Origin of the sequence: Nonomuraea sp. NPDC049624, assembly GCF_040675255.1 — a bacterium.
In the GTDB taxonomy this organism is placed as follows: Bacteria; Actinomycetota; Actinomycetes; order Streptosporangiales; family Streptosporangiaceae; genus Nonomuraea.
Map to the genome: position 1 here is coordinate 394,854 of NZ_JBFAOR010000002.1, position 55,131 is coordinate 449,984.

Genomic DNA, 55,131 nt, shown 5'->3' on the forward strand with positions numbered 1-55,131 from the left:
AGCCGGTCACCGTAGGCCTGCGGGTAGTCGATGCCGTCGGACTCGATCTTGTTGATCGCCGCCACGCGCCGGGCCAGTTCGGGGTCGTCCCGTTCGAGCCCCTGCTCGATCTCAGCGAGGATGCGGCGTTCCCTTCCAGAGAGACCCATCGCGATCACCATTGCTCCCACGCCGGTGAAAGCCTTGTACCCACCGGTAGCCCCGGCATGCCCGCCCGGCGCCTCCTTGGCGTGACATGCCGAAACCCCCGGCCGTTCCGGCCGGAAGGCGCGGAACGGACGGGGGCGGGTCAAGCCTTGGCTGTCATTTCTTGCCGTAACGCTGGTTGAAGCGCTCGACGCGGCCCTCGGTGTCGAGGACGCGGCTGCGGCCGGTGTAGAACGGGTGGCTGGCCGACGACACGTCGACGTCCACGACCGGGTAGGTCCTGCCGTCCTCCCACTCGACGGTCCTGCTGCTCGTCAGGGTCGAGCGGGTGAGGATGGCGAAGCCGGCGCTCGGGTCGCGGAAGACGACCGGACGGTACGAGGGGTGCAGGTTCTTCTTCATGCCCCTCTCAACCCGGTGGCAATGGTTTTCATTCCCTCGCTTCCGGGTCCATCCCGAGCACGGTCCGGCCGCCGTCCACGGGGATCGTCGCCCCGTTGACGAACGAGGCGTCCGGCGAGAGCAGGTGCGCCACGACCGCGGCCACCTCGCCGGGGAAGGCGACCCGGCCGAGGGGGTGCACCCTGGCCATCTCGCGCTCGACGTCCACCACCTCGTCCGCGGTCCTGGAGGCCAGGAAGTCCTCGTAACGCTCGGTGGCCACCGAGCCGGGCGCGACGGCGTTGACCCTGATGCCGTACCGGCCGTACTCGACGGCCAGCGACCTGGTCAGGCCCTCGGTCGCGGCCTTCGCGGTGGCATAGGGCAGGCTGCCGGGAACCGCCCGCGTGGCCTGGTGGGAGGTGACGTTGACGATCGCGCCCGGCGTGCCCGCCGCGAGGAAGCGGCGGACGGCGACCGCGCAGCCCACCAGCGCCAGGTCCAGGTTGGCCGCGATCAGCTGCCTGACCTCGGCGATCGGGGCGTCGTGCACGGAGGCGTCCCGGAAGATCGCCGCGTTGTTGACCCAGCCCGCCAGCGTGCCGGCCTCCTCGGCCCGGTCGGCGGCCCAGGAGACCAGTTCCTCGTCGGCCGCGTCGCCCACCACGGGGATGACGCGCGGGCCCGTCCAGGACAGCGAGCCGCCGTCGCGGTCGATGACGACGACGGTGTCCTTCTCCCCCAGGAGCCGCTGGACCACGGCCTTCCCGATGCCACGCCCGCCGCCGGTCACCACGTAGGAAAGACTCATGCGTCCGACGCTACTCGCTCCCGGAGTGACCCTTCTCACCGTATTTCCGGCTGGTGAACGGGAACGAACCAGGACGTGATCGCCGTATCCGGTCCGAGGTCGCCGGCCCGCGTGGTCGGGGCGCTCGCGATCACGCAGACGGCCGGCTACGGCGTGCTCTACTACGCGTTCTCGGTGTTCATCCCGCCGATGGCCCGCGACCTGCGGACCGGGGTCGCCCAGCTCACCGGCGCGATCACGGTGTCGGTGCTGGTGTCCGCGCTGGTCGCGCCCTTCGTCGGACGCCTGCTCGACCGGCACGGCGGGCGCGCGCTGATGACGGCCGGGTCGCTGCTGGGCGGGCTCGCGGTGCTCGCCTGGTCGCAGGTGCGCACCGTGACGCAGCTCTACCTGGCGTGCGCGGCGCTCGGGATCGCCTCGGCCATGGTGCTCTACGAGGCCGCCTTCGCGGTGATCGTCGCCGGTTTCGACCCGGCCCGGCGGGCGCGCGCGCTGCTCGCCGTGACGGTGGTGGCCGGGTTCGCCTCCAGCATCTTCCTGCCGCTGACGGGGTTCCTCGTGGACCGGTACGGCTGGCGGCAGGCGCTGGTCGTCCTGGCCGCCGGGTACACGCTGACGGCCGTGCCGCTGCACGCGCTGGCCGTGCGGGGGCGGGGGACGTCCGCGCCGCCGGCCCGGCGTCGCGCGATCGTCGGCTCCGCGCTGCGCGAACGGCCGTTCTGGCTGCTGGTGGCCGCCTTCCTGGCCCAGACGGGCGCGGTGGCGGTCATGGGGGTGCTGCTGGTGACGTACCTGATCGCGCTCGGGCATCCGCCGCTGTTCGCGGCGAGCGTGGCCGGGCTGCTCGGCGTGTTGTCGGTGACCGGGCGGCTGGTCACGACGGGGCTGCAGAGCAGGTGGCCGGTGGCGCTGGTCACGGCGGCGATGTTCGCCGTCCAGGGGGTGGCCGCGCTGCTGCTGCCGCTGGCGGGCGACAGCGCGGCCGGGGCGGTGGCCGGGGTGGTGCTGTTCGGGCTGGGGTTCGGGGTGGCCACGATCGCCCGTCCCGCCCTGCTGGCCGACCGGTACGGCACGGCCGCGTACGCGACGCTGAGTGGCGCGCTCGCCCTGCCCGTCACGGTGTCCAAGGCCGTGGCCCCGCTGCTGTCGGCGGCGGTGGCGCAGGTCGCCGGATACCCGGCGGTGATGGCCTCGGTGGCGGCGGCCTGCGTGCTCGGAGCGCTCTCGCTGGTGGCCTACGATCGGTACGGGCGGGCGCCGGAGCGACAGGCCGCGTTGCCAGCCGAGCCGACCTGAGACCCGCGGTCCGCCGTCGGCGGAACTGACGGAACGTCGGCCGACGACCACGTAAGGTAGCCGCATGGATACCCCCACCGAGGCTCTCCACCGCGTCTTCGGTTACGACTCGTTCAGGGCGGGTCAGCAGGAGATCATCGACCACGTCGTCGGCGGCGGCGACGCGCTGGTGCTCATGCCCACCGGCGGCGGCAAGTCGCTGTGCTACCAGATCCCCGCGCTCGTGCGCCCCGGGGTGGGGGTCGTCGTCTCGCCGCTGATCGCGCTCATGCAGGACCAGGTCGACGCGCTGCGCGCGCTCGGCGTGCGGGCCGGTTTCCTCAACTCCACCCAGGACTTCGACGAGCGTCAGCTCGTGGAGGCGGAGTTCCTGGCCGGCGAGCTCGACCTGCTCTACCTCGCCCCCGAGCGGCTGCGCGTCGAGGCCACGATGCGGCTGCTGGCCAAGGGCGAGATCTCGTTGTTCGCCATCGACGAGGCCCACTGCGTGGCGCAGTGGGGCCACGACTTCCGCCCCGACTACCTCGCCCTGTCGGAGCTGCGCGAGCGCTGGCCGCAGGTGCCGCGCATCGCGCTGACCGCCACCGCCACCCCGGCCACCCACGCCGAGATCTCCACCCGGCTCGGCCTCGACCAGGCCCGCCATTTCGTGGCCGGCTTCGACCGGCCCAACATCCAATACCGCATCACGTCCAAGAGCGACCCCAAGCGGCAGCTTCTCGACTTCCTGCGCACCGAGCACCCGGGCGACTCCGGCATCGTCTACTGCCTGTCGCGCTCGTCGGTGGAGAAGATCGCCGCGTTCCTGACCGACCACGGCATCGCCGCGGTGCCCTACCACGCGGGCCTCGACGCCCGCACCCGCGCCGCCCACCAGTCCCGCTTCCTGCGGGAGGACGGGCTGATCGTGGTGGCCACCATCGCGTTCGGCATGGGCATCGACAAGCCCGACGTGCGTTTCGTCGCCCACCTCGACCTGCCCAAGTCGGTCGAGGGCTACTACCAGGAGACCGGCCGCGCCGGGCGCGACGGCCTGCCCGCGACCGCCTGGATGGCCTACGGCCTGCAAGACGTCGTTCAGCACCGGCGCATGGCCCTGGAGGGCGACGAGGCCCACCGCCGCCGCCAGGTCCTCCACCTCGACGCCATGCTGGCGCTGTGCGAGACCGCCGGCTGCCGCCGGGTCATGCTGCTCGACTACTTCGGGCAGAAGAGCGCCGAACCCTGCGGCAACTGCGACACCTGCCAGAGCCCGCCCGAGTCCTGGGACGGCACGATCGCCGCCCAGAAGGTGCTGTCCACCGTGCTGCGGCTGAAGCGGGAGCGCGGCCAGAAGTTCGGCGTCGGGCAGGTGGTCGACATCCTGCTCGGCAAGAAGACGGCCAAGGTGCTCCAGCACGGCCACGACTCGCTGTCCGTCTTCGGCGTGGGCACCGACCTGGGCAACGCCGAGTGGCACGGCGTGGTCCGGCAACTGCTGGCGCAGGGCCTGCTCGCGGTGGAGTCCGACCACGGCACGCTGGTGCTCACCGACGCCAGCGCCGACGTGCTGCGCGGGCAGCGGGAGGTGCCGTTGCGCCGCGACACGGCCCGTCCGGCGTCCCGGGCGTCCAGGTCGTCGTCCGGGTCGTCCGGGGCGAAGGGCCAGCCGGCCGCCGAGCTGCCCGCCGAGGCGGTGCCGCTGTTCGAGCGGCTGCGGGCCTGGCGGGGCGCGGTCGCCAAGGAGCAGGGCGTGCCCGCGTACGTCATCTTCCACGACGCCACGCTGCGGGAGATCGCCACGTCGTCGCCGTCCTCGCTGGCGGAGCTGAGCAGGGTCAACGGGGTCGGGGAGAACAAACTCGCCAAATACGGAGAGCAGGTCCTGGAAGTGGTTGGGGCGGCGGGCACAGAAGACGCCTGACGCCGTCCCGGTCAGCCCCGTCCGGGTCCGCTTGGCGTTGGGCGGGCCACGGTTCGGGGTGATGGCGACGGCCGCACGAAGAACGGTCGTCGCCATCACGCTGGCCGACCTGGTCGAGGCGCGTGGCCCGCGACCGGCCGGACGGATCCGGGCCCCGGTGTCCCTCTTTGATCGTACGGGGTGCCGCCGCCGGGTGGGGGGCCGGTCATGCCGTCAGTTCGGGTCGCGGCCGAGGTAGGCGAGAAGGTGGTCCTGGGCGGTGCCCAGCGGGGGCGGCCGCAGCCGGGCGGCGAACCGGAACGGGCGGTCCTCGTCGGTGACGAAGAGCTGGGCCAGGTCCAGCAGCTCTTCGGCGAGGGCGTGCGGGATCGGGCGGCGTTCGCCGCAGGCCCGCGCGATGTCCCAGCCGTGCACGGTGATCTCGATGGCGCCCGCCGCGGCCACCATCGGCGTCGTCATGGGCACGTTCCCCACCGCGATCATCCCGGCCCGGATCGTTCCCGTCCACGTGTCGAGCACCTCCGTCGCGCCGTCCCTGAGCAGCAGCGCCGGGTTCCCGGACGCCGGCCCGCCGACCGGCACCGGCCTGCGGGCGGTGGCGATGCGGCCGAGCGCGGCCTCGTTCAGGGCCTCGAAGGAGTCCTGCATGTGGTCCAGGAGCTCCTGGAGGTTCCAGCGGGAGCACGGGGTGGGCCGGCACAGGACGTGTGGGCTCACCACGCGCAGGCTGCCCAAGGTGTAGTGGATGGCCCGCTCCAGCAACGCCACCCCTGCCGTCAATGCCCGTGCCCGTTCGTCCATGTCGCCTCCTCGATACATACAGACCTTGAGGGAAGCGGAAAATCATCGGCCCTGGCGACGAAGTGCCGTTCACGCCCGGCGGGCAGAGCGGATGGGCCGGGCCTTCCAGCGGTCGCCGGCGGCGGCACGATGACGCCGTAAGGGGGCGCCGGGAGGAGCGCGAGTGCGGGCTTCTGGTGCGGCGGCCAGATCGTCCTGGATCGGCAAGGAGCGGGTGCCGCTGGTCGGGCCTGGTGCTCCCCCGTTGGAACCTTTCGGGCGGGTGGGGGGTAGGTGAGGGCATGAGGAAGATGGCGGTGTTTGCGGTGGCGGCGCTTCTGGCGGGGGCCGGGTGTGCGACGGCCGGGGGTTCCGGGACGGCGACGGGGGCAAGTGGCGGCGCCGGGTCCTCGTACGGAGGTGAGGGCGGCGCCGGGTCCTCGGTGAGCGCGTCTTCGGGCATCACGCCGAGCGGAGACGGGAGCGGGCCCTCAAGCCCGACCCCCGACGCCACTCCGCCCGCCGCCTCCGGCCCGACCGCCGACGCCACCCCTACCGCCGCCTCCGGCCCGAGCACCGGTGCCGGCCCCCTCCCCAGCCCGAGCCTGACCCCAACCGCCACCCTGAGCATCGACGCCCGCCCGAGCCCTGGTGCCGGTGGCGGGAGGGGGAGGTCGAATGCGGGGGCGGGGTGCCGGGGGGCGTTGGTAGGTGGCGGGAGTGGGTTTCCGGAGGTGCGGGGGGTGTCGGCGGACGCCGAGGTGTGGGGGTTGTTGTTCGTGTCCGGGCTGCCGCTTCGCCGGCAGGAGACCATCAAGATCGTGTGGCGGATGACCGGGGACGGGCCGCTGACGGTCAGGGCGTCCCTTCCTGACGGCACCGCCGCCCGTCTCGCATGGGGGCCCGAGGAGCACGGCGGGTCGTCCTGGCACCGGCCGGGGGACGAGTGGGGCACCGGGCTCGTCTTCCCCAAGCCCGGCTGCTGGAAGATCGAGCTCAGCCGCGCCCACGGCAAGGGTCACCTCTGGCTACCGGTCGCCCAGCAGCCCCCGACACCCCGCCGCACGAACCACCGCTGACTTCCAGCCCCCCACCGCACGCGCCGCCCTGGCTATCGGTCGGCCAGCGCCCGGTCCACGAAGGTCTGGACGTCGGTGAGGACCTCGTCCCGGTTGGTCTCGTTGAAGACCTCGTGACGGGCGCCGGCGTAGATGCGTTCGGTCAGGTCGGTGCCCTTGACCGCCTCCACCCCGGCCCGGCTGCCGTCCAGCGGTACGAGCTGGTCGTCGTCGCCGTGCACCCACAACGTGGGCAGGGCGCCGAACGTGCCGCCCTTGGCGATCGTGTCCAGCATCGCGGCGAACGCCTCCACCGTGGCCCGCTTGAACGGCCCGTGCCAGACCAGCGGGTCGTCGGCGTACGCCGCCCCCACCGACGGATCGCGGGAGAGCGTGGCCGGGTCGATGGGGATGTCGGGCAGCTCGTCGAGCGCCATCAGCGCGGGGATGACCGCCCACTCGCCGATCACCGGGCCCGACAGCACCAGCGCGGTCAGGCCCTCGGCGTAGCGCTGGGCGTACCGGGCGGCGATCATGCCGCCCATGGAGTGGCCGATCAGCACGACCGGGACGCCCGGGTGGTCGGCCTTGGCGCGCTCCTCGACGGTGTGCACGTCGGTGACGACGTCCTCGAAGTCCTCGACGAGCACGCGTTCGCCCGCCGACCTGCCGTGGCCCATGTGGTCGAGCCCGTAGACGGCGGCGCCGTGCCGGACGAGACGGTCGGCCACGTACTCGTAGCGGCCGATGTGCTCGCCGTATCCGTGGACCAGGAGGGCGAGGTAGCGGGGCCGGCCGTGCGGCCATTCGCGGACGACGTTCAGCCCCCGCGTGCCGGTGAAGGTGTGCTCTCTCGACTCGGCCATGAACTTCCTCTCCCATCCAGCCACGACGTCCGAAAACCGCTGACTTCCGCGGGCGCGCCGGTGTTGTAGAGAGTATGGACATCCACACCACCATCGACAGTCCGCTGGGCGAGATTCTGCTCGTCGGCGACGGCGCGGGACGGCTGACCCGCGTGTCGTTCGACGTGGGCGCGCCGCCCGGACGCCGGGAGCCGGCCGCGTTCGAGGAGGCCGAACGACAGCTCGGCGAGTACTTCGCGGGCGGGCGCACCTCGTTCGACCTGCCCCTGGCCGCCCGCGGGACGGCGTTCCAGCAGCGGGTGTGGGCGCAGGTGGCGGCGCTGCCGTACGGGACGACGACGAGCTACGGCGAGCTGACCGCCCGCGCCGGCGTGGCGCGGGACCGGGTCCGCGCGGTCGGCGCCGCGATCGGCGCGAACCCGCTGCTCGTCGTGGTCCCCTGCCACCGGGTGGTCGCCGCGGACGGCGCGCTGACCGGCTACGCGGGCGGCCTGGAACGCAAGTGCGACCTGCTCACCCTCGAAGGCGTCCTGCAGCCGCAGCTCTGGAGCGTGTCGTCATGACGCCGCAGGTCGATGGGGCCGACTGGGAGCGGCTGGCCGGGGAGCTCGACGCCCACGGCTGCGCGCTGACGCCCAGGCTGCTCTCGCCCGGGGAGTGCGCGGAGATCTCCGGCCTGTACGACGAGGCCGGCCGGTTCCGCTCGACGGTCGACATGGCCCGTCACCGGTTCGGCTCCGGCCAGTACCGGTACTTCCGCCGGCCGTTCCCGACGCTGGTCGAGGAGTTGCGGGCGGCGTTCTATCCCCGCCTGCTGCCGATCGCCCGCGACTGGGCGGCCCGGCTGGGGCAGCCCGCGCCCTGGCCGGACGACTTCGGCGAGTGGCTGGACATGTGCCACGCGGCGGGACAGACCAAGCCGACCCCCATCCTGCTGCGCTACCGGGAGAACGACTGGAACGCGCTCCACCGCGACCTGTACGGCGACCTGGTGTTCCCGCTGCAGGTCGTCATCGGGCTCGACCGGCCCGGCGAGGACTACACCGGGGGCGAGTTCCTGCTGGTGGAGCAGCGGCCGAGGGCCCAGTCGCGGGGCACGGTGACCGCGCTGCCGCAGGGGCACGGGCTGATCTTCACCACCCGCGACCGGCCGGTGCGCTCCTCGCGCGGCTGGTCGGCCTCGCCGGTGCGGCACGGGGTCAGCACCGTGCGTTCGGGGCTGCGGCACACCCTCGGCCTGGTCCTGCACGACGCGACATGACGGACCGGCGCACAACCGAGCGCACGACCGAGCGCACGACCGAGCGCACGACCGAGCGATCAGACGAACAGACGGCCGGGCGACCGGACGGACAGACGGCCGAGCTGGAGGCGCTGCTCGCCCTCGTCCGGGCCCAGCGCCCACGGGCAGGCGCCGTCGTCGTCGGCCACGGCCGGGACGGCGCCCGCCTGGCCGAGGCGTTCGCCGACGCCTGGGACGGGACGGTGCTCGCGGTGGTCGCCTGGCCGGAGACGGCGGCGTCGTGGCTGCGCCAGGCCAGGCGGTTCACGGCGGGTGAACCGGACGCCTGGGTGGTCGCGGGCGCGCCGGCCGGATGGGCCGGGATGAGCGAGCGCCTGCGCCGCAGCACCGACTGGGATCCGCGCCGGACGTACGGTTCGGCGGCCACGGCCCGCGCGGGCGCCCTGGCCGCTCCTGGGACACTGGAAGGCATGCGCGGAGCCGACACCGACGGCACAACATGGCGAATAGGCCGAAACCTGATATATCGGGACCCGAGATGATCCCTCTACCCATGCGGGAGATCGCCCCGGGCGCGGTGCACGTCCCGGGCTGGCTGTCCCTCGTCGAGCAGCAGGACCTGGTGCGCGCCTGCCGGGCGTGGGCGACCGGCCCGGTGCCGATCCGGCACACCGTGCTGCCCGGCGGCGGCGTGATGTCGGTGCGGACGGTGTGCGTCGGCTGGCACTGGCAGCCGTACCGGTACACGCGTCTGGCGCACGACGTGAACGGGCGGCGGGTCGCCGCGTTCCCCACGTGGCTCGGCAACCTCGGCCGCCGCGCGCTGGCCGACGCCTACGGCCGCCCGGACGACGGCTACGACCCCGACACCGCGCTGGTCAACTTCTACGACGGCCAGGCCAGGATGGGCATGCACCAGGACAAGGACGAGCGCTCCGACGCCCCGGTGGTGTCGCTGAGCGTCGGCGACACGTGCCTGTTCCGCTTCGGCAACACCGAGACGCGCGGGAAGCCGTACACCGACGTGGAGCTGGCCTCGGGTGACCTGTTCGTGTTCGGCGGCGCGTCCCGCTTCGCCTATCACGGCGTGCCGAAGGTCTACCCGGGCACCGGCGACCCGGCCACCGGCCTGGCCGCCGGGCGCCTCAACGTGACGATGCGGGTGACGGGTCTTCGATGAAGTAGTCGAACTGGTCGTCGGTGAGGGTGCGGCGCAGGATGCGCAGGACCTTGCCCGGGTCGTCGTGCGGGCCCGGGGTGTAGAAGGGCTTGCCGTCGCGGCCGAAGGTGATGGCCGAGCCGCCCTCCCACTTGCCCAGCAGGTCGCTGACCGGCGAGAAGTCCTCGTGGGGCTCGAAGCCGAGGGTGCGGGCGTAGTCGATCGAGCCGAAGACCAGGTGCTGGGCCAGCTCGATCGGCACCTCCTGGTAGCCCGCGTACTCGCCGAAGAAGTATTCGCGGAACCTGCGCAGGTCGCGCTCGTCGAGCACGTCCGGGCCGATGGTGTTCTTGATGCCGAGGCAGTAGACGTCGGCGAGGTAGCCGGCGACGGTCATCCGGTCCCAGGTGTGGCGGCGGGCGACCAGCACGCACACCATGCCGCCGGCGCCGGACTCCGGGGCCTCGTCGACCCAGCCCTTGGCCGGGTCGACGCCCAGCCCGGCGCTCCAGCCGACGTTCATCCAGCAGCCGACCACCTCGGGCTCGGCCGACGTCACGTTCTCGGCGGCGATGGCGCGCACGAGGGGCGCGACGACCGACGGCGACACCTTGAGCGCCCGGGCGATCTCCTTGGGAGACCTGCCCTGGGCGCGCAGCTCGCGTACCTGATCCTTCAACTCCACACGCGGCAGCCTAGCGCCCGGCGTCCCGTCAGGCGGACAGGTCGCGGGCGAGCCACGCCAGGAGCCGGGGCGGCCGGGCCTCCCCGTCCGGCTCAGCCGACGGACGAGGTCACGGTGTCCACGTGCTTCTGGCTGACCGAACGTCCCGACACCAGCACGAGGTCGAGCGCGCGCAGGTCGGCCAGGCGGTCGAGCGGGTTGCCGCGGACCGCGATGACGTCGGCGCGCTTCCCGGCCTCCAGGCTGCCGGTCTCGGCCCCGGCCCCGCACGCCTCGGCGGCGCGTACGGTGGCCAGCTCGACGATCTCCGCGTTGCCGAACCCGGCCTCGGCGAAGACCTCCAGCCCCGCGACGTAGTCGTCGGTGCGCTTGTCGAGCCCGGCGATGGCGAACCCGGTGTCGGTCCCGGCGACGAGCCTGATCCCGGCCTCGCGCATGGCGGCGAGGTTGCCCAGCCAGCGGTCCATCGGCTCGGCGCCGACGAGCGCGCGCAGGTTCCAGAACTGGCCGTGCACGGTCGGGCACACGTACGTGCCGCTCGCGGCGATGCGGTCGGCCAGCCGCGCGTCGTAGACCGGGCCCGCCGGGGTGTGGAACGTGCAGTGCTCGATCGTGGTGACCCCGGCCTCCAGCGCGTTGCCGATCGACTCGGGGGCGTGGGCGTGGGCCGCGACGGTCTTGCCGCGCGTCGCGGCCTCCTCCACGGCGGCCCTGATCAGCGCGGCCGGGTACTGGGCCCGCCAGCTCGGCACCGAGCCGGGCGACATCTCGCCGCCCGAGGCCATCACCTTGAGGCAGTCGGCGCCGGCCCGCAGGTTCTCCCTGGCCACCCGCCGGACGGACGGCTCGTCGTCGGCCTCGCCGCCCATGTACCAGCAGTGGCCGCCGGTGACCGTGATCGGCCGGGTCGCGGCGATCAGGTGCGGGCCGACGGCGAGGCCGCCCTCGATCGCGTCGCGCAGGGTGAGGTCGAGGAAGTCGCGTCCGCCGAGGTCGCGGGCCGTGGTGACGCCCGCGGAGACGAGCTTGCGGGCGTTCTCGGCCATGCGCAGCAGCAGGTGGCCGTCGCTCACGGCGCTGCGCCGGGTCACCGGGTCGACCGTGCCGTCGAACCCGAGGTGCACGTGCGCGTCGACGAGGCCGGGCAGCAGGGTGTGGCCGGGCAGGTCGAGGGTCTCGGCGGCCTGGCCCGCACTGCCGCGGGGGCCCACCGAGACGATGCGCGAGCCGTCGATCAGCACTTCGCCGTTCGTGATGACCTCTCCGGGACGCCCGGTGAGCACCGTGCCGGCACGGATGATCCGCATGCCCTCCACAGTGCCACACGCGGCCCCGCCGCGCCCGCCCCCGCCGGGGGCCGGAACACGGGCCCCAATTGACAGGAAGGTTTACTTATTACGGCATGATGACCGTCCATGTGGACGCGCGACTTCGTGCTCTTCTTCACCGCCCGCACGGTGTCGATGCTGGGCTCGGCGATGATGCCGGTGGCCACCGCGCTCGGCATGCACGACGCCGGTTACGGCGCCACCGGCGTCGGCCTGGCGCTGGCCGCCTGGATGGTGCCGATGGCCGGGCTCATCCTGTTCGGCGGCGTGCTCATGGACCGGTTCACGCCCCGCCGCATGATGGTCGGCGCCGACCTGGCCAGGACGGCGACGCAGGCCGGCACGGCGGCCCTGTTCGTGCTGGGCCGGCCGGAGTTGTGGCAGGTCGTGGCGCTGTCGGCGGTCGCGGGTGCGGCGGCCGCCATGTACACGCCGGGCGTCGCGGGCACCATCTCCCGGGTCGCGGCCGACGTGCAGCGCGCCAACGCCACCCTGCGCATGTCCGAGGCGATCATGCAGTTGCTCGGGCCGGGGCTGGCCGGGGCGCTGGTCGGGCTGGCCGGGGTGGGCGTGGTGTTCGCCGCCGACTCGGCCGGGTTCGCGATCAGCGCGGTGTGCCTGCTGCTCATGCGGGTGCGGGTGGCGGGCTCCGGCGAGGAGCCTGTGCTGGTGCGGCTGCGCGAGGGCTGGCGGGAGTTCCGGTCGCGCACGTGGATGTGGAGCGTCATCCTGATCTGGGTGGTCTTCGGGATCACCCTGTTCGGGCCGCTGATCCCGCTCGGCTCGGTGGTGGTGACCGACGCGTACGGGCAGACCGCGTACGGGCTGGTGATGTCGGCGAGCGGGGCGGGGACGATCGTGGGCGGCCTGGTGGCGCTGCGGATCAGGCCGGCCAGGCCGCTGGCGGCGGGCGGGATCGGCATGTTCCTGTTCGCGCTGGAGCCGCTGAGCTTCGCGGCCGGCCTGCCGCTCGGCGTGATCATGGCCTGCCACGTGGTGGGCGGCGCTGGGTGGGCGTTCTGGTCGGTGATGTGGGCGACGAGCGTGCAGACGCTGGTGCCGGCCGAGGCGCTGAACCGGGTCAGCGCGTACGAGATCGGCGGCTCGACCATGTCGCTCCCGATCGGCCAGGCGCTGGCCGGGCCGGTGGCCGCCCTGGTGGGCTCCCGCGAGGTGCTGGGCTTCTCCGCGCTGGTCACGGTCGTCGGCTGCCTGGTGCTGCTGTCCCTGCGGCCGGTGCGGCAGATCACCGTAAGGCCGCGGGAAGAGGATCGTAAGGCCGCTCCCGCATCGTAGAAGCATGACAACGACGCAGACCGCACAGTACGAGATCGTCCGCACCTTCGACGCCCCCCGCGAGGACGTCTACGCCGCCTGGACCGAGCCCGAGCGTTTCTCCCGCTGGTTCGGCCCGCGCATGCTGGCCACGCCGGTCGGCCGGATCACCCTCGACGCCCGTCCCGGCGGCCGGTGGCGCGCGACGCTCGTCGGCGAGGAGGGGTTCGAGGCGACGCTGGAGGGCTCCTACCGCGAGGTGCAGGCGCCCGCCCGGCTGGTGTTCACCACCGGCGACCCCGACAACCCCGGCGACGGCCCGGCCTCGGTCGTCACGCTCGACCTGCTCGACCGGGACGGCGGCACCGAGATGCGTTTCCACCAGTTCGGCGTCAACACCGACCAGGAGCACGCCGAGCAGGCCAGGGCCGGCTGGGACGAGTTCTTCGACCGCCTGGCCGAGCATGTCGCACGCTGACCCCCGACACGCGGATCCCCGACGACACGCTGAACCTCAGAACAGGCCGAGGGCGTCGTCCAGCTTGTACGTGCCGCCCCGCTCGTACGCCGCGGCGAAGGCGCGCTCACCGAGCGCGTCCCGGACCCGGGCCGTGACCCGCTCCTCCTCCGCGCGTTCGGCGGCGTTGGCCGGGGTCTGGATCTGCTCGCGGATCGCGGCGGCCAGCCCCAGCAGCACCGCCGCCCGCTCGGTCGGCCCGGCCGCCGACGCCGCGCCCGCGACGCACGCCGCCGCCGTGCGCGGGTCGCCGACCCTGATCGCCGCGGCCAGCGCCTCCCGGTGCAGCTCCAGGGCGGCGGCCGGGTCGCCGCGCTGCTCGGTGAGGTGGCCCAGCTCGACCAGCAGGTCCGGCAGGTGCAGCGGCGGCTCGACGGCGGGGTCGCGCGGCAGGCCCGCCAGCAGGTGGTGCAGGTGCGACTCGGCCAGGTCGAGCAGCCCGGCGCGGCGCGCGGCGAAGGCCAGGCCCATCTCGGCCATGGTCTCGCCCATCTTGTAGCCCTGGCCGAGCGCCAGCTTCAACGCCCGTCCGCACAACTCCATGGCCTGGTCGTACGCGCCGCCGTGCAGCGCCGTCCAGCCCAGCCAGGCGGTGCGCCCGGCCACCTCGGGCCACAGGCCGAGCTCCTCGGCCATGCGCAGCCCCTCGGCGAACAGCCGGCGCGCCCGCTCGTGGTCGCCGGCCATCTCGGCCGCGCCCGCCAGCCATTCGGTGGCCTGCAACATGCCCCAGCGGTCGCCCAGCTCGCCGAACAGCCGCGCGCTCTCCCCCGCGTCGCGCTCCAGCGCCTCGGTGTCGCGCATGGTGAACGCGTCGCGCGCCTGCCTGGCCAGCGCGACGGCGACGCCCCACGTGTCGCCGAGGGCGCGGCAGGCGGCCAGCGCACGTCCGGTCAGCTCCTGGCCGGTGACCATGTCGGGCACGCTCATTCCGGCGAACAGCTCGGCCCTGGCCCGCTCGCCCGGGTCGGCGACGCGCTCCAGCAGCGGCTCCCACGCGACCTGCTCGCCCAGCAGGAGCGCGAACCCGGCGTGCCAGGCCGCCGCCCGGTGCCTGGCCGGGCCGTCCGGCCCCGCGACGGCCAGCGCCGCGCCCAGCGAGCGCCGTCCCTCGGCCAGCCGGCCGCGCAGGAACCAGTACCAGGCCAGCGCGTTGACCAGGCGCGCGGCGGTGTCGGCGGCCCCCTCGGCGATCGCGGTGTCCAGCGCGGCCCGCATGTTGGCCGACTCGGCGTCCAGGCGCAGCAGGCGGTCCCGCTGCTCGCCGCCGTACAGGCCGGGTTCGGCCGCGACGGCCAGCTCCAGGTAGTGGCGCAGGTGGGCGCGGCGCACGTCGGCCAGCTCGCCGGCGTCGGCCAGACGGCCCACGCAGTACTCCGACACCGACTCCAGCAGCCGGTACCTGACGCCCGTCGTGCTCTCGGCGACCACCACGAGCGAGCGGTCGACCAGCCGGGCCAGCAGGTCGAGCACGTCGAGCCCCGGCTCGGCGCACACCGCCTCGGCCGACTCCAGGGTGCAGCCGTCGGCGTGCACGGCCAGGCGGCGCAGCACCACCCGTTCCTCGTCCGACAGCAGGTCCCAGCTCCAGTCGATCACGGCGGTGAGCGTCTGCTGCCGGGCGGGCGCGCCCCTGCGCCCGGACGCCAGCAGCCTGAACCGGTCGTCCAGCCGGTCCACCACCCCCTGGATGCCCAGCGCCCGCACCCGCGTCGCGGCCAGCTCCAGGGCCAGCGGGATGCCGTCGAGCCGCCGGCAGAGCTGGGCCACCGCCTGCGCGTTGCCCGCCTCCAGCGCGAACCCGCGGGCCGAGGCGGCCGCCCTGGCGACGAACAGCCGGACGGCGTCCGAACGGGCCATCTCCGCCAGGTCCGTGCCCGCCGGCAGGTCGAGCGGCGGGACGCTCCACAACACCTCGCCGTCCACGCCGAGCGGCTCCCGGCTGGTGGCCAGGACGGTCAGGCCCGGCACCGCGGCCAGCAGCGCGTCGACCACGTCGGCGACCTGCTCGACCACGTGCTCGCAGTTGTCCAGCACGAGCAGCACGCGCCTCGGCCGCAACGCCGCGGCCAGCCGTTCGCACACGTCGCCGCCCGACGGGTCCTCCCGGATGTCCAGGGCGGCCATGATCGCCTCGGCGGGCGAGTGGGTGGCGGCGTCGAGCGCGACCAGCCAGGCGCCGTCGGCGAAGCCGTCCAGCAGCCGGTGCGCCGCCTCCAGCGCCAGCCTGGTCTTGCCCACGCCGCCGGTGCCGGTGAGCGTCACCAGCCGCTCGGCGCTGACCAGCGAGCAGACCTCGGCCAGCGCCTCGTCCCTGCCGACGAGCTTGCTGACGGACGCGGGCAGGTTCGTGGTGGGCCGCTCGGCGGGCAGGCTCAGCGCCGGGTCCTGGCCGAGGATCGCCTGGTGCAGCGCGACCAGCTCGGGGCCGGGATCGAGGCCCAGCTCGTCGGCCAGGCGCTCGCGCAGCTCGGCGAAGCTCGCCAGGGCGTCGCTCTGCCGTCCGGCCCGGTAGAGGGCGCGCATGTGCACGGCGCGCAGCCGCTCCCGCAGCGGATGCCGGGCCACCAGGTCGCCCAGCTCGCCCACGAGCAGCCCGTGCTCGCCCAGTTCCAGCCGGGCCTCGGCGCGCTGCTCCAGCGCCGTCAGCCGCTGCTCCTCCAGCCGGACGATCGCCGACCTGGTGTACTCCTCGTCGGCGAAGTCGGCGTAGGCCGCCCCCCGCCACAGCGCCAGGGCGTCGGCCAGCAGCCCCGCCCTGGTCCGCGGGCTGTCGGCGGCCTCGGCGCGGGTCAGCAGGCCGGCGAAGCGGTCCGCGTCGAGCGCGCCGGGATCGGTGCGCAGCAGATAGCCGGGCGCCCGCGAGACCACCAGGTTCTTGCCGCCCGGCTCGGCGTCCTCCAGCGCCTTGCGCAACTGGGAGACCCGCACCTGGAGCGCGCCCGCCGGGTTGCCCGGCGGCTCCTCGCCCCACAGGTCCTCCACCAGCCGGTCGGCCGAGACCGGATGGCCCTCGTGCACGAGCAGATCGGCGAGCAGCGCCCGGACCTTGAGCCCGGGGATCGTCACGGGCTCCCCCGCATCGGTCCACACGGCCAGCGGCCCCAGCACCCCAAATCGCATGTCCGTCACCTTATGCGCCGCCGTAAGTCCTCGAGAAGCGCACCGGAAGCGCCCTCCGGCACGGTGAGATCGACGAAAGGGGAAACGACATGAAGACCGGCACCCTCGCTGGACGGCGTGAATGGACGGGGCTCGCGATCCTCGCCTCGGTGGCCCTGCTGCTCTCCGTCGACCTGAGCGTGCTCTACCTGGCGCTGCCGCACCTGAGCGCCGGGCTCGGCGCCTCCGCGCCGCAGCAGCTGTGGATCCTGGACATCTACTCGTTCATGCTGGCCGGGTTCCTGGTGACGATGGGGACGCTGGGCGACCGGATCGGGCGGCGCAGGCTGCTGCTGATCGGCTCGGTGGCCTTCGCCGCGGCCTCGGTGGCCGCCGCGTACTCGGTGAACGCGGAGATGCTCATCGTGTCGCGGGCGCTGCTCGGCGTCTCGGGGGCGACGCTGCTGCCGTCGTCGCTGGCGCTGATCCGCACGATGTTCACCGACGGCCGGCAGATGGGCACCGCGATCGGCCTGTGGTACGGCTGCTTCATGCTCGGCATGGCGGTCGGCCCGCTGGTGGGCGGGCTGCTGCTGGAGCACTTCTGGTGGGGGTCGGCGTTCCTGATGGGCGTGCCGTTCATGGCGGTCGTGCTGGTCGCCGGACGGCTGCTGCTCCCCGAGTACCGCGACCCGAACGCCGGCCGCCTCGACCCGGCCAGCGTGGCGCTGTCCCTGGCGACCATCCTGCCGGTCGTCTACGGGCTGAAGGAGGTCGCGCGCGGCGGCTGGCAGCCCGTCCCCCTGATCGCGATCGCCGCCGGGACGGCCTTCGGCGTGGCGTTCGTCAGGCGGCAGCGCAACCTCGCCAGCCCGCTGCTGGACCTGCGGCTGTTCGGCAACCGGGCGTTCGCGGCGACGCTGGGCATCATGTCGCTCGGCGGGATCGTCATGGCCGGGACCACACTCATGACCACCCAGTACCTGCAGACCGTGGCGTCGCTGTCGCCGCTGGGCGCCGGGTTGTGGCTGGTGCCGCAGAACCTGGCGATGATCGTGGCCCTGTCGGTCGCGCCGCGGCTCGCCGCCCGGATCGGCACCGCGTACGTGATGGCCGCCGGGCTCGCGCTGGGCGCCGTCGGGCTGTTCCTGCACACCCAGGTTTCCAGCGTGGGCGGGACCGGGCTGGTCGTCACCGGGCTGGTCCTGGCCTCGGCGGGCATCGCGCTGCCGATGGGCACGGGCAACAGCGTGATCATGACGGCCGCGCCCGCCGAGAAGGCCGGCTCGGCGGCGTCGCTGACCGAGACGAGCGGCGAGTTCGGGGTGGCGGTCGGGGTGGCCGCGCTCGGCAGCCTCGGCACGGCCGTCTACCGCGGGCGGCTCCCCGAGCACCTGCCGGTGGAGGCCGTGCGGGAGAGCATCGGCGCGGCGGTGACCGCCGCCAAGGACCTGCCCGGACTGCTGGACCTGGCGCGGGCGGCGTTCACGGCGGGGCTGAACACGGTGGGGGCCGTGAGCGCGGTGGTCTTCGCGGGGCTGGCCGTCTTCGCCCTCCTCACCCTCCGCCACCACCGCCCGACGCCCTGACCCCCTCCTGCCCTCTCGCCCTCTCCTTGTCCCCTGACCGCCCTCTCGCCCTCCTTGTCCCCTGACCGCCCTCCAGCCCTCGTTGCCCGCTGACCGCCGGCCTGGCCGGCGGTCCTTCGCCGTTCCGGGCATGCCGTTCGTACGCACGGTCAGCCGGACGGCGGCGCTTTCCTGGCCGAGCCGCGGTAGCCGGCCGCGTCGTAGCGGCGTTCGTTGTCGGCCAGCTTGGCGGTCGCCGCCGCCACCAGATCGACCCCCAGGACGTCGGCCAGCCGGACCAGGTACAGGGTCACGTCGCCGAGCTCGGCGCGGATGCGGGCGAGCGTGTCGGGGTCGGGGCTCGCGGACTCCTCGGCGGTCAGCCACTGGAACTCCGCGACCAGCTCGCCCGCCTCCCCCGCCAGCGCCATCGCCAGGTTCTTCGGCGTGTGGAACCTCTCCCAGTCGCGGGCCCGCGCGAACTCCCGCAGCCGTACGGCCAGCCCTTCCAGCTCCTCGCTCACGCCACCCGACCCTACTGGCCCGCAGGCCGATCCATCACGACCGGTGATGACAGTCCGGGCGAACCCCGTCTGGTTCCCCGGCGACCCTTCGACCGCGCCGACCCGGACTTCGCGATCCTCTGACAGGCACCGCCAGGCAGCAAGCGCCCATTTGACGCCCTCACGCGAACGAAACGCACGCCAGACGGCTTCAAATGGGTAGCGTGATCCTGACAAGGGAGACACCGTGCTTCTCAACTTCCGGTTGGCCAACGTCCTGTCGTTCCGTGATGATCAACGTCTCTCACTGATCGCGACGGAGCTGAACGACGGCACGGCCCGCCCCATCCCGGTCCGGGAGGGAGGGCGGCCGCTGTCCGTGCTCCCGGTCCTGGGGATCTACGGAGCCAACGCCTCGGGAAAGACCAACACGCTCGTCGGCCTGCGGCTGATGCGGCAGGCCGTGCTGCACTCGGTGGCGTGGATCAGCGAGGAGAAGCCGACCCGCCGGATCCCCTTCGCGCTCGACCCGAGCTGCGCGGACGAAGACTCCTTCGTCGAGATCGACCTCGAACTGGCGGGCGTCCGCTACACCTACGGGTTCGAGCTGGACGACGAACGCGTCCACGCCGAATGGCTGCACGCCTACCCCAAGGGCCGGCGCCAGGTCTGGTTCGACCGCGACGGCGACGACATCCGCTTCGCCGGGGAAGGGCTGCGCGGCGAGAAGCAGGACCTGGCGCGGAAGACCCGCCCGGACTCCCTCTTTCTCACGGTGGCCGCCGAGTGGAACAACGAGCAACTGCTGCCCGTGTTCGAGTGGTTCCGCGACAATCTGTGGCTGATCAGCCCCGAACAGGACCTGCCCCAGCGCCAGGTGTTCACCAAGGCCAGAGCCCTTGCGGATGAACGGTTCAGGGCTCAGGTCGGCCGCCTGCTGACCCGGGCCGACCTCGGCATCGTCGGGTTCGACGAGGCCGCCCTGGCACGTGGTGACGTCCGGCTGCTCCACCGCGCCGGCGATCACACGGCCTCTCTGGACTTCGCGCACGAGTCCATGGGCACGCGCGCCTGGTTCGCGATGCTGGGGCCCCTGCTGGAGGCGTTCCAGCAGGGCACCACGGTGCTCGTGGACGAACTGGACGCCAGCCTGCACCCCGCACTCGCGGCCGAGGTGATCAGGATGTTCGAGGACCCCGAGGTCAACGCGCGAGGGGCGCAGATGGTGTTCACGACGCACGACGCGTCGCTGCTGCGTCCGCTCGCGGGCGGGGAACGGATCCTGGACCGGGACGTGGTCTGGATGGCGGAGAAGGACCCCAGGGGCTCGACGGAGCTGTATCCGCTGTCGAGCCTGCGTCCACCGCCCCGTCCGAACGAGAACCTCGAACGCGGCTGGCTGCTCGGCCGCTTCGGCGGCGTACCACGGGTCGCCCCCGGCGAGCTGGCACGCGAGGCGGGAGAGGCCCTCGCATGAGCCCCGACAAGGTCAGGAAGAAGCGCCAACGCGGCTCCAGCCTGACGGCCCAGCCGCCGCCCCGCGCCGCGAATCGCATCTTCTACGCGGTCGCCGAAGGCGCGGTGACCGAGTACGACTACCTCACGATGCTGCAGAACGCGTTCTCCCGGCAGTGCTCGTTCCGCATCGACATGCCGAAGTACCGGCCCGACGACATGAAACCGTGGAAGGTCGCCCAGCGCGCCCTGACCGTGGCCGAGGAAGACGCTCTTCGCCCGTGACCAGCATGGTGACCTCGACGCCGCCCTGAACGCGCTCAAGGAGCACCGCAAGATCAGAGTCGCCCTGTCCCATCCGTCCTTCGACTTCTGGCTCTACCTGCACTACGGCCTCTACGACCAGCCGCAGGACGGCCGCAACCACCAGATCCACCAGCTGTTGTCACAGCGGCCCGGTTTCGCGGGGTTCGGGCCGAGGGACAAGAGGATCACCAAAGCGCGCGCCGATCACCTCATGCCACGCCTCAAGACCGCGTTCGACAATGCGCGAAGCCTGGAGAGGCGCTGCGCTTCCGGCGAGTGCTCCCATCCGCGAGGCCCCAAGCCACGTTGCGGGCTCATCGATCAGGATCCGTCCAGCGGGATGTGGCGCCTTCTGGAGAGCCTCGGCATCCCGCCGTTCCTCTGAGGCGGCCGGAGAGACGGGCTCGGCGAGCGCGCAATGAGCAGCCGCACAGGTGATCAGAGCCGTCGAGCAGGCGGGCGTGAAGAGGTCTCGCAGGTCAACCGTGGAAGGCCCAGGCGCCGGAGGCGCGGGGGGTGCGCCGGAGGCGCCAGAAGAAGGGCGCCTGAGCCCGGAGGGCGAAGACCACTCAGGCAGGGCCCCACTGCTCAGGCCGGGCGGTTCTGGCCCACCCCGTCACTCCACCGCGGCCGTGCTCTCGCGGACGATCAGTTCCGTAGCCAGTTCCACCCGTTTCGTCTCCGGCACCTCGCCCTTCCCCATCCCCAGCACCGTACGGGTGGCCAGCGCCGCCATCTCCTGCAACGGCTGGCGCACGGTCGTCAGCGGCGGCCAGGCCGACTTCGACAGCGGCAGGTCGTCGAACCCCACCACGCTCAGATCCTCCGGAACGCGCAACCCCCGCTGCCGGGCGGCCTCGAACACGCCGAACGCCATCAGGTCGCACCCGGCGAAGATGGCCGTGGGCGGTTCGTCGAGTGACAGGAGTTCGTGGCCCTGGTCGTGGCCGGAGTCGACGAGGAAGGTGCCGCGCCGGACGAGTTCGGGGGCGAGCGGCACGCCGGCCGTCTCCAGGGCGGCCCGGTAGCCGTCGACGCGGGCCTGGCTGCACAGCATGTCGGCGGGGCCGCTGATCATGCCGATCCGGCGGTGGCCGAGTTCGAGCAGATGGCGGGTGGCGGCCAGGCCGCCGTTCCAGTTGGTGGCGCCGACCGAGACGATGCCGGGGGCCGGCTCGCCCTCGGGGTCGACCACCACGAACGGCAACGACCGCGCGCTGAGCTGGGCCTGCACGCCGGTGGACAGGCGCGAGGCGACGATCACCACGCCGTCGGTGCGGCGGGCGGCCAGCCGTTCGAGCCAGTCGCGGCCGGGACCGGCGTGGGTGTGCAGCACCGAGATGACGACGCTGGCGCCGGCCTCGTGGGCCGCGCTCTCCGCGCCGCGCACGATCTCCATGGCCCACGGCGACTCGATCTCGGCGAACACCAGGTCGACCAGGCCGGCGGGGGTGTCGTCCTGGCTGACGCGCCGCTGGTAGCCGTGTTCCTGGAGCAGCCGTTCGACCTTGTGACGGGTCGCCGGCGCCACCTCGGGCCGGCCGTTGATGACCTTGGAGACCGTGGGGATGGAGACTCCGGCCTCTTCTGCGATCAGTGCGATCGTCACGCGCCTCTTAGCTGACACGTTCGGGAGTGTATCCGAAAGTTTCGGACTGGGATCGCTCCCACAACAGCTATTGACGCCCTCCGCAGCACGTACCTATGCTCCGACCAACGAAATTATCGGGGGCTATACGAAACTTTCATACCGCTTGCGCCCGATGAAGGGACCCCCTGGATGAAACGCGGTCTGATCCTCATGGCCACCGCCGTGCTCGTCGCCGGATGCGGCAGCGGCGGGAGCGGCGAGAACGGCGGGCAGCCCGGCGCCTCGCAATCCGGCCAGAAGCCCGCCAAGGTGACGCTGGAATGGTGGCACCTGTCCACCTCCGAACCGCTGAAGTCCCTGTGGGCGCAGCGGGCCAAGGACTTCGAGGCCGCGCACCCCGACGTCACCATCAAGGCGACGGTGCTGGAGAACGACGCCTACAAGGCCAAGCTGACCACGATCACCCAGTCGGGCAAGGCCCCCGACGTCTTCGTCACCTGGGGCGGCGGCGTGCTCAAGCAGCAGATCGACGCCGGCCTGGTCAAGGACCTCTCCGACGACGTCGCGCCCGTGCTGGGCACGTTCACCCCCGCGGCGCTGAGCGCGTACCAGTTCGACGGCAAGACCTACGGGCTGCCGACGGACATCGGGCTGGTCGGCTTCTGGTACAACAAGAAGCTCTTCGCCAGGGCCGGCATCTCGGCCCCGCCCGCCACCTGGGCGGAGTTCCTCGACGACGTCAAGAAGCTGAAGGCGTCCGGCACCACCCCGATCGCGCTGGCCGGCAAGGAGAAGTGGCCGGGCCACTACTACTGGGCCTATCTGGCGATGCGCATCGCCGGCCTGCCCGCGCTCACGCAGGCGGGCGTGGACCACGACTTCACCAAGCCCGACTTCGTGGCCGCCGGGCAGCAGGTCAAGGCGCTGGCCGAGCTCCAGCCGTTCCAGAAGGGCTTCCTCGGCGCGGGGTACGGCACCCCCGACGGGCAGGCGGCCACGGTCTCCAACGGCAAGGCCGCCATGGAGCTGATGGGCCAGTGGGCGCCCGCCGTGCAGAAGGACTCCGGCAAGGGCCTCGGCGACGACCTGGGCTTCTTCCCCTTCCCCGCGGTCGAGGGCGGCAAGGGCTCGATCGGCGACGCCTTCGGCGGCGGCAACGGCCTGTCGGTGGGCGCGGACGCGCCCCCGCAGGCCGTGGAGTTCGTGAAGTTCATGACGCAGATGGACCAGCACACCAAGGCCGTGGCGGCGGGCGGCGTGCTGCCGGTGCTCAAGGGCGAGGAGAGCGCGGTCAAGGACGCCAACCTCAAGCAGGTCGCGACCCTGCTGGCCGGGGCCTCCGGCTACCAGCTCTACCTGGACCAGGCCTACCCGCCGGCCGTCGGCCAGCAGGTCAACGACAGCGTGGCCGAGCTGATCGCCGGGACCAAGACGCCGGAGCAGATCGGCCAGGACATCAGCGAAGTGGCCAAGAGCGAATGACGACGCTGACCCGAGGGCGGGCGGCGGTCGCGCCGCCGGCCGCCGCCCCGCCGGGGCGGCGGCGCGGGCGCGCGGTGACGATCGCGCTGTTCCTGCTGCCCGCGCTGGTGCTCTTCCTGCTGCTGGTGGTGACGCCGATCCTGGTGGCGGTCTACGCCAGCGCGTTCAAGTGGAACGGGTTCGGCGGGCTGCCCACCCAGTTCGTCGGGCCGGCCAACTTCACCAGGCTGCTGTCGTCCGGGATCTTCGCCACCGACCTGTGGCACCTGGTGGTCCTGGTGCTGTTGTCGGTGCTGGTCCAGCTCCCGTTCTCGCTGGCCGTGGCGATGTTGCTGAACCAGCGCATCCGGGGGCGGGCGGTCTACCGGCTGGTGTTCTTCGCCCCGTACGTGCTGTCCGAGGTGATCACCGGCGTGCTGTTCTCGCTGATCCTCGCGCCGGACGGCGGCATGGCCAACCAGCTGCTGTCGGTGTTCGGCCTGGAGTCGGAGTTCCTGGCCGATCCGGACACCGTGATGCCCGCGATCTTCCTGGTCATGACGTGGAAGTACTTCGGCTTCCACATGATGATCTACCTGGCCGGCCGGCAGGGCATCCCGGACGAGCTGATCGAGGCCGCGCAGATCGACGGCGCGACGCCCTGGGAGACGTTCCGGCACATCACGCTGCCGCTGCTCGGGCCGACGATCAGGATCAGCGTGTTCCTGTCGGTCATCTACACCATCCAGCTGTTCGACCTGGTCTGGATCCTCACCGGCGGCGGCCCGTCGCACTCCTCGGAGACGATGGCCGTCACCATGATGGAGTTCGGCTTCAAGCGCTCCCAGGTGGGTTACGCCAACGCGATCAGCGTCGTGATGTTCGCGCTCAGCCTCGTCTTCGCCCTCGTCTACCAGCGCGTGGTGCTGCGCCGGGACCTGGCGGGGGCGACGACGTCCATGGGAGGCCGCCGATGAACCACGGAAGGCCGCCCGCGCGGCGGCGCCGTCCGACCCTGCCCCTGCACGCGATCGCCTGGCTCGTCGGCGCGTTCATCCTGGTGCCGATCGTGTACGCGCTGCTCGGCGGGTTCAAGAGCAACAGCCAGCTCTCGGGCAACCCCTTCGGCCTGCCCGACCCCTGGATCACCGCCAACTACACCGACGTGCTCGGCTCGGGGTCGTTCTGGCGGCAGGTGTGGAACAGCACGTTCATCGCGGTCGCCACGACCGTGGTGATGGTCGGGCTGGCGGCACTGGCCGCGTTCGTCTTCGCCAGGTTCGCCTTCCGGGGCAGGGAGGCGCTGTTCACGCTGTTCACCGCCGGGCTGATGTTCCCGTTCGCGGTGGCCATCCTGCCGATCTTCGTGCTGCTGCGCACGTTCGGGCTGCTGGACGACCCGCTCGGCGTCATCCTGACGCAGGCCGCCTTCGGGCTGCCGCTGACGATCATCATCCTGCGGGGGTTCTTCCGGAGCATCCCGGGCGAGATCGAGGAGGCCGCGATCATCGACGGCTGCTCGCCGTTCGGGTTCTTCTGGCGGATCCTGCTGCCGATGGCCCGCCCGGCCATGGCGACGGTCTCCGTGCTGGCCGTCGTGGGGAGCTGGAACAACTTCATGCTGCCCCTGGTGGTCTTCAGCGACGAGTCGAGCTGGACGCTGCCGCTCGGCATCCAGCAGTTCCAGGGCCAGTACGCCACCGACACCGCCCGCGTCCTCGCCTACCTGATCCTGGCCATGGTGCCGGCGCTCGGGTTCTACGCCATCGCTGAACGTCACCTGGTCGGTGGGCTCACCGCGGGTGCGACGAAAGGGTGAACATGCTCCACGTCTCAGGAAGCCGGCTCCTCACCCCCGAAGGCACGCCCGTCCGGCTCAGGGGGGTGGGCCTCGGGGGCTGGATGAACATGGAGAACTTCATCACCGGCTATCCCGCCAACGAGACCTCGATGCGCGCGGCCGTGACCGGCGTGCTGGGCGAGGAGCGGGCCGAGCTCTTCTTCGACCGGCTGCTCACCTCGTTCTTCACCGAGAGCGACGCCGGGCTGCTGGCCGGGCTGGGCATGAACTGCGTGCGCATCCCGGTCAACTACCACCACTGGGAGTCCGACGACCGGCCCATGGAGATCGACCCGAGGGGCTTCCGGCACCTCGACCGGGTGATCGGCCTGCTGGGCGAGCGCGGCCTCTACAGCGTCATCGACCTGCACGCCCTGCCCGGCTCCCAGAACCAGCACTGGCACAGCGACAACCCCACGCACGTGGCGGCGTTCTGGCAGCACCGGCACTTCCAGGACCGGGCCGTGCACCTGTGGGAGGCGCTGGCCGACCACTACCGGGGGCATCCGTGGGTGGCCGGGTACAACGTGGTGAACGAGCCGGGCGACGTCTCGGGCAAGGTGGTCGGCCCGTTCTACGACCGGCTGGTCAAGGCCGTACGGGCCGCCGACCCCGACCACGTCCTGTTCCTGGACGGCAACACCTACGCCACCGACTTCTCGATGTTCCGGGAGATGTACGAGAACACGGTGTTCGTCATGCACGACTACGCCCTGGCCGGGTTCGCCCACGGCGGCCCGTACCCGGGGCTCACTAGGGGCGAGTGGTGCGACCGCGGCCAGCTGGAGGAGACCTTCGCCCGGCGGTCCCGGTTCCAGCGCGAGACCGGCACGCCGTTGTGGGTGGGCGAGTTCGGCCCGGTCTACACCGGCGACCCGGACCGGGACGCGCAGCGCTACCAGGTCCTGCGCGACCAGCTCGACATCTACGACGCCCACGAGGCGGGCTGGTCGCTCTGGACGTACAAGGACGTGGGCCTGCAGGGGCTGGTGCACGCGTCGAGGGCGTACCTGGACAGGTTCGGCGCGTTCATCGCCAAGAAGCGGCGGCTCGGCGCGGACCGGTGGGGCTCGACCATGGAGGAGTGCGCCGACGTGCTCGCCCCGCTGCACCGGCTGGTCGAGACCGAGTTCCCGGACTGGGCGCCCTACCCGTGGGGCGCTCGCTACCAGACCGACGACCTGATCAGGCACATCCTCCTCGCCCAGGCCCTGCTGCCCGAGTACGCCGGGCTGTTCGGGGGGCTCGGCGACGACGAGCTGCTGGCCCTGGCCGACTCGTTCGCGCTGGAGCAGTGCGTACGGCGCGAGCCGCTGCTCGACCTGCTGGCCGGCAATCTCACTGGGTGACAAACCGCTCATACAGTCGGGTGCGTCACACCACCGGGCAGACTATCGCCATCACTGCTTGCGCTAGGTATGCTTCGGCTGCCCTAATTTAGGTAAGCCTTTCCTCAGCCAGCAGGAGTGACGGTGTTCGCCAGCTACCTCATCGGACTGCGCGAGGGACTGGAGGCGACGCTCGTCGTCTCCGTCCTCATCGCCTTCCTCGTCAAGAGCGACAGGAAGGACAAGCTTCCCCAGGTCTGGACGGGCGTCGCCGCGGCGGTCGCGCTGTCCGTCGGCTTCGGCGCGCTGCTGACCTTCACCGCCGCCAACCTCGGGCACATGGGGCAGGAGCTGTTCGACGCGATCACCTCGCTGCTCGCCGTCGCGTTCGTCACCTGGATGATCTTCTGGATGCGGCGCACCGCCCGCGCGCTCTCCGGGGAGCTGCGGGGCAAGCTCTCCGACGCGCTGCAGATGGGCTCGCTCGCGGTGGTCGTGATGGCCTTCCTGGCCGTGGCCCGCGAGGGGCTGGAGACGGCGCTGCTGTTCTTCGCCGCCGTCCAGGGCGCGACCGCCACCATGGATCCCCTGCTCGGCATCGCGCTCGGCCTGCTCACGTCGGTGGTCATCGGCTGGGGGCTGTACAAGAGCGCGCTGAAGATCAACCTCACCAAGTTCTTCACCTGGACGGGCCTGCTGCTCATCCTGGTCGCCGCCGGCATCTTCAAGTACGGCGTGCACGACCTCCAGGAAGCCAACATCCTGCCCGGCCTGAGCTCCTACGCCTTCGACATCAGCGCCGTCCTGCCCGCCGATTCCTGGTACGGGGCGCTGCTTTCCGGCATGCTCAACATCACGCCGCAGCCGAGCATCGCCGAGGCCGTGGCCTGGATCGTCTACCTCGCGCCCACTCTCTTCCTCTTCCTGCTGCCACAGCGAGTGAAGACCACTCCCGCCTCCACCGCACCCGCGGCCTGAACAGGAGCATCATGCGTACCGCCATCAGCCTGTCCTTCGGCGCGCTCGCCCTCGCGGGCCTGACCGCGTGCGGCTCGGGCACCACCGCCACGCAGGCCGCCAAGGGTCCGGCCGGCGCGCCCGGCAAGATCACCGTGGCCGCGTCCGACACCGAGTGCAAGGTCGCGGCCACCGAGGTCGCGGCGGGCACGAGCACGTTCACGATCACCAACGGCGGCTCCAAGGTGACCGAGTTCTACGTGTATGCCCCCGGTGACCGGGTGATGGCCGAGGTCGAGAACATCGTGCCCGGCCTGACCAGGGAGCTGGTGGCCGAGCTGCCGGCCGGCGCGTACGAGGCCGTCTGCAAGCCCGGCATGGTGGGCAAGGGCATCCGCAACGCGCTGAAGGTGACCGGCGAGCACAAGGCGCTCACCTCCGACGCCCAGCTCGCCGACGCCGTCGCCAGCTACAAGCGCTACATCAAGTCGCAGAGCGACACGCTGCTGGTCAAGACGCAGGAGTTCGTGGACGCCGTCAAGGCCGGCGAGATCGGCAAGGCCAAGGAGCTGTACCCGGTCTCACGGACGTACTGGGAGCGCATCGAGCCGGTCGCGGAGATCTTCGGCGACCTCGACCCGGCCATCGACGCCCGCGAGGCCGACCTGGCCGACGGCGAGGAGTGGACCGGGTTCCACCGGATCGAGAAGGATCTGTGGATCAAGAAGGACATCAGCAAGGACGGCCCGGTCGCCGACAAGCTGATCGCCGACGTCAAGACCATCGTCCAGAAGTCCAACTCCGCCGAGCTGACCCCGCTCAACCTGGCCAACGGCGCCAAGGGACTGCTCGACGAGGTGGCCTCCGGGAAGATCACCGGCGAGGAGGACATCTGGTCGCACACCGACCTGTGGGACTTCGACGCCAACCTCCAGGGCTCCAAGGCCGCCGTGCAGTCGCTGCGCCCGGTGCTGGAGCAGCGCTCCCCCGACCTGGTCAAGACGCTGGACGAGAAGTTCGCCGCCGCGGAGGCCGCCCTGGGCGCCCACCAGAAGGGCGACGGCTGGAAGCTGCACGACGAGCTGTCCAAGGCCGAGCTGAAGGCGCTGTCCGACGCGATCAACGCGCTGGCCGAGCCGATCAGTAAGATCGCACCGGTCATCGCCAAGTAACGGGAGGTGGGGGCGATGTCGCAGGCCGGCGGGCGGATGAGCCGCCGCAAGCTGTTCGGGCTGGGCGCCGCGGGAGCGGCCGTGCTGGGGGCGGGGGCGGTGACGACCAGGTCGCTGCTGGAGGATCCGCCGGTCGCGCACGCCGCCTCGACGTCCGATCCGTTCCCGTTCTACGGGCAGCACCAGGCGGGCATCGTCACGCCCGCCCAGGACCGGCTGCACTTCGTCGCCTTCGACGTCATCACCGACAAGAAGGCCGAGCTGGTCGACCTGCTCCAGGAGTGGACGGCCGCGGCAGCCCGGCTGACGCAGGGCAAGGAGGCCGGGACGTTCGGCGCGGTGGGCGGGGCGGCCGAGGCGGCGCCCGACGACACCGGCGAGGCCCTGGGGCTGCCCGCCTCGGGGCTGACGCTGACGATCGGGTTCGGCCCGTCGCTGTTCGACGACCGGTTCGGGCTGGCGGGCAGACGGCCTGCCGCGCTGGCCGACCTGCCGAAGTTCCCCGGCGAACAGCTCATCCCGGAGATCTCGGGCGGGGACATCTGCGTCCAGGCGTGCGCGCACGACCCCCAGGTGGCCGTGCACGCCATCCGCAACCTGGCCAGGATCGGCTTCGGCAAGGTCTCGGTGCGCTGGTCGCAGCTCGGTTTCGGCCGTACGTCGTCCACGTCGCGGGCCCAGGCCACGCCGCGCAACCTCCTGGGCTTCAAGGACGGCACCAACAACATGAAGCTGGAGGACGCCGACCTGCTGCGCGACCACCTGTGGGCCGGCGGCTCGGACGGCGCCGCCTGGATGGCGGGCGGCACGTACATGGTCACCAGGAAGATCCGCATGACGATCGAGACCTGGGACCGCGCCTCGCTCGCCGAGCAGGAGCAGATCTTCGGCCGGGACAAGGGCGAGGGCGCGCCGCTGGGCAGGAAGGCCGAGTTCGACCCCGTCGACTTCGCCGCCAAGGGCCCCGACGGGCAGCCGCTGATCAAGGACGACTCGCACGTCAAGCTGGCGCACCCGAGCAACAACGGCAACGCCCACCTGCTGCGCCGCGGCTACAACTTCGTCGACGGCTCCGACGGCCTCGGCCGCCTGGACGCCGGGCTGTTCTTCATCGCCTACCAGCGCGACCCGCGCAAGCAGTTCGTGCCGGTGCAGATGAACCTGGCCCGGCACGACGCGCTCAACGAGTACATCAAGCACGTCTCCAGCGGCCTGTTCGCCTGCCCGCCCGGCGTCCAGGACGCGGGCGACTACTGGGGCCGCACCCTGTTCGCCTGACCCTCCTCAGCGTGCTCGCCGTCAGCGGTGGCGGGTGCGTGAGGCCTGGGCGTGGGCGCGGTTGGCGCAGCGGGTCGAGCAGAACTGCCGCTTGCCCGGCCGGCTGCGGTCGACGAAGGCGTCGGTGCACGGCGTGGCGGCGCACTGGCGCAGCCGTTCCCAGTCGCCGGCCGCGGCCAGCTCCAGCAGCTCGGTGACGGCCCGTACGGCGAGCCGGCCCGCCGCCGTCGCACCGTCCGGCGCGACCAGCCGCAGCCGGGGCACGCCGCCCGCGGGCTGCACCGCCGCCCGCGCCGGCAGCCCGGCCACCCACTCCGCCAGCGCCCCCGCCCGGCCGTCGGGCTCGGCGGCCAGCACCGCGCGCAGCCGCTCGCGCACCTGCCTGACCTCCCGCAGGTCCGCCTCCCCGAGACCGTGGTCGTTCTCGCCCAGTTCGCGGCAGAAGCGGCGCAGCTCCCCCACGTCGGGCAGCCGCTCGGGATCGTCCAGGTACTCGTCCCACGTGTTGGCCAGATCGACGGCCACGAGACCCGTCTCGATGAACTGGCGCATCCCTCACCCTCCTGCTACCGTCACGACTATGAGCACTCTAACCCCTGACAGAAAATTGACCGTCCTCGACGCGCCGTCCAACCTCGGCCTGCGTCCACTCGCCGAGGATGTCATCCCCGGCTGCTACAAGGCTCCCTGGGCGTTGCGGGACAACGGGCTCGTCGCGCGGATCGGCGCGGCCGACGCCGGCGCGCTGGTCCCGCCCCGCTACGTGGCCACCTGGAAGCCCGGCGACGGCGTGCGCAACGGCGCGGCCATCGCCGCCTACACCCGGCGGCTGGCCGACCGCGTGGCCGGGATCAGGGCGGACGGCGGCTTCCCCGTCCTGCTCGGCGGCGACTGCTCGATCCTGCTCGGCTCCGCGCTCGCCCTGCGCAGGACGGGCCGCTACGGGGTGGCCTACCTCGACGCCCACACCGACTTCCGCCACCTCGGCAACTCGCCCCACGTCGGCGCGGCGGCCGGCGAGGACCTGGCCCTGGTGACCGGCCGCGGCGACGACTACCTGACCGACATCGACGGCCTGCGCCCGTACGTCCGGGACGAGGACGTCATCGTGCTCGGCGTCCGGGACGACGACGACGCCAAGGAGCTCGCCGCCGAGGGCATCGCCCACGTCGCCGGGAACGACATCCCCCTGGAGGTCGCCGAGCGCGTGCTCGTGCGCGACGACCTCGACGGGTTCTGGATCCACGTGGACGCCGACGTGCTCGACCCGTCCGTGGTGTCGGCCGTCGACTCCCCCGCCCCCGGCGGCCTGACCGGCGACCAGCTCGCCGGCCTGCTCCGCGGGCTGCTCGCGCTGCCCGGGGCGGCCGGGATCCAGTTCACCATCTTCGACCCCGACCTCGACGAGGACGGCGGCCAGGCGGCCACCCTGACCGACATCCTCGTCTCAGCCCTGACCTGACCCGTGGCCGTCCGGGGCGGAGCCGTCCGCCCGCAGGATGCGGAAGACGGGATGACCGGGCAGCCACCGGGAGGCGTACGTCAGCGCGTCGAGCCGGTTCATCGCCCGCATGAGCGCGTTGGGCCGCCCGCCCCGGTACATCAGGCGCTTGAGCGCCGCCGGCCACCGGGCGACCCGGATCACCGCGCCCTCCTCCACAGCAGCACGACCGCCGCGAGCCCCGGGACCAGCGGAAGCACCTGCAACCAGCCGAGCAGCGGCGCCAGGCCGACCTCGCCGTTGCTGTCCCGGACGGTCAGGCCCGCGAGCGCGAAGCACGCCGCCGGCACGAACAGCCCGGCCCCCAGCCACCGGGCCCACCCCCTGCCCGCGCCGGCCGCCCGGACGGTGACGAGCCAGCCGGCCAGCCCGAGCGCCCCCACGACCGACAGGATCACCGTGTACGTGGTGACCCCCTCGTCGATCTTCCCCGGCCCCAGCTCCGGATAGCCCGCCCTGAGGTACTCGGCCAGCCCGGAGCGGTAGGCGAAGGCGAAGAGGGTGACGAGCACCGTGAGCGCGGCGCCGCCGTACAGCAGGGCCGAGGCCCCGCGCGGCTTTCCTGTCATGACATGGGTCCCTTCCGGACGACATTCTTACAAAGTATGTTTTGACTATACTTACCACGTAAGAATCGAGAAAGGGCACCATGTCCCCGAAGCGCACCCGCGGCCAGAACGCCGGCCTGACCCGGCAGGCCATCCTGCGGGCGGCTCTGGCGCTGGCCGACCGCGAAGGGCTGAAGGCGCTGTCCATGCGCCGCATCGGCCAGGAGCTCGGGGTCGAGGCCATGTCCCTCTACCAGCACGTCGGCAGCAAGGACGCGCTGCTCGACGGCCTGGTCGAACAGGTCGTCACGCAGGCCGCGCCGCTGCTGACCGAGGCCGCCTCATGGCAGCAGGGCCTGCGCGAGTACGCCCACGCGCTGCTGCGGGCGCTGCTCGCGCACCCGAACGTGCTCCCCCTGGTGGTCAGCCGCCCCGCGATCACGCCCGGGAACCTGCGCCTGATGGAGGACGGGCTGCGCGTGCTGCGCGCGGCGGGGCTGCCGCCGGACCGCGCGCTGGACATGCTCTACGCCGTGACGGGTTTCGTCGTCGGCCACGTCGCCGTCCTGGCCGCCGGTGAAGCCGCCGGTGAAGTCGCCGGTGAAGTCGCCGGTGGGGCCGAACGGGCCGCGCCCGCGATGCGCGACATCCCCGAGCCGGACCTGGCGGAGACCCCGCTGCTGGCCGAGGCCACCCGGGCGCGGCGCGCCCAGCCGTCCTCGGGGACCGACCGCCGCTTCGTCTTCGCGCTCGAAGCCATGCTGCGCGGCTTCGGCAGCGAACCCGGCGCAAGCGGCGAACCCGGCGCAAGCGGCGAACCCGGCGCAAGCGGCGAATCCTGACGGAAACGGCGGGCGCTAGCGGAAGACGTACCCGCTCGTGCTGGTGCGGCCGGCGGCGTTCGTGGCGGTGACCGAGGTCCACGGGCCGGACGGGACATAGGGGGCCCACGCCGACTCGGGGCGGCCCGGCCCGTGCCACCGCTGGGCCACGCCGACCTCATGGCCGCCGGGCGAGGTGAAGCGCAGCGTGCCGCCGCGCAGGTTGTAGCCCTCGACGGTGACCCCGGGCCGTCCGTCCCGCTCCTCGCGGTAGGCGTTCACGATGATCGGCTCCCGGCCGCCGTTCGCGATGTCGTCGGCCAGCGAGGGGGTGGACGGGCTCGCCTGGCAGGTGAAGAAGGGCTCCCAGCCGTAAGAGATGATCTTCGCGGCGTGCCCGCCCGTCGCCATGATCTGCTGGTCGAGCCGGGCCTTGCTGGTACGTCCCCGCAACGGCAGCGGCTCGACCCGCCCGCACTCGCCGTCCGCGGGGGCGGGCTCGAAGCCCTCGACGTTCACCCACAGCTCGACCCCGGCGGGCACGCTCCTGGCCGCCGCCTCGATGTAGTCCCTGGTGGGCCCGTAGTAGCCGGCGGCGTTGCGCACCCGGCCGACCACCGGGACGAGCCGCGGGGCGACCATGGACCCGCCCTCCTCGATCCCGTGCACGGGGACCTTGCCCGTGCCCCGCCCGTCCTGCACGGCGACGGCCATGGGCGCGCCGGCGCGGGTGGCGGCGATGCCGGCCAGCCCGCCGGGCACCTGGCCGGGCGGGAAACCGCGGCCCCTGCGGGCGTCGATGTAGGGGCTGACCAGGATCTTCCTGCCGGGCAGCGCGGCGGCGACCGCCGCGTGCTGGGCCGCGTACAGGGCCAGGACGGGGTCGCGCGGCCCCCGTTCGCGCATGGCCAGCTCGAACGACTGGTAGACCCCGCCGAAGGCGGCCGCCCCGCCGAACCGCTCCCGGTAGCCGGCCAGCACCCGCGCGGTGAAGGCGTTCAGCGCGGCGAGGTGCGCGAGGTCGGGCTCCCACGGCTTGCCCCGCCGCTGCGGCGCGGCGGGCAGCCCGGGGAACACCCTCATCCCGTACGCCGCCGCCTCCTCGACCAGGTTGCCCAGCCCGTCGCCGTCGGTGGAGACCAGCACCAGGTCCTGGACGCGCGCGGCGCACGACGCGGCCAGCGACACGCGGTAGAAGACCCGCCCGCCGCTCTCGATCCGCCGGTCGAGGCCCGGGCAGCGCAGCACGGAACGCCCGAACTCCTCGCTGGTCACGTACGTGTAGACGTGCCGGACGCGTGTGCCGGGCGCCCGCGCGCAGGGCCGTCCGTCCACCCGGCAGGCGGCGAACTCCGGCTCCATCGGCCCGGCGTCGAAGCGCGGCCCGAACGTGACGAGCGTGTCGCCGCCGAGCGAGTGGATCGCCTCGACCGTCCGCCGCGTGACGCACACGTCGGCCCGCGGCATGACCCAGTAACCGGTGATCGCGTACGGCGAGGTCACCCGCGTGTCCCTGGGCGGGCACCCGTCGTCGCCGGCGCCCGGCCCGGCCGGGACCACGACGAGGACGGCGAGGACCGCCATCACGACCAGCCACCGTAACCGGCGCACCCATGCTCCCCTCGACGTACCGACCAGAGTAGGCATCTACCCGATCCGCGGCCGGTAGTGCCCCCGTGCCGGTCGGCCGCGGGGCGGCACGGACAATGGAGTCATGGTGAGCATCGACCTCAGCGGGAAGACGGCGCTGGTCACAGGCTCGACCCAGGGCATCGGGGCGGCCATCGCGACCGGTCTGGCACGGGCGGGCGCGCGCGTCGGCGTCAACGGCCGCAGCGAACGCTCGGTGGCCGCGGCCATCGAGCGCATGGACCATCGCGGCCTGGTCGCCGCGCCCGGCGACGTCGCCACCGACGAAGGGCTCCAGCGGGTCCTCGACTCGCTGCCGCAGGCGGACATCCTCGTCAACAACCTGGGCATCTTCGAGGCCAGGCCGGCGCTGGAGATCGACGACGCGGAGTGGCGGCGCTTCTTCGAGGTCAACGTCCTGACGGCGGTGCGCCTCACGCGCGCCTACCTGCCCGGCATGATCGAGCGCGGCTGGGGCCGGATCCAGTACATCGCCAGCGACTCGGCCGTCGTCACGCCCACCGAGATGATCCACTACGGCATGAGCAAGACGGCGCTGCTGGCCGTCTCGCGGGGGTTCGCCAAGGAGGCCGCCGGCAGCGGGGTGACGGTCAACTCGGTGATCGCCGGACCCACGCACACCGGCGGCGTGGAGGAGTTCGTCTACCAGCTCGTGGACCGGGAGCTGCCGTGGGAGGAGGCGCAGCGGGCGTTCATGCGCGAGCACCGTCCGCAGTCGCTGCTCCAGCGGCTGATCGAGCCCGAGGAGATCGCCAACATGGTCGTCTACCTCAGCTCGCCGCTCGCCTCGGCCACCACCGGCGGCGCGCTGCGCGTGGACGGCGGCTACGTGGACGCCATCCTGCCCTGACCGCCCGCCCGCGCTCAGTACGACTGGAGCTCGATCAGGTTGCCCTCCGGGTCGCGCAGGTGGGCGGTGCGCAGGCCGGGCCCCCAGGCGGGCCGGTCCTGCGGCGGCGCGGCGAGGGTGGCGCCCAGCCCGACCAGCCGGTCGGCCTCGCCGTCGACGTCGTCGACCCGCATCACCAGCATCACCGTGTCCTGGGCGCCCGCCGCCGGCAGCCCGGACGTGCCGACGACCTCGGCGACGTGGTCGCGGCCGAAGAGCACGAGCCCGGCCTGGCCGTCGATGTCCCAGTTGGCGTACGCAGCCTCGGTCAGCACCTTCACCGGCTCCAGCCCGAGGGCGGCCCGGTAGAAGGCGACGCTCGCCGGGAAGTCGCGCACCAGCAGCCGAGGGTAGAGGGCGTCCATCCTGATCCTCCGAAATTAGTGGGTAGTCACCAACTGTTGGGAACAACCTACACTTCTCGATGAGATGGAACTGCCGCCCACCCTGCTCGGGACGACCACCTTCGTGCTGCACAAGGTCGGCGTCGCGGGCCGGCGCGCCCTGGCCGCGCGGCTCACCGCCGAAACGGGGCTGAGCCTGTGGGAGTTCGCGGCGCTGGCGACGCTCGACGACTTCGGCCCGGCCGCCCAGCGGGAGGTCGGCGACCGGCTGGGCCTCGACCCGAGCGACATGGTCCGCCTGATGGACGCCCTCATGGCCGAGGGGCTGGCCGCCCGGGAACGCGACCCCGCCGACCGCCGCCGCTACCGGATCTCGCTGGCCGCCGCCGGCCGGGACGCCCTGGAACGGGCCCGCGCGGTGGTGGCGGACGTCGAACGCGAGACCCTAGCCCCACTGACGGACGCCGAGCGCCGGGACCTCCACAGCCTGGTGACGAAACTCTTCTCACCCTGACAAATTGCATAACTCACGTCAACTGACGAACAACTGTCACAACAACTGCCCTCTTTGCACAAAGAATCAGATCATGTTAGATGGAGGGCAAGCTCCGGGAGAGAGGACCGGGCATTGTGACGCTGATCCTCGATGGCGTCCGCGTACGGCAGCGCGGGGAGACCTGGCTCGACGACATCCACCTGGAACTACCTCACGGACTGACCACCCTCGTCGGCCCGCTGAACTCGGGAAAGACCACGCTCATGCGGGTCGCCGCCGGATTGCGGCCACCCGATTCCGGGCGGGTGCTGGTCAACGGAAATGACGTCACCTCGATTTCCGTGCGAAAGCGCTCGGTCGCCTTCGTCTATCAGCAATTCATCAATTACCCGTCCCTCACCGTTTACGAGAACATCGCCTCGCCGTTGCGGCTGGACCGGTCGTACCGCAAGGACGGCATCGACCGGCGGGTGCGGGAGGTGGCCGCGGTCATGGGCCTCGGCGATCTGCTGGGCCGCAGGCCCGCGGAGCTGTCGGGCGGCCAGCAGCAGCGCACGGCGATCGCCCGCGCGCTGGCCAGGCCCGTGGACGTGCTGCTGCTCGACGAGCCGCTGGCCAACCTCGACTTCAAGCTCCGGGAGCAGTTGCGCGAGGACCTCAAGCGCATGTTCACCGGCTCGCCGGGCGTCGTCCTCTACTCCACCGCCGACCCCAACGAGGCCCTGGCCTTCGCCGCGCCCGCCGTGGTGCTCGGCGAGGGCCGGGTGCGGCACGTCGGCGACCCGGCCGCCATGTACGCCGAGCCGCCCACGCTCGCCGTCGCCGCCACGCTCAGCGACCCGCCGCTGAACCTGCTGCCCGGCACGGTCAGGGACGGCCGGATCGAGGTGATGGGCGCCTCCTTCCCCGCGCCGGACGCCGCCGCCGGTCAGGAGGTCGTGCTCGGCATCCGCCCCCACCAGGTGACGATCACCAGGACCGGCTCCGGCCTGCTGGAGCTGCCCGCCGAGATCAGGCTGGCCGAGGTGACCGGCGGCGCGACGTTCCTGCACCTGCTGCTGGCGGGACGCCGGCACCTGGTCGCCCATCTGCCGGGCACCCGCCCGTTCACGCCGGGCCAGGCGGCCACCGCGTACGTGGACCCGCGGCACGTCTTCGTGTTCGACGAGGCCGGAGGCCGATTACCGGTCGCCCCGGCGGCGGGGGCGGGACGGCATGGCTGACATCCGCCTGGAGGGCGTGGGCCACAGCTACGACGGCGGCCGCACGTGGGCGCTCAGGCCGACGACCTGGACCTGGCGCGGCGGCCGGGCCTACGCCCTGCTCGGCCCGAGCGGCTGCGGCAAGACGACGCTGCTGAACATCGTCTCGGGGCTGCTCACGCCCACGGCGGGCCGGATCTGGTTCGGCGACCGGGAGGTCACCGGGGTCCCCACGGCCGGCCGCAACATCGCGCAGGTCTTCCAGTTCCCCGTGCTGTACGAGGAGATGTCGGTCTACGACAACCTGGCCTTCCCGCTGCGCAACAGGAAGGTCCCGGCCGAGGAGATCCGGCGGCGGGTGCTGCGGGTCTCGGCCATGCTCGGCCTGGACGACGTGCTGCGCCGCCGGGCCCGCCGGCTCGACCCGGGCCGCAAGCAGATCGTCAGCCTGGGCCGCGGCCTGGTGCGCGAGCAGGTGGCGGCCGTGCTGCTCGACGAGCCGCTGACCGTGGTGGACCCGGCGCTGAAGTGGACGTTGCGCAGCAAGCTCAAGGAGATCCACCGCGACACCGGCCACACCCTGGTCTACGTCACCCACGACCAGACCGAGGCGCTGACCTTCGCCGACGAGGTGGTCGTGCTCAACGACGGCGAGATCGTGCAGGCCGGGGAGCCGGCCGAGCTGTTCCTGTCGCCCGCGCACGAATTCGTCGGCCACTTCATCGGCTCGCCCGGCATGAACGTGCTGCCCGCCGAGATCGACGGCGACGTGGTCAGGATCGGGGACTCGGAGGTCGGCGCCGTGGCCGGCGCGCTGCCGCCGGGGCCGGTGCGGATCGGCGTGCGGCCCGAGTTCGTCCGGGTCGGCGGGCCGCCCGACGGGCCGGGCGTGGCGGCCAGGGTGACCGGGATCGACCGCATGGGCTCGCACGACCTGGTGCGCGCCGAGGTCGGCGGCCATCCGGTGATCGCCAGGACCGAGGCGGGCTCGTCCTGGACGCCGGGCACGGTCGAGTTCCTGCATTTCCCCGCGGACCGGACGTTCCTGTTCCGCGACGAGGTCAGGTGCGGCTCGCTCGCACCCCTGGACGGAAGGGGGCAGGCGTGAGCGACCGGACCGCCGTCGCGGGCAGCCAGGCGGACGGCGAGGTCGTACCGGCCGCCGCCGATGCCGCCGCCGCAGAGGCCTCCGGAGCCGCCGGGCCGCGCGCCGATCCCCGCCCGCGCGACAACCGGGCCTGGCTGCTGGTGCTGCCGGTCGTGGTGTCGGTGGCCTTCACCGCGGTGATCCCGCTGATGACCGTCGTGAACTTCTCCGTCCAGGACGTCTTCAGCCCGGTGGACCGGGTGTTCGTCGGCCTGGACTGGTTCCGGCAGATCGCCCGCGACCCCGAGGTGCGCGCCGCGCTCGTGCGCACGCTGCTGTTCTCGGCGCAGGTGCTGCTGGTGGAGGTCCCGCTCGGGGTGGCCATCGCGGTCTGCATGCCGCGCCGCGGGTTCTGGGTGTCGGTGGCGCTGGTGCTGGTGGCGCTGCCGCTGCTCATCCCGTGGAACGTCGTGGGCACGATCTGGCAGATCTTCGCCCGCGGCGACATCGGGCTCGGCGGCTGGGTGGTCAACAACGTGCTGCGGGTCAACTTCAACTACACGCTCGACTCGGCCGACGCCTGGATCACCGTCCTGGTCATGGACGTGTGGCACTGGACGCCGCTGGTGGCGCTGCTGGCCTACGCGGGGCTGCGGTCGATCCCGGAGCCGTACTTCCAGGCGGCGCAGATCGACGGCGCGTCGGCGTGGGCGACGTTCCGGCACATCCAGCTCCCGAGGCTGCGCGGGGTGCTGACGATCGCGATCCTGCTGCGGTTCATGGACAGCTTCATGATCTACACCGAGCCGTTCGTGGTGACCGGGGGCGGGCCGGGGAACGCGACCTCGTTCCTGAGCATCCTGCTGTCGAAGATCGCCGTCGGCCAGTTCGACCTGGGCCCGGCGGGCGCGTTCTCGCTGCTGTACTTCCTGCTCGTGCAGATCGCCTGTTACGTCTTCTTCACCGTGCTGACCAGGTCGGGGAGGTGAGTTCCACGCGCCACCGGCTGCCGTGGGCGCGCACGGTCTTCTGGCTGTACGCCGCCACGCTGATGTTGCCGCTGCTGTGGATGTTCGGCATGTCCATCCGCCCGAACGAGGACATCCTGGGCAGCTTCTCGCTGATCCCGCAGCGGGTGACCTTCGACAACTACGTCACGTTCTTCACCGACCCGTCGTGGTATTCGAGCTACCTCAACTCGATCGTCTACACCTCGATGAACGCGGTCATGTCGCTCGTCGTGGCGCTGCCGGCGGCGTACGCGTTCTCGCGCTTCCGCTTCGCCGGGGACAAGCACCTGTTCTTCTGGCTGCTGACGAACCGGATGGCGCCGCCGGCGGTGTTCCTGCTGCCGTTCTTCCAGATCTACCAGGCGGTCGGGCTGTTCGACACGCATCTGGGCGTGGCGATCGCGCACATGCTGTTCAACGTGCCGCTGGCGGTCTGGATCCTGGAAGGCTTCATGTCGGGGATCCCCCGGGAGATTGACGAGACCGCGGCGATCGACGGCTATTCGCTGCCGCGCTTCTTCGTCCGGATCTTCCTGCCGATGATCCGGTCCGCGCTCGGCGTCACCGCGTTCTTCTGCTTCATGTTCAGCTGGGTCGAGCTGCTGATCGCCAGGACGATCACGTCGGTGGACGCCAAGCCCATCGCGGCCACCATGACGCGCACGGTGAGCGCGGCGGGCGTGGACTGGGGGCTGCTGGCCGCGGCCGGCGTGCTGACCATCGTCCCGGGGGCCGTCGTCATCTGGTTCGTGCGCAACTACATCGCCAAGGGGTTCGCCCTGGGGAGGGTCTGACCGTGCAGTGGATGGTGTGGACCGCCCCCACGGCCCTGGTGTTCGCCGGGCTGGCGCTGCTCCTGTGCGTGATGGCCGTCTGGGGACGGCTCTCGCCGCCCGTGGCCAGGCGCGGGTTCCTGCGGATCGAGACCGACCGGGGCGACCGGCTGTACATCGGCCTGATCAGCGCGGCCGTCGTGCTGGCCCTGTGGATTGCAGTCACCGACCTGTCCATGTGGGCGGCGCTCGGCGTCGCGCTGCTGGTCATGGTCGTGATCGGGATATGGGGCTGAGAGGAAGAGGAGCCAGGCGATGAGGCATGCGGTGGGTGTCGCGGCGGCGGTCGCGGCGGCGCTGGCGCTGGTGGCGGCCGGTTGCACGGGCGGGGAGGAGAAGCCGAAGAGCGACTTCAAGGAGGCCGACGGCAGGGCCGCGGCGCAGCGGTGGGTGTCGGCGGAGTTCACGCCGAGCACCCTGTCCAAGGACCGGCAACTGGCAGAGATGGACTGGTTCATCAAGGCGGCGGCGCCGTACCGGGGCATGCAGATCAACGTGGTGTCCGAGACGATCACCACGCACGAGTACGAGTCCCAGAAGCTGGCCAGGGCGTTCACCGAGATCACCGGGATCAGGGTCAAGCACGACCTGATCCAGGAGGGCGACGTCATCGAGAAGCTCCAGACGCAGATCCAGGGCGACCAGAACATCTACGACGCCTACGTCAACGACTCCGACCTCATCGGCACCCACTCGCGCGGCACGTACGTGTTCCCGCTGTCGGACTACATGGCCGGAGAGGGCAGGAACGTCACCTCCCCCACCCTCGACCTGGACGACTTCATCGGCATCAGCTTCACCACCGGCCCCGACAAGAAGATCTACCAGCTCCCCGACCAGCAGTTCGCGAACCTCTACTGGTTCCGCTACGACTGGTTCACCGACCCGGCGATCAAGAAGCAGTTCAAGGACGCCTACGGCTACGACCTGGGCGTGCCGGTCAACTGGGCGGCCTACGAGGACATCGCCGACTTCTTCAGCAACAAGGTCAACGGCAACGGCACCGTCGAGGGCCGGAAGGTCTACGGCCACATGGACTACGGCCGCAAGGACCCCTCGCTGGGCTGGCGCTTCACCGACGCCTGGTTGTCCATGGCGGGCAACGGCGACCCCGGCATCCCCAACGGCCTGCCGGTGGACGACTGGGGCATCCGGGTGGAGAACTGCCGTCCGGTGGGCTCGTCGGTGACCCGCGGCGGCGACACCAACGGCCCGGCCTCGGTGTACGCGCTCACCAAGTACGTGGACTGGCTGAAGAAGTACGCGCCCCGCGAGGCCGCCGGCATGAACTTCAGCGAGGCGGGCCCGGTCCCGGCGCAGGGCAACATCGCCCAGCAGATCTTCTGGTACACCACGTTCACGGCCGACATGACCAAGAAGGGCCTGCCGGTCGTCAACGACGACGGCACCCCCAAGTGGCGCATCGCGCCCAGCCCGCACGGCGTCTACTGGAAGGACGGCAACAAGCTCGGCTACCAGGACGCGGGCTCGTGGACGCTGCTCAACAACACCCCGAAGGACCGCAGGGCCGCCGCCTGGCTCTACGCCCAGTTCGTCACGTCCAAGACGGTGTCGCTGAAGAAGTCGATCACCGGGCTGACGTTCATCCGCGACTCCGACATCAAGAGCGACTACTTCAAGGACAACGCCGCCAAGTACGGCGGCCTGATCGAGTTCTACAACTCCCCCGCCCGCAAGCAGTGGACCCCGACCGGCACGAACGTCCCCGACTATCCCAAGCTGGCCCAGCTCTGGTGGCAGAACGTGGCCACCGCCGTCACCGGCGAGACCACCCCGCAGCAGTCGATGGACAACCTGGCCAGGCAGCAGGACGAGATCCTGGCCCGGCTGGAACGCCTGTCGCGCGAACGCCAGGGCTACGGCGGCCAGTGCGCGCCCAAGCTGAACCCCGAGCGTCCGGCGCAGTACTGGTTCGACCAGCCGGGCGCGCCCGCGCCGAAGCTGGCCGACGAGCGCGGCGAGCCGGCCACGCTCGACTACGACAAGCTCATCGCCCGCTGGAAGGCGGGCGGCTGACCAGCTCCCGCGCCAGCCAGTCGAAGGCGCGCTCCTGCATGGGCACGTCGAAGCAGTGCGGGGACGGCGCGAACACGGCCTCGTAGCGGCCGGGGGCGTCGCGGTAGCGCTCGCCGATGCGGGCGTGCGCGCGGCGCATCCCGGCCCGCGGGAACAGGTCGTCGCGCAGGGCGTACTGGACCATGAGGGGGGCGGGGGCGCGGGCGGCCACCAGGTCGGGCCAGTCGCCCAGCCGTGACAGGCCCGGCGGGTAGAACATCCAGGTGTGCCGCTCGACGTGGCCGCCGGCCAGCAGGTCCGGGTAGGTCGAGGTCATCGCGGCGACCACGACCGCGCGCACCTCCGGGTCGAAGGCGCCGAGCAGCGCGGCCCGCAGCCCGCCGCCCGACACGCCGGCGCAGCCGACCTCGCCGACGTCCGGCCTGGAGCGCAGGTACGCCGCGGCGGCCAGGTCCTCGCCCGCCACCACCCCGGCGAAGGAGGTGCCGAGCAGGGCGCAGTGCTTGGCCACGACGTGCTCGTGCCGGGCCGCCGCGCGGTCGTACCGGTCAGGGAGGCCGCCCTCGCCCTCCGGGACGTCGAGCGCGAAGCGGCGGCTGCCCCAGGTGAGCACGTCGTGGGCGAGCACGGCGAACCCGCGGCGGGCCAGCTCGCCGGCGAACGCGCGGCCGCCGTAGACGTCCCGCCGCAGCCGCCGCACCTCGGGCGACGGCCCTTCCGGACCGTCGGCGATCTTCTCCTTGCCCGCCCACTTCATGCCCGCGTGGCAGTGCAGCGCCACCACCCCGGGCAGCGGGCCGCCCCGGTCGCGCGGTCTCAGCAGGTACGCCCTGGTCCGCGGCCCGAACCCGACCGTCCACGACAGTTCCTCGCCGTGCAGGTCGCCGTCGGTCCACGTGCGCTCGACCCGCACGTCCGCGGCGGTCAGGTCGGGCACCCCGATCGCCTGCCGGGCCGCCGCCCGCAGCCGCGGCCCCGGCAGGGACGGGAACAGCTCCCACTGCCCGCCGACGACCTCGGCCAGCTCCCCGAACACCGCCGGGGCGGACCCGTCAGGCAAGTCGGGTGCCGGCGTCGGCCAGGTGCACGGGGGCGCCCGAGGCGGCCGACAGGTTGGCCGCGACGCCGGTCAGGACGCTGCGGATGCCGTCCAGGTAGCCCGCCTGCCGGGCCAGCGGGTCGCCGGAAGGGCCGCGGAACACGTCGTCCAGCAGCAGCCGGTCGCCGCCGCCGTGGCCGCCCGCGCCCGCCTCGATCGGCACCTCGCGCGGCTCGGCCCAGTGGGGGCGCAGGGTGAGCCGCTCCCATGCCCCGGCGGCGTGCTCCTTGGACGCGGCGCTCGGGTCGATCGCCGCGTGCGGCGGCGTCCAGGCCCGCTCGACCACCTCCAGCTCCAGCCGTCCCGCCGTGCCGTTGAAGGCCACCCGGTAGCCCTCGAAGGGCGCGTGGGCGTTCAGCGAGTACGTCAGCAGCGCCCCGCTGTCGTACCGGACCAGCACCGCCATGTTGTCGTCGATGGTCACGCCGTCGCCGAAGACGTCCTGGTCGCGGACGTAGCCGTCCTCGTGCTCGGCGTCCAGGTAGAGGCGCTTGAGCCGGGGATCGGCGGCGATGTCCAGGATGAACGGGTCGCTGCCGAGGCCGGGCGCGCCCTGGCCGCGTTCGGGACGGTCGGCCAGCCCCCGCGACCGCGCGTTGGCCGAGCCGTAGAACCGCAGCGAGGTCTGCGCGAAGACGGTCTCCGGCGCCGCCCCGAGCCACCAGTTGACCAGGTCGAAGTGGTGGGTGGACTTGTGCACGAGCAGGCCGCCGGAGCTGGCCCGGTCGCGGTGCCAGCGGCGGAAGTAGTCCGCGCCGTGGATGGTGTCGAGCGTCCACTCGAAGTGCGCGGACGTCACCTCGCCGATCGCGCCGTCCATGAGCAGGCGGCGCACGGCCGAGTTGCGCGGCGAGTACCGGTAGTTGAAGGTGACGATCAGCCTTCCGGTGCTGCGCCGCGCCGACTCGGCGATGGCCGCGCAGCTCCCGGCGTCCACGGTGAGCGGTTTCTCCACGATGACGTCGCGGCCCGCGTCCAGGGCCGCGCACACGTAGCGGGCGTGCGCGGCGTCCACGGTCGCGACCACGACCGCGTCGGCGAGTTCGAGCACTTTGCCGAACTCGGCGGGGGCGAAGCACGGCACCTCGTGGCCGATCCGCTCGGCGTAGTAGTCCATGCGGGTCCGGTTGGTGTCGCACAGGGCGACGACGGCGCCGGTGTCGCGCCACTCGCCGAGCAGCGCGTCGACGTACAGCTGCGCGCGGTGCCCGAGCCCGACGAACGCGTACCTCATGGTCGTCCTCTCAGCCGCCGAGGGCGGCGTTGGCCTCGGTCAGGAACTTCTGGGCGGCGACGTCGGGGGCCATCCGGCCGAAGAGGACCTCCTCGGTGTACCGCTTGAGCATGTCCTCCAGGGCGCTGGCGCCCTTCGGCGGCGCGGCGGGCGGGTCGGCCAGCTCGCCCTTGATGGACTCGACGAACTGCAGCGTCTTCTGGTCCGCGGGCGGCAGCTTGTCCTTGACGGCGGCCAGCACCTTCGAGCTGGCGGGCAGGCCGCGGTCGCTGAGGATGATCCCGCCGACCTCGGCGTCGTTGATCATGAAGTCGATGAACTTGGCGGCCTCGGCGGCGTGCTCGCTCTTGGCGGAGGCGGTGTAGAACATCGCCGGCTGGAGGAACATGCCGCCGGTGGTGGCGCCCTCCGCCTTGGGCAGGCGCAGCAGGCTCATCTCCTTGCCCGACGCCTTGGCGACCGCGCCGAGCTGGTTGCTCCACCACATGCCGGACGCGCCGGTGTTGGTGGCCAGCAGCGACTGGTCCACGCTGGTCGCGCCGACCTCGGCGGTCTTGGCGGCGTCCGGGCTGCCCTTGGCCTTGATCGTGTCCAGCATGACCTGCCACCAGGCCACGATCGTCCCGGGCGTGACGGCGATCTTGTTGCCCTGGTAGAAGGGCTCGCCGCGCTGGGCGGCGAAGATCTGCAGGAAGGCGGGGTTCCAGTTCAGCTGGGTGCCGTAGACCGTGCCGCCGCCCTTGGCGGTGATCTTCGAGCTGAGGTCGACGTAGTCCTTCCACGTCCACTTCGTGTCGTCGGGCACCTTCTGCCCGGCCGACTGCACCAGGGCCGGGTTGAGCACCACCGAGAAGACGTTCGCGCCGGTGGGGACGGCGAACTGCTTGCCGTCGATGCCGCCGGTGCCGAGCAGCTTGGGGTCGATGTCGGCGGTCTGCACCTTGCCGGTCAGGTCGGCCAGCGTGCCGCGGTCGGCGTACTCGCGCAGGCCGCGGATCTCCAGGGTGATGACGTCCGGGGCGTCGCTCGCGGCGACCTTCGTGGACAGCGTCTCGTAGTAGCTGGCGAAGTCGGAGAACTCGCCCTCGACGTCGATGCCCGGGTTCTTGGCCTCGAACTTCTTGATGGCCTCCTCGGTCATCTTCTGTCGCGCGTCGCTGCCCCAGTAGGAGAAGCGCAGCCTGACCTTCCCGCCGGCGCCGTCGTCGCCGCCGCTGCCGCAGGCCGCGGTGACCGCCAGCACGGCGGTGGCGAGCAGGGCCGCCGACCACGTCTTCTTGCCAGAGCTCACGGCTCTACCTCCTGTGGGATTCGTCTGTGTCGGGGGGTGGGGGAACTACTTCAGTCCCGTGGTGGCCACACCACGGATCAGGTACTTCTGGCCGGCCAGGAAGAAGCCGAAGATGGGCCCGAGCGCGACGATCGACATGGCGAACATCGGGCCCCACGACGAGTCGCTGCTGGCGTCGAGGAAGGTGCGCAGTGCCACCGGAGCGGTGAAGTTGTCCGGGTTGTTGAGGTAGAGGAGCTGGCTGAGGAAGTCGTTCCACGTCCAGATGAAGGTGAAGATCGCCGTCGTGGCCAGCGCCGGGGTGCAGAGCGGGATGATCACCCTGATGAACGTGCGCCAGTAGCCGGCGCCGTCGATCTCGGCGGCCTCGTCCAGCTCCCTGGGGAGCGAGCGGATGAACTGCACCATCAGGAACACGAAGAACGCGTCCGTGGCCAGCACCTTGGGCATGACCAGCGGCCAGATCGTGTTGATCAGCCCGAGCTTGGAGAACATGACGTACTGCGGCACGATCAGCACGTGGTGCGGCAGCATGATCGTGCCCAGCATGAGGGTGAACCACAGCTTCTTGAGCGGGAAGTTCAGCCGGGCGAAGGCGTAGGCGGCCAGCGAGCAGGCCACCAGGTTCGCCACCACCGACAGCACGGTGATGACCGCGGAGTTCCACAGGTAGTAGCCGAAGGGGTGCTTCAGCGCGGTCCAGCCCTCGGTGTAGTTCTCCAGCGTGACCTCGCTCGGCCACAGGCCGGGCTGCCGGAAGATCAGCTCCTCGGGCTTGAGCGAGCTGGAGATCATCCACAGCAGTGGATAGAGCATGACCAGGCCGAACCCGATCAGCAGCACGTGCTTGACCACCCGGCCGCCCCTGAGCGGGCGGAACAGGACGGGCAGCGGCCTACTTGGTGTCGCCATAGAAGACCCAATACTTGGACGCGAGGAAGTTCACCCCGGTGAGACCGGCGATGACGAGCAGCAGGACCCACGCCATGGCGGCCGCGTAGCCCATGTCGAAGCTCTTGAAGCCCTTGAGGTAGAGGTAGAGCGTGTTGAACATCGTGGAGTCGGCCGGCCCGCCCGAGCCGCCGCTGACGATGAACGACTGCGTGAACGACTGGAACGACTTGATGATCTCCAGCACCAGGTTGAAGAAGATGATCGGCGTCAGCAGCGGCAGCGTGATCGAGCGGAACTGGCGGAACACGCCGGCGCCGTCCACCGCGGCGGCCTCGTAGTAGCTGGCGGGGATCTGCCGCAGCCCGGCGAGGAAGATGATCATCGGGGCGCCGAACGTCCAGACGTGCAGGATGATCAGCGTGCCGAGGGCGGTGTCGGGGTCGCTGACCCAGCCGGGCCCCTCGATCCCGAAGACCGCCAGCACGGCGTTGACCAGGCCCTCGGCCCCGAAGACCTTCCGCCACAGGATCGCGATCGCCACGCTGCCGCCCAGCAGCGAGGGCAGGTAGAAGATCGACCGGTAGAGCGACAGGCCGCGCAGCCCGCGGTCGAGCACCAGGGCCAGCGCGAGCGCGAAGGCCAGTTGCAGCGGCACGGAGACGACCACGTAGATCGTCGTCACCTTCAGCGAGTTCAGGTAACGGGGATCCTCGGTGAACATCTTGACGTAGTTGTCGAACCCGACCCACGTGGCCTCCTCCAGGAGGTTGTAGTCGGTGAACGACAGGTAGAGCGAGGCGACGATGGGACCGATCGTGATGACGAGCAGACCGGCGAACCAGGGCGCCAGGAACAGGTAGGCGGCCCGCGCCTCGCGGCGGGAACGTCTGGACGCGCGAGGCTCTCCCCGCTCGGGCGGGGTCGCGGCGTCCGGGAGTCGCACCGCCACCGAGTCAGCCATGACGGAACTCATTCGTCATCACGGACCTTCCGGCGAGATGTGAATGGATAGCGCTTTCCTATAGCTGCGGGGAAAGTTCCGTCAACCCTTTGCAGGCGTTACATCGCCGTTATCGATATATCGACACCGTGTTTTCCCTGGTGACAAGCGCTTACCACGTAGAGGTAGGACGAATATTGCTGCCATTTAGTACAACCGTTTGCAGGTCATCGAGGCGGTGCCGTCGACTCCCGCACGACCAGCCGGGTCTCCAGCGAGGTCGTGGCGCTCACCTCCTGGATCAGCAGGTCGACCGCCAGCCGCCCGGCCGCCGCGGTGGGCATGGCGACCGTGGTGAGCTTGGGACGGTTGAGCCGCCCCGGCACGATGTCGTCGATGCCCACCACGCTGACGTCCGCCGGCACGCTCAGCCCGAGCTCGCCCAGCCCCTCGACCAAGCCGATCGCCATGAGGTCGTTGTAGGCCAGCACCCCGGTCACCCCGGCCTCGCGCACCGCGGACGCGGCGGCCAGGCCGCCCTGCTCGGTCGGCGCGTTCGGCCCGAGGACGACCAGCTCGACGCCCGGCACCCGCTCGGCGGCCGTCCGGATCTCGCCGCTCGTCCAGGAGCCCGGCGGGCCGGACAGCAGCGCCACGCGGCGGTGCCCGAGCCCGGCCAGGTGCTCGACCGCCAGCCGCGCGCCGTGCCCGACGTCCATCAGCACCGTGGCGGCGCCGCGCAGCCGCCGGTTGACCACCACGAGCGGCACCCGCTCGGCCAGCCGCTCCAGCACCTTGTTCGACGAGCGCGGGCTGCACAGCACCACGCCGTCCACCTGCTTGGAGAACGCCTGGATCAGCTCCTCCTCGGCGGCCGGCTCCTCGTCGGTGTCGGCCACGAACAGGTGGTAGTCGCGCTGCCGGGCCGCGGCGTGCGCGGCCTTGATCAGCGGCGGGAAGAACGGGTTGGCGATGTCGGCCACGATCAGGCCCAGGTTGTGGGTGCGCCCGGTCGTGAGCGCCCTGGCCGCCCTGTTGGGCCGGTACCCCAGCTCCTCGGCCACCGTCAGCACTCTGGTGCGGGTGGCGGCGTTCACCATGTGTGGTGCGGAGAACGTCCGCGACACGGTCGATACGTGCACACCGGAAGCGCGGGCCACATCACGAATCGTCACTGTCACAACCACCCACCCTAACGCAACCGCTTGCAGGCACCTGAGCAACGGTGAAAGCGCTTGCCGCTCGGGTCGACATCTGAACGTCACGCATATCCGCAGCTAGACGCCCTGATCGAAAATCGGCTCTTGACGCCTCGCCCTGCCTGGCCCATAGGTTTGGTGCAACTGTTTGCAGTCCTGAAGGAGTCCCCCACGGTGAGCAGAGTGCTCGTCACCGGCAGCGCCGGACGCCTCGGCCGCAGCGTCGTCACCACGCTCGCCGCCGCCGGGCACGAGGTGATCGGCGTGGACCAGGCCCCCGGCACGCCGGTCGAGGCCGCCGCGACCTCACCGGCCGACCTCACCGACACCGGCCAGGCGTACGAGGTCGTCGCCCGGTTCCGGCCGGAGTCGGTGATCCATCTGGCGGCCATCGCGACGCCGTTCAGCCGGCCGGAGTCAGTGATCTTCCAGGTGAACACCCGGCTCGCGTTCAACGTCTGCGCGGCCTCGGTGGAGCTGGGCGTGTCCGGCGTCGTGGTGGCCAGCAGCCCCACGGTGATCGGGTACGGCGCGCCGGGCGGCTGGCGGCCGTCGTACCTGCCGATCGACGAGGAGCACCCGGCGCTGCCCTGGAACGCCTACAACCTGTCCAAACTGGTGGCCGAGCAGACCATGCGCACGTTCGCGCGGGCGGGCCGGACGAGGATGGCGGCCGTCCGGCCGTGCTTCGTCATCCCGCCCGAGGAGTGGGCGGGCGCGCCCACGCAGTCGGGGCACACCGTCAGGGAGCGGCTCGACCAGCCGGAGATCGGCGGCGTCTCGCTGTTCAACTACATCGACGCGCGCGACGCCGGCGAGCTGTTCGCCGTGCTGGTCGCGGCGTTGCCCGAGCTGCCGGCCGGCGAGGTCTTCTTCGCCGGCGCGGCCGACGCCCTGGCCAGGAAGCCGCTGGCCGACCTGCTCCCGCAGGCCGTGCCGGGCACCGAGGAGCTGGCGGCGGCCCTCACCGGCACCGCTCCCGCCTTCTCCACGGACAAGGCCCGCCGCCTGCTCGGCTGGGAGCCCAAGCGAAGCTGGCGAACCGAACTCAAGGAATCCGAATGAATCTCAGCGGTGTGCTGTTCTTCCCCGTCACCCCCTTCGACGCCGGCGGCGCGCTCGCCGAGCAGGTGCTGGCCGAGCACATCCGGCGCGGCATGGCGCACGGCCCCGGCGGCGTGTTCGTGGCCTGCGGCACCGGCGAGTTCTCCGCGCTGTCGGAGGCGGAGCACGCGCGGGCCGTCCGGGTCGCGGCCGAGGTGGTGGGCGGGCGGGTGCCGGTGTTCGCCGGGGCGGGCGGCCCGATCGGCGCGGCGCTGAACCAGGCGCGGGCGGCCCGCGCGGCCGGCGCCGACGGCCTGCTGCTCATGCCTCCCTACCTGACGCAGGGGCCGGCGCGCGGCTTCGCCGCGTACGTGGCCGCCGTCGCCGCCGAGCTGCCGGTGATCGTCTACCAGCGCGGCCCGGTCGTGCTCGCCCCGGACGCCGCGGTGGAGCTGGCCGGCGTCCCCGGCGTGATCGGGCTCAAGGACGGGCTCGGCGACATCGACCGCATGCAGCGGACCGTCCTCGCGGTCCGCGAGCAGCACCCGGACTTCCTGTTCTTCAACGGCCTGCCGACCGCCGAGCTGACCATGCCCGCCTACCGCGGCATCGGCGTCGACCTGTACTCCAGCGCGGTCTTCGCCTTCGCCCCCGAGATCGCCGTGGCGTACCTGAACGGCGACGAGCGGCTGCTGACCGAGTTCTACGCGCCGCTGGTCCGGCTGCGCGACCAGGTGCCCGGCTACCCGGTGGCCCTGGTCAAGGCCGGCGTACGGCTGCGCGGCCTCGACGTCGGCCCGGTGCGCCCGCCGCTGGTCGACGTGGCCGAGGACCACCTGGCCGAGCTCGACGCTCTGATCAGGTCCGGGCTCGCCCTGGCGGCCTCGTGATCACCGGCCTGCGGACCGAGCTGCGCACGGTCCCCCTGCCCCGCCCGTGGGGCCCGGACGTGCCCGCCAACCACGTGATCGTCTGCCACGTGACGCTGGCGGACGGCCGCACCGGCACCGGGTTCTCCTGGACGCCGCAGATCGGCGCGCACGCCGTCCATGCCCTGCTGGAGCACGACCTGCGCGCGGCGTTGATCGGCCTGCCCGCCCGTCCCGAGCTGGTGTGGGACCGGTTGTGGCGGCACCTGCGCGAGGCCGGCCCCGGCGGGATCACCACGGTCGCGCTGGCCGGCATCGACCTGGCGCTGTGGGACCTGCGCTGCGGCACGGCCGGGCTGGCCGACGTGCTGGGCCGGCGCCGGGACCGGGTCCCGGCCTACGGCAGCGGCGTCAACCTGCACTACTCCCTGGAGGAGCTGACCGAACAGGCGCGGCGCTGGGTGGCCGCCGGGTACCGCGGCGTCAAGATCAAGGTCGGCCGTCCCGACCTGGCCGAGGACGTGGCCCGGGTGGCCGCCGTCCGGGAGGTGATCGGGCCCGACCGGCTGCTGATGATCGACGCGAACCAGCGGTGGGACCTCCACCGGGCCCGGCGCGCCCTGTCCGCGCTGCGCGAGTTCGACCTCCACTGGATCGAGGAGCCGCTGCCCGCCGACGACGTGGCCGCGCACGTCGAGCTGCGCCGCTCGACCGACGTGCCGGTCGCGGTGGGCGAGAACGTCTACACCGTCTACGGCTTCCGCGACCTGCTCACCGCGGGGGCCTGCGACGTCGTCCAGCCGAACGTGGTGCGCGTCGGCGGCGTCACGCCGTTCCTGCGGATCGCCGAGCTGGCCAGGGCGTTCGACGTGCCGGTCCATCCGCACCTGCTGGGCGAGGTGTCCGGGCAGCTCGCCCTGGCGCTGCCGCTGCCGCCGCTGGCCGAGGACGTCGAGGACGCCTCGTTCGCCCGGCTGGGGCTGCTGGCCGAGCCGTACCCGGTGCGGGTCGAGGACGGCGTGCTGCGCGTGGGCGGCCACGCGGGACTGGGGTTGCGATGGGCGTGAGGACGGACCCGGTGAAGGTCGTCCTGGCCGGGGCGACCGGGCACGGGCGGCACCACCTGGACAACCTGCGCAGGCTCGCGGCCACCGGGCTGGTCGAGCCCGCCGGGATCTGCGACGTGCGGCCGGTGGAGCTCGACGTGGAGCTGGGCGTGGAGCTCGGCGGCCCCCTGCCGCAGTCGGCGGACCTGGGCGAGCTCGTCGCCGCCACCGGCGCGGAGATCACGATCGTCTGCACGCCGATCCACACGCACGCCGACCTCGCGGTCACGGCGTTGCGCGCCGGATCGCACGTGCTGCTGGAGAAGCCGCCCGCGGCCGGCCCCGAGGCGCACGCGCGGATCGCCGCGGCGGTGGCCGAGACCGGGCTGGCCTGCCAGGTCGGCTTCCAGAGCCTCGGCTCGCGGGCGGTGCCCGCGCTGCGGGAGCTGATGGCGAGCGGCGCGCTCGGCCGTATCCGCGGCATCGGCGGCGCGGGCGCGTGGGAGCGGCCCTCGTCGTACTTCACCCGCTCGGCCTGGGCCGGACGGCGCAGGCTGAACGGCGCGGACGTGGTGGACGGCGCGCTCACCAACCCCTTCGCGCACGCCGTCGCGACCGCGCTGGCCCTGGTGGACGGCCCGGTCGAGGCGGTCGAGACCGAGCTGTACCACGCCCATCCGATCGAGGCCGACGACACCTCCTGCCTGCGGGTCCGGATCGCGGGCGGGCCGGTCATCACGATCGCGGTGTCGTTGTGCGCGACCGGCCGCAGCGAGCCGTACCTGGTGGTGCACGGGGAGGCGGGGCGGGCGACGCTCACGTACACGCTGGACGAGCTGCGGGTCGAGCGGGCCGACGGCTCGGTGGAGACCACCGTGCACGAGCGCGACGGGCTGCTGGAGAACCTGGTCGCGCACATCCGCACGGGGGCCGAGCTGCTCGTCCCGCTCTCCCGCACCGAGACGTTCACCCAGGTCCTGGACGCGGTGCGGCTGGCCCCCGAGCCGCTGCCCATCGCCGAACGGCACCAGGTCGTGGAGCGCGACGGCGACGGCGCGGTCACTCACCGGTTCCTGCCCGGCATCGCCGAGCTGACCGCGCGCAGCGCCGCGGAGCTGGCGCTCTACTCCGAACTCGGCGCGCCCTGGACAGAGGTCGAGCTGCGGGTGGCGGGCACGCCGGTCGCGGCCTACGAGTGGCGGCCCGACCTGCCCGCCGCCGACTCGCCGCGGCCGTACCTGCATCCGGTGCGCACGCTGGGCGGCGTCACCGTCACCGAGGTGCGCCCCGACGACCACGTGCACCACCTCGGCGCCGGCGTGGCGATCGCCGACCTGGGCGGCGCGAACTTCTGGGGCGGCCGCACCTACGTCAGAGGCCGGGGACCGGCCTGGCTGGACGACCACGGCAGGCAACGGCACGTCGCGTTCACCCGGCTGGCCGACGACGGCTTCACCGAGGAGCTGGAGTGGATCGGCCCCGGTGACCGGCTGATCGCCCGCGAGCGGCGCACGGTCACCGCCCGGCCGGTCGGCGGCGCGTGGGCCCTCGACCTCGCGTTCACGCTGACCAACCTCACCGGCTCGCCGCTGGAGGTCAACAGCTCGGCCACCAAGGGCCGGGCGGGCGCGGGCTACGGCGGGTTCTTCTGGCGCGCGCCCGGCGCCTCGACCGGCCGGACGGCCTTCCCCGGGGACGAGGAGGCCGTGCACGGCAGCCGGGGCCGCTGGGTGGCCATGGCCGGGACCGGCCCGGACGGGCGGGACTGGACGCTGGTGTTCGTGCAGGCCGGCGACGACCCCTGGTTCGTGCGGGTGGCGGAGTATCCCGGGGTCGGTCAGGCGCTCGCGTGGGACCGTCCGCTCGTCGTAACGGACATGCTGACCAGGCGGGTCGTCACGGTCGTGGCCGACGGGCGGCTCGACGGGCCGTCGGTCTCGGCGCTGGCCGCCGCCGCGGAGGCGACGATCGCGGAGGCGACGATCGGGGAGCGCGCGTGACACCCGCTCTTCGGTGAGCCCTCATTCCCGGTTTCCCGGCGGTTCGGCGGGCCGCGGCTAGGGTGCGGAGTCTGTGAACGCACCCGTCATCGCCCGGCCCGCCACCGCCAGGGACCCGTTCTTCGACAACGCGAAGTACCTGGCCATCGTGCTGGTCGTGTGCGGTCACCTGATCGAGGACCAGCGCGACGCGCCGCTCGCCCACGCCCTGTACTTCTACGTGTACGTCTTCCACATGCCGCTGTTCATCGTGCTAAGTGGCTATTTGTCCCGAAATTTCACTTTTTCGGGGGGCAAGGCGCGCAAACTCCTTTCCACCCTCGCCGTCCCCTACCTGATCTTCGAGCTGGCCTACTCGCTCCCCCGCCCGATCCTGTACGGCACGTTCGAGCTGAGCCTGCTCGACCCGTACTACCTCACCTGGTTCCTGCTCTCGCTGTTCCTGTGGCGGCTGTCCACGCCGGTGTGGCAGCAGCTCAAGTGGCCGCTCGCGGTCGCGGTCGCGCTGTCCCTGCTGACCGGGCTCGACCGGTTGCCCGGCGAGCTGGCCATGAACCGCACGTTCGCGCTGCTGCCGTTCTACGTGCTCGGCCTGATGGCGCGGCCCGAGCACTTCGCCCTGCTGCGGCGGCCCTTCGTGCGGCTGGCCGGGTTCTGCGTGCTGGGGCTGGGGCTTTCGGTCGCGCTGCTCGTGCACGAGCGGGTGCCGACCGAGTGGATCAGGTGGCGGCACTCCAACGCGGCCATCGGCGTGGACGACCTCACCGGCACCGCGATCAGGCTGGGACTGCTGACGGCGGGGGCGGTGCTGGTGGCGGCGTTCCTGGCGGTCACCCCGGCCCGGCGCACCTGGTTCAGCGGGCTGGGCTCGGCCACCATGTACGCGTACCTGCTGCACGGGTTCGTGGTGAAGGGCGCCGAGCGGCTCGGCCTCGGGCTGCCGCTGTCACTCCTGCTGGGCGTCCTGACCGCCACCCTGCTGTGCACGCCCTGGGTGCGCCGGCTCTTCCGCTGGGCCGTCGAGCCCCGCATGACCTGGGCCTTCACCCCGCTCCGCCGCCCCGCCTGAGTCGTGCCTGAGCAGCCG

At 72.1% G+C, this 55,131-nt stretch carries 55 protein-coding genes and 1 pseudogene (1 of these 56 cut by a window edge); 35 read left to right on the forward strand and 21 right to left on the reverse strand.

The window, feature by feature from the left end; genetic code table 11:
* From AB0J76_RS08115 to AB0J76_RS08125, 3 genes are all read right to left on the reverse strand, one after another.
* Positions 1-149 carry the 5' portion of a DUF3040 domain-containing protein gene (locus AB0J76_RS08115; protein ID WP_352320082.1) on the reverse strand. 91 nt of this gene lie to the left of the window's left edge, so the window shows 149 of its 240 coding nt (coding positions 1-149); it begins with the start codon at positions 147-149; its stop codon lies beyond the left edge, outside the window.
* A gap of 154 nt (positions 150-303) precedes the next feature.
* On the reverse strand, positions 304-549 hold the full coding sequence (locus AB0J76_RS08120; RefSeq protein WP_352320080.1) for a type B 50S ribosomal protein L31: 246 nt from the start codon (positions 547-549) through the stop codon (positions 304-306).
* 28 nt (positions 550-577) lie between these two features.
* A complete protein-coding gene (locus AB0J76_RS08125) occupies positions 578-1,339 on the reverse strand; it encodes an SDR family oxidoreductase (protein WP_352320078.1) in 762 nt (253 codons plus the stop codon).
* 75 nt (positions 1,340-1,414) lie between these two features.
* Between AB0J76_RS08125 and AB0J76_RS08130 the strand changes: the two genes are divergently transcribed.
* Both AB0J76_RS08130 and recQ read left to right on the forward strand, forming a co-directional pair.
* The gene (locus tag AB0J76_RS08130) at positions 1,415-2,635 is read left to right on the forward strand and encodes an MFS transporter (RefSeq protein WP_352320076.1); all 1,221 of its coding nucleotides are present in this window, start codon (positions 1,415-1,417) and stop codon (positions 2,633-2,635) included.
* 64 nt (positions 2,636-2,699) lie between these two features.
* Positions 2,700-4,538, forward strand: a complete 1,839-nt coding sequence (recQ, locus tag AB0J76_RS08135) for a DNA helicase RecQ (protein WP_352320074.1) — start codon at positions 2,700-2,702, stop codon at positions 4,536-4,538.
* A gap of 213 nt (positions 4,539-4,751) precedes the next feature.
* Here recQ and AB0J76_RS08140 read toward each other — a convergent pair whose 3' ends face one another.
* Positions 4,752-5,339 (reverse strand): TIGR03086 family metal-binding protein, encoded by a 588-nt coding sequence (locus AB0J76_RS08140; protein ID WP_352320072.1) that lies wholly within the window; start codon positions 5,337-5,339, stop codon positions 4,752-4,754.
* 722 nt (positions 5,340-6,061) lie between these two features.
* Here AB0J76_RS08140 and AB0J76_RS08145 point away from each other — a divergent pair.
* Positions 6,062-6,397, forward strand: coding sequence for a hypothetical protein (locus AB0J76_RS08145; RefSeq protein WP_352320070.1), 336 nt, complete (start codon positions 6,062-6,064; stop codon positions 6,395-6,397).
* 32 nt (positions 6,398-6,429) lie between these two features.
* Here the strand turns inward: AB0J76_RS08145 and AB0J76_RS08150 are convergent, their stop codons facing one another.
* Positions 6,430-7,242 carry a lysophospholipase gene (locus AB0J76_RS08150; protein WP_352320068.1) on the reverse strand — a complete coding sequence of 271 codons (813 nt, stop codon included), beginning with the start codon at positions 7,240-7,242 and terminating at the stop codon, positions 6,430-6,432.
* A gap of 74 nt (positions 7,243-7,316) precedes the next feature.
* Between AB0J76_RS08150 and AB0J76_RS08155 the strand changes: the two genes are divergently transcribed.
* Genes AB0J76_RS08155 through AB0J76_RS08170 form a run of 4 tightly spaced genes read left to right on the forward strand, consistent with a single transcriptional unit; the run spans position 7,317 to position 9,665 of the window.
* A complete protein-coding gene (locus tag AB0J76_RS08155) occupies positions 7,317-7,805 on the forward strand; it encodes a methylated-DNA--[protein]-cysteine S-methyltransferase (protein WP_352320066.1) in 489 nt (162 codons plus the stop codon).
* Entirely contained in the window at positions 7,802-8,503 is a 702-nt protein-coding gene (locus AB0J76_RS08160) for a 2OG-Fe(II) oxygenase (RefSeq protein ID WP_352320064.1), read from the forward strand. Before AB0J76_RS08155 ends, AB0J76_RS08160 begins: the two co-directional genes overlap by 4 nt.
* Complete coding sequence (locus AB0J76_RS08165) at positions 8,500-9,027, forward strand: hypothetical protein (protein WP_352320062.1); 528 nt, start codon at positions 8,500-8,502, stop codon at positions 9,025-9,027. The genes AB0J76_RS08160 and AB0J76_RS08165 overlap by 4 nt, the downstream gene beginning before the upstream one ends.
* On the forward strand, positions 9,024-9,665 hold the full coding sequence (locus AB0J76_RS08170) for an alpha-ketoglutarate-dependent dioxygenase AlkB (protein WP_352320060.1): 642 nt from the start codon (positions 9,024-9,026) through the stop codon (positions 9,663-9,665). Before AB0J76_RS08165 ends, AB0J76_RS08170 begins: the two co-directional genes overlap by 4 nt.
* Here the strand turns inward: AB0J76_RS08170 and AB0J76_RS08175 are convergent.
* Complete coding sequence (locus AB0J76_RS08175) at positions 9,631-10,329, reverse strand: helix-turn-helix domain-containing protein (protein WP_352320058.1); 699 nt, start codon at positions 10,327-10,329, stop codon at positions 9,631-9,633. The two genes, AB0J76_RS08170 and AB0J76_RS08175, sit on opposite strands and share 35 nt — an antisense overlap.
* Before the next feature lie 92 nt (positions 10,330-10,421).
* A complete protein-coding gene (locus tag AB0J76_RS08180; RefSeq protein ID WP_352320056.1) occupies positions 10,422-11,636 on the reverse strand; it encodes an amidohydrolase family protein in 1,215 nt (404 codons plus the stop codon).
* Positions 11,637-11,744: 108 nt separating this feature from the next.
* On the opposite strand from AB0J76_RS08180, the gene AB0J76_RS08185 reads away from it, so the two are divergent.
* Positions 11,745-12,953, forward strand: coding sequence for an MFS transporter (locus tag AB0J76_RS08185; RefSeq protein WP_352320054.1), 1,209 nt, complete (start codon positions 11,745-11,747; stop codon positions 12,951-12,953).
* A 4-nt stretch (positions 12,954-12,957) separates the two neighbouring features.
* On the forward strand, positions 12,958-13,410 hold the full coding sequence (locus tag AB0J76_RS08190) for an SRPBCC domain-containing protein (protein WP_352320052.1): 453 nt from the start codon (positions 12,958-12,960) through the stop codon (positions 13,408-13,410).
* A gap of 36 nt (positions 13,411-13,446) precedes the next feature.
* Here AB0J76_RS08190 and AB0J76_RS08195 read toward each other — a convergent pair whose 3' ends face one another.
* Positions 13,447-16,572 (reverse strand): BTAD domain-containing putative transcriptional regulator, encoded by a 3,126-nt coding sequence (locus AB0J76_RS08195; protein WP_352320050.1) that lies wholly within the window; start codon positions 16,570-16,572, stop codon positions 13,447-13,449.
* 89 nt (positions 16,573-16,661) lie between these two features.
* Here AB0J76_RS08195 and AB0J76_RS08200 point away from each other — a divergent pair, with 89 nt between their 5' ends.
* The gene (locus AB0J76_RS08200) at positions 16,662-18,140 is read left to right on the forward strand and encodes an MFS transporter (protein WP_352320048.1); all 1,479 of its coding nucleotides are present in this window, start codon (positions 16,662-16,664) and stop codon (positions 18,138-18,140) included.
* Between the two features lie 149 nt (positions 18,141-18,289).
* On the opposite strand, the gene AB0J76_RS08205 is transcribed toward AB0J76_RS08200, so the two are convergent.
* Entirely contained in the window at positions 18,290-18,643 is a 354-nt protein-coding gene (locus tag AB0J76_RS08205) for a nucleotide pyrophosphohydrolase (protein WP_352320046.1), read from the reverse strand.
* A 226-nt stretch (positions 18,644-18,869) separates the two neighbouring features.
* Between AB0J76_RS08205 and AB0J76_RS08210 the strand changes: the two genes are divergently transcribed.
* The 3 genes and pseudogenes from AB0J76_RS08210 to AB0J76_RS08220 form a co-directional block, all read left to right on the forward strand.
* Positions 18,870-20,099: an ATP-binding protein gene (locus AB0J76_RS08210; RefSeq protein WP_352320045.1), complete on the forward strand. Its 1,230-nt coding sequence runs from the start codon at positions 18,870-18,872 to the stop codon at positions 20,097-20,099.
* Positions 20,096-20,362: a hypothetical protein gene (locus AB0J76_RS08215; protein WP_352320043.1), complete on the forward strand. Its 267-nt coding sequence runs from the start codon at positions 20,096-20,098 to the stop codon at positions 20,360-20,362. Before AB0J76_RS08210 ends, AB0J76_RS08215 begins: the two co-directional genes overlap by 4 nt.
* Before the next feature lie 13 nt (positions 20,363-20,375).
* Positions 20,376-20,768: pseudogene (locus AB0J76_RS08220) on the forward strand (RloB domain-containing protein); the annotation flags it as partial.
* Positions 20,769-20,999: 231 nt separating this feature from the next.
* Here the strand turns inward: AB0J76_RS08220 and AB0J76_RS08225 are convergent.
* A complete protein-coding gene (locus AB0J76_RS08225; RefSeq protein WP_352320041.1) occupies positions 21,000-22,010 on the reverse strand; it encodes a LacI family DNA-binding transcriptional regulator in 1,011 nt (336 codons plus the stop codon).
* A gap of 153 nt (positions 22,011-22,163) precedes the next feature.
* Between AB0J76_RS08225 and AB0J76_RS08230 the strand changes: the two genes are divergently transcribed.
* The 7 genes from AB0J76_RS08230 to efeB all read left to right on the forward strand — a co-directional run bounded on the left by AB0J76_RS08230 (position 22,164) and on the right by efeB (position 30,010).
* Positions 22,164-23,456, forward strand: a complete 1,293-nt coding sequence (locus AB0J76_RS08230) for an extracellular solute-binding protein (protein WP_352320039.1) — start codon at positions 22,164-22,166, stop codon at positions 23,454-23,456.
* Positions 23,453-24,412, forward strand: coding sequence for a sugar ABC transporter permease (locus tag AB0J76_RS08235; protein ID WP_352320037.1), 960 nt, complete (start codon positions 23,453-23,455; stop codon positions 24,410-24,412). Before AB0J76_RS08230 ends, AB0J76_RS08235 begins: the two co-directional genes overlap by 4 nt.
* The gene (locus AB0J76_RS08240) at positions 24,409-25,254 is read left to right on the forward strand and encodes a carbohydrate ABC transporter permease (protein ID WP_352320035.1); all 846 of its coding nucleotides are present in this window, start codon (positions 24,409-24,411) and stop codon (positions 25,252-25,254) included. The genes AB0J76_RS08235 and AB0J76_RS08240 overlap by 4 nt, the downstream gene beginning before the upstream one ends.
* 2 nt (positions 25,255-25,256) lie before the next feature.
* Positions 25,257-26,624: a cellulase family glycosylhydrolase gene (locus AB0J76_RS08245; RefSeq protein ID WP_352320034.1), complete on the forward strand. Its 1,368-nt coding sequence runs from the start codon at positions 25,257-25,259 to the stop codon at positions 26,622-26,624.
* A 123-nt stretch (positions 26,625-26,747) separates the two neighbouring features.
* Positions 26,748-27,581 (forward strand): iron uptake transporter permease EfeU, encoded by an 834-nt coding sequence (gene efeU, locus AB0J76_RS08250; protein WP_352320032.1) that lies wholly within the window; start codon positions 26,748-26,750, stop codon positions 27,579-27,581.
* A gap of 11 nt (positions 27,582-27,592) precedes the next feature.
* Positions 27,593-28,732 carry an iron uptake system protein EfeO gene (gene efeO, locus AB0J76_RS08255; protein ID WP_352320030.1) on the forward strand — a complete coding sequence of 380 codons (1,140 nt, stop codon included), beginning with the start codon at positions 27,593-27,595 and terminating at the stop codon, positions 28,730-28,732.
* Positions 28,733-28,747: 15 nt separating this feature from the next.
* Positions 28,748-30,010, forward strand: coding sequence for an iron uptake transporter deferrochelatase/peroxidase subunit (gene efeB, locus AB0J76_RS08260; RefSeq protein ID WP_352320028.1), 1,263 nt, complete (start codon positions 28,748-28,750; stop codon positions 30,008-30,010).
* 21 nt (positions 30,011-30,031) lie between these two features.
* Here efeB and AB0J76_RS08265 read toward each other — a convergent pair whose 3' ends face one another.
* Positions 30,032-30,562 (reverse strand): CGNR zinc finger domain-containing protein, encoded by a 531-nt coding sequence (locus AB0J76_RS08265; RefSeq protein ID WP_352320026.1) that lies wholly within the window; start codon positions 30,560-30,562, stop codon positions 30,032-30,034.
* A 28-nt stretch (positions 30,563-30,590) separates the two neighbouring features.
* On the opposite strand from AB0J76_RS08265, the gene AB0J76_RS08270 reads away from it, so the two are divergent.
* Positions 30,591-31,472, forward strand: coding sequence for an arginase family protein (locus AB0J76_RS08270; protein WP_352320024.1), 882 nt, complete (start codon positions 30,591-30,593; stop codon positions 31,470-31,472).
* Here the strand turns inward: AB0J76_RS08270 and AB0J76_RS08275 are convergent.
* Complete coding sequence (locus AB0J76_RS08275; RefSeq protein ID WP_352320022.1) at positions 31,458-31,655, reverse strand: hypothetical protein; 198 nt, start codon at positions 31,653-31,655, stop codon at positions 31,458-31,460. The genes AB0J76_RS08270 and AB0J76_RS08275 overlap by 15 nt on opposite strands.
* Positions 31,652-32,080 (reverse strand): hypothetical protein, encoded by a 429-nt coding sequence (locus AB0J76_RS08280; protein WP_352320020.1) that lies wholly within the window; start codon positions 32,078-32,080, stop codon positions 31,652-31,654. Before AB0J76_RS08280 ends, AB0J76_RS08275 begins: the two co-directional genes overlap by 4 nt.
* A gap of 80 nt (positions 32,081-32,160) precedes the next feature.
* Between AB0J76_RS08280 and AB0J76_RS08285 the strand changes: the two genes are divergently transcribed.
* Positions 32,161-32,901 carry a TetR/AcrR family transcriptional regulator C-terminal domain-containing protein gene (locus AB0J76_RS08285; protein ID WP_352320018.1) on the forward strand — a complete coding sequence of 247 codons (741 nt, stop codon included), beginning with the start codon at positions 32,161-32,163 and terminating at the stop codon, positions 32,899-32,901.
* A gap of 15 nt (positions 32,902-32,916) precedes the next feature.
* Here the strand turns inward: AB0J76_RS08285 and AB0J76_RS08290 are convergent, their stop codons facing one another.
* A complete protein-coding gene (locus AB0J76_RS08290; RefSeq protein ID WP_352320016.1) occupies positions 32,917-34,491 on the reverse strand; it encodes a hypothetical protein in 1,575 nt (524 codons plus the stop codon).
* Positions 34,492-34,597: 106 nt separating this feature from the next.
* Between AB0J76_RS08290 and AB0J76_RS08295 the strand changes: the two genes are divergently transcribed.
* Positions 34,598-35,380, forward strand: coding sequence for an SDR family oxidoreductase (locus AB0J76_RS08295; protein ID WP_352320115.1), 783 nt, complete (start codon positions 34,598-34,600; stop codon positions 35,378-35,380).
* 14 nt (positions 35,381-35,394) lie between these two features.
* Here the strand turns inward: AB0J76_RS08295 and AB0J76_RS08300 are convergent, their stop codons facing one another.
* Complete coding sequence (locus AB0J76_RS08300) at positions 35,395-35,784, reverse strand: VOC family protein (RefSeq protein WP_352320014.1); 390 nt, start codon at positions 35,782-35,784, stop codon at positions 35,395-35,397.
* 64 nt (positions 35,785-35,848) lie between these two features.
* Between AB0J76_RS08300 and AB0J76_RS08305 the strand changes: the two genes are divergently transcribed.
* The 7 genes from AB0J76_RS08305 (at position 35,849) to AB0J76_RS08335 (ending at position 42,428) form a co-directional block, all read left to right on the forward strand.
* On the forward strand, positions 35,849-36,277 hold the full coding sequence (locus AB0J76_RS08305) for a MarR family winged helix-turn-helix transcriptional regulator (RefSeq protein WP_352320012.1): 429 nt from the start codon (positions 35,849-35,851) through the stop codon (positions 36,275-36,277).
* Between the two features lie 116 nt (positions 36,278-36,393).
* A complete protein-coding gene (locus AB0J76_RS08310; protein ID WP_352320010.1) occupies positions 36,394-37,482 on the forward strand; it encodes an ABC transporter ATP-binding protein in 1,089 nt (362 codons plus the stop codon).
* Positions 37,475-38,569 carry an ABC transporter ATP-binding protein gene (locus AB0J76_RS08315; protein WP_352320008.1) on the forward strand — a complete coding sequence of 365 codons (1,095 nt, stop codon included), beginning with the start codon at positions 37,475-37,477 and terminating at the stop codon, positions 38,567-38,569. Before AB0J76_RS08310 ends, AB0J76_RS08315 begins: the two co-directional genes overlap by 8 nt.
* Positions 38,566-39,537 (forward strand): sugar ABC transporter permease, encoded by a 972-nt coding sequence (locus tag AB0J76_RS08320; RefSeq protein WP_352320006.1) that lies wholly within the window; start codon positions 38,566-38,568, stop codon positions 39,535-39,537. Before AB0J76_RS08315 ends, AB0J76_RS08320 begins: the two co-directional genes overlap by 4 nt.
* Before the next feature lie 62 nt (positions 39,538-39,599).
* On the forward strand, positions 39,600-40,352 hold the full coding sequence (locus tag AB0J76_RS08325) for a carbohydrate ABC transporter permease (protein WP_364326154.1): 753 nt from the start codon (positions 39,600-39,602) through the stop codon (positions 40,350-40,352).
* A gap of 11 nt (positions 40,353-40,363) precedes the next feature.
* Entirely contained in the window at positions 40,364-40,627 is a 264-nt protein-coding gene (locus tag AB0J76_RS08330) for a DUF2160 family membrane protein (protein WP_352319691.1), read from the forward strand.
* Positions 40,628-40,646: 19 nt separating this feature from the next.
* Positions 40,647-42,428 carry an ABC transporter substrate-binding protein gene (locus AB0J76_RS08335; RefSeq protein ID WP_352319686.1) on the forward strand — a complete coding sequence of 594 codons (1,782 nt, stop codon included), beginning with the start codon at positions 40,647-40,649 and terminating at the stop codon, positions 42,426-42,428.
* Here the strand turns inward: AB0J76_RS08335 and AB0J76_RS08340 are convergent.
* From AB0J76_RS08340 to AB0J76_RS08365, 6 genes are all read right to left on the reverse strand, one after another.
* Positions 42,400-43,488, reverse strand: coding sequence for a hypothetical protein (locus AB0J76_RS08340; protein WP_352319684.1), 1,089 nt, complete (start codon positions 43,486-43,488; stop codon positions 42,400-42,402). The two genes, AB0J76_RS08335 and AB0J76_RS08340, sit on opposite strands and share 29 nt — an antisense overlap.
* On the reverse strand, positions 43,481-44,761 hold the full coding sequence (locus AB0J76_RS08345; RefSeq protein ID WP_352319682.1) for a Gfo/Idh/MocA family oxidoreductase: 1,281 nt from the start codon (positions 44,759-44,761) through the stop codon (positions 43,481-43,483). Before AB0J76_RS08345 ends, AB0J76_RS08340 begins: the two co-directional genes overlap by 8 nt.
* Positions 44,762-44,771: 10 nt before the next feature.
* Positions 44,772-46,052: an extracellular solute-binding protein gene (locus tag AB0J76_RS08350; RefSeq protein ID WP_352319680.1), complete on the reverse strand. Its 1,281-nt coding sequence runs from the start codon at positions 46,050-46,052 to the stop codon at positions 44,772-44,774.
* A 45-nt stretch (positions 46,053-46,097) separates the two neighbouring features.
* Positions 46,098-46,964, reverse strand: a complete 867-nt coding sequence (locus tag AB0J76_RS08355) for a carbohydrate ABC transporter permease (protein WP_352319678.1) — start codon at positions 46,962-46,964, stop codon at positions 46,098-46,100.
* Positions 46,948-47,919, reverse strand: coding sequence for a sugar ABC transporter permease (locus tag AB0J76_RS08360; RefSeq protein WP_352319676.1), 972 nt, complete (start codon positions 47,917-47,919; stop codon positions 46,948-46,950). The genes AB0J76_RS08355 and AB0J76_RS08360 overlap by 17 nt, the downstream gene beginning before the upstream one ends.
* A 194-nt stretch (positions 47,920-48,113) precedes the next feature.
* On the reverse strand, positions 48,114-49,067 hold the full coding sequence (locus AB0J76_RS08365; protein ID WP_352319675.1) for a LacI family DNA-binding transcriptional regulator: 954 nt from the start codon (positions 49,065-49,067) through the stop codon (positions 48,114-48,116).
* 192 nt (positions 49,068-49,259) lie between these two features.
* Here AB0J76_RS08365 and AB0J76_RS08370 point away from each other — a divergent pair, with 192 nt between their 5' ends.
* The 5 genes from AB0J76_RS08370 to AB0J76_RS08390 all read left to right on the forward strand — a co-directional run bounded on the left by AB0J76_RS08370 (position 49,260) and on the right by AB0J76_RS08390 (position 55,113).
* Positions 49,260-50,150, forward strand: a complete 891-nt coding sequence (locus tag AB0J76_RS08370) for an NAD(P)-dependent oxidoreductase (RefSeq protein WP_352319673.1) — start codon at positions 49,260-49,262, stop codon at positions 50,148-50,150.
* The gene (locus AB0J76_RS08375) at positions 50,147-51,019 is read left to right on the forward strand and encodes a 5-dehydro-4-deoxyglucarate dehydratase (RefSeq protein ID WP_352319671.1); all 873 of its coding nucleotides are present in this window, start codon (positions 50,147-50,149) and stop codon (positions 51,017-51,019) included. Before AB0J76_RS08370 ends, AB0J76_RS08375 begins: the two co-directional genes overlap by 4 nt.
* Complete coding sequence (locus AB0J76_RS08380; RefSeq protein WP_352319670.1) at positions 51,016-52,065, forward strand: mandelate racemase/muconate lactonizing enzyme family protein; 1,050 nt, start codon at positions 51,016-51,018, stop codon at positions 52,063-52,065. Before AB0J76_RS08375 ends, AB0J76_RS08380 begins: the two co-directional genes overlap by 4 nt.
* Positions 52,056-54,044 carry a DUF6807 family protein gene (locus AB0J76_RS08385; RefSeq protein WP_352319668.1) on the forward strand — a complete coding sequence of 663 codons (1,989 nt, stop codon included), beginning with the start codon at positions 52,056-52,058 and terminating at the stop codon, positions 54,042-54,044. The genes AB0J76_RS08380 and AB0J76_RS08385 overlap by 10 nt, the downstream gene beginning before the upstream one ends.
* Before the next feature lie 73 nt (positions 54,045-54,117).
* Positions 54,118-55,113 (forward strand): acyltransferase family protein, encoded by a 996-nt coding sequence (locus AB0J76_RS08390; protein WP_352319666.1) that lies wholly within the window; start codon positions 54,118-54,120, stop codon positions 55,111-55,113.
* The last annotated feature ends 18 nt before the right edge of the window (positions 55,114-55,131 follow it).

Bases quoted from the DNA above. Each gene is read 5' to 3' on its own strand.
- AB0J76_RS08150 (WP_352320068.1), bottom strand. From the start codon at position 7,242: ATGGCCGAGTCGAGAGAGCACACCTTCACCGGCACGCGGGGGCTGAAC.
- AB0J76_RS08235 (WP_352320037.1), top strand. From the start codon at position 23,453: ATGACGACGCTGACCCGAGGGCGGGCGGCGGTCGCGCCGCCGGCCGCC.
- recQ (WP_352320074.1), top strand. From the start codon at position 2,700: ATGGATACCCCCACCGAGGCTCTCCACCGCGTCTTCGGTTACGACTCG.
- AB0J76_RS08355 (WP_352319678.1), bottom strand. From the start codon at position 46,964: ATGGCGACACCAAGTAGGCCGCTGCCCGTCCTGTTCCGCCCGCTCAGG.
- AB0J76_RS08180 (WP_352320056.1), bottom strand. From the start codon at position 11,636: ATGCGGATCATCCGTGCCGGCACGGTGCTCACCGGGCGTCCCGGAGAG.
- AB0J76_RS08155 (WP_352320066.1), top strand. From the start codon at position 7,317: ATGGACATCCACACCACCATCGACAGTCCGCTGGGCGAGATTCTGCTC.
- AB0J76_RS08285 (WP_352320018.1), top strand. From the start codon at position 32,161: ATGTCCCCGAAGCGCACCCGCGGCCAGAACGCCGGCCTGACCCGGCAG.
- AB0J76_RS08385 (WP_352319668.1), top strand. From the start codon at position 52,056: ATGGGCGTGAGGACGGACCCGGTGAAGGTCGTCCTGGCCGGGGCGACC.
- AB0J76_RS08215 (WP_352320043.1), top strand. From the start codon at position 20,096: ATGAGCCCCGACAAGGTCAGGAAGAAGCGCCAACGCGGCTCCAGCCTG.
- AB0J76_RS08315 (WP_352320008.1), top strand. From the start codon at position 37,475: ATGGCTGACATCCGCCTGGAGGGCGTGGGCCACAGCTACGACGGCGGC.
- efeO (WP_352320030.1), top strand. From the start codon at position 27,593: ATGCGTACCGCCATCAGCCTGTCCTTCGGCGCGCTCGCCCTCGCGGGC.
- AB0J76_RS08160 (WP_352320064.1), top strand. From the start codon at position 7,802: ATGACGCCGCAGGTCGATGGGGCCGACTGGGAGCGGCTGGCCGGGGAG.
- AB0J76_RS08125 (WP_352320078.1), bottom strand. From the start codon at position 1,339: ATGAGTCTTTCCTACGTGGTGACCGGCGGCGGGCGTGGCATCGGGAAG.
- AB0J76_RS08345 (WP_352319682.1), bottom strand. From the start codon at position 44,761: ATGAGGTACGCGTTCGTCGGGCTCGGGCACCGCGCGCAGCTGTACGTC.
- AB0J76_RS08170 (WP_352320060.1), top strand. From the start codon at position 9,024: ATGATCCCTCTACCCATGCGGGAGATCGCCCCGGGCGCGGTGCACGTC.
- AB0J76_RS08300 (WP_352320014.1), bottom strand. From the start codon at position 35,784: ATGGACGCCCTCTACCCTCGGCTGCTGGTGCGCGACTTCCCGGCGAGC.
- AB0J76_RS08375 (WP_352319671.1), top strand. From the start codon at position 50,147: ATGAATCTCAGCGGTGTGCTGTTCTTCCCCGTCACCCCCTTCGACGCC.
- AB0J76_RS08360 (WP_352319676.1), bottom strand. From the start codon at position 47,919: ATGAGTTCCGTCATGGCTGACTCGGTGGCGGTGCGACTCCCGGACGCC.
- AB0J76_RS08305 (WP_352320012.1), top strand. From the start codon at position 35,849: ATGGAACTGCCGCCCACCCTGCTCGGGACGACCACCTTCGTGCTGCAC.
- AB0J76_RS08165 (WP_352320062.1), top strand. From the start codon at position 8,500: ATGACGGACCGGCGCACAACCGAGCGCACGACCGAGCGCACGACCGAG.
- AB0J76_RS08335 (WP_352319686.1), top strand. From the start codon at position 40,647: ATGAGGCATGCGGTGGGTGTCGCGGCGGCGGTCGCGGCGGCGCTGGCG.
- AB0J76_RS08270 (WP_352320024.1), top strand. From the start codon at position 30,591: ATGAGCACTCTAACCCCTGACAGAAAATTGACCGTCCTCGACGCGCCG.
- AB0J76_RS08245 (WP_352320034.1), top strand. From the start codon at position 25,257: ATGCTCCACGTCTCAGGAAGCCGGCTCCTCACCCCCGAAGGCACGCCC.
- AB0J76_RS08230 (WP_352320039.1), top strand. From the start codon at position 22,164: ATGAAACGCGGTCTGATCCTCATGGCCACCGCCGTGCTCGTCGCCGGA.
- AB0J76_RS08190 (WP_352320052.1), top strand. From the start codon at position 12,958: ATGACAACGACGCAGACCGCACAGTACGAGATCGTCCGCACCTTCGAC.
- AB0J76_RS08265 (WP_352320026.1), bottom strand. From the start codon at position 30,562: ATGCGCCAGTTCATCGAGACGGGTCTCGTGGCCGTCGATCTGGCCAAC.
- AB0J76_RS08140 (WP_352320072.1), bottom strand. From the start codon at position 5,339: ATGGACGAACGGGCACGGGCATTGACGGCAGGGGTGGCGTTGCTGGAG.
- AB0J76_RS08330 (WP_352319691.1), top strand. From the start codon at position 40,364: ATGGTGTGGACCGCCCCCACGGCCCTGGTGTTCGCCGGGCTGGCGCTG.
- AB0J76_RS08185 (WP_352320054.1), top strand. From the start codon at position 11,745: ATGTGGACGCGCGACTTCGTGCTCTTCTTCACCGCCCGCACGGTGTCG.
- AB0J76_RS08120 (WP_352320080.1), bottom strand. From the start codon at position 549: ATGAAGAAGAACCTGCACCCCTCGTACCGTCCGGTCGTCTTCCGCGAC.
- AB0J76_RS08195 (WP_352320050.1), bottom strand. From the start codon at position 16,572: ATGCGATTTGGGGTGCTGGGGCCGCTGGCCGTGTGGACCGATGCGGGG.
- AB0J76_RS08280 (WP_352320020.1), bottom strand. From the start codon at position 32,080: ATGACAGGAAAGCCGCGCGGGGCCTCGGCCCTGCTGTACGGCGGCGCC.
- AB0J76_RS08240 (WP_352320035.1), top strand. From the start codon at position 24,409: ATGAACCACGGAAGGCCGCCCGCGCGGCGGCGCCGTCCGACCCTGCCC.
- efeB (WP_352320028.1), top strand. From the start codon at position 28,748: ATGTCGCAGGCCGGCGGGCGGATGAGCCGCCGCAAGCTGTTCGGGCTG.
- AB0J76_RS08200 (WP_352320048.1), top strand. From the start codon at position 16,662: ATGAAGACCGGCACCCTCGCTGGACGGCGTGAATGGACGGGGCTCGCG.
- AB0J76_RS08325 (WP_364326154.1), top strand. From the start codon at position 39,600: ATGTTGCCGCTGCTGTGGATGTTCGGCATGTCCATCCGCCCGAACGAG.